Raw genomic sequence first — 56610 nt, 5'->3', positions numbered from 1 at the left:
TCCGAGTACACCGCCCGCAGGCCGTGGCGCGGGGTGATCAGGTAATTGACCGCCACCCGCGGCGTAAGCGAGCTGCCGGACAGGCGCGAGTCCTCCAGCATGGCGCCACCCTGGACGATCCAGTGCTCGTCGGCGCGCCATTCCAGTTGCCCGAACAGGCGCCAGGTCTGGTCATCGACGCTGCCGTTGAAGTAGGTCTGGGAGTCGGCACGATCATACCGGTAGTTCATGCCACTGAGCAGGCGCAGGTTGTCGGTCAGGCTCAGGGTGTCCTGGATTTCCAGGTCGTAGCGGGTTTCGCGGGTGCTCTGGTCGACGTCGCCGCAGACCACATTCTTGCCACCGCCGGTTTGCCACTGCGCCTTGATGGCCTCCACCAACGCCTGCTCCTGCGGGTTGCTGCTGGGGGGCGGGTTGTTGGCACCACGGGCCACCTGCTCGGCGTAGTTGGGGTTGAGCTGCCACAGGCGCGTGAGCTCGGGGCTGAACGACAACGCCGCATCGCACGCCCGCCAGACTTGCTGGCGGTCGAAGTGCTGCGCCGAGCCTTGAACGTACAGGCTGTGATCCGGGTTGAAGTCGATGCTCCAGCGGACTGACCCTGCGTAATCCTTGGCGTCGACATCGGCATTGTCGCCGCGCTGGGTGACGTAGGGGAACACGGGCTGGTACGTATAGGGCCGCTGGTTGCTGCCCTCCTTGGCTGCCAGTTGCCATTCCAGGGTCTGGTCGGGCGCCAGGGTGTGGCTGGCGCTGAGGTTGAAGCGGGTGGCGCGGCGGCTGTCCCGGTAATCCTGGCCGAACTGGTTGTGGTCGAAGCCGTCATCCTGCTGCCCCGACAGCGACAGGCGCATGTCGCCGCCGTCCCAGCCGAAGCCGTGGCTGGCATAGAAGTCATTGATACCGTTCTGGCCACGGGTCATTTTCAGGCGCGTGCCATGGCTGTCTGCCGGGTTGCGGGTGAGAATGTTGACCACGGCCATCAGTGCGTTGGCGCCATAGCTGACGGTGTTGGGCCCGCGGAACACCTCGATGCGCTCGATGTCTTCCATGGCCAGCGGTATATCGCTCCAGTCCACCGTGGCCAGCCCGGCCCGGTACACCGAACGCCCGTCGATCAGCACCTGCATGCGGCGCGCCTCGTTGGCGTTGCTGCCGTGGTAGTTGACCGTGGGCTGGTTGCCCGCGCCATAACCCACCATCATGCCCGGGACCAGGCGCAGCAGTTCGGGGATATCCCGTGCACCACTGGCGCGGATCAGTTCGCTGTCCAGCACGGTCATGCTGCCTGGCACCGCCGCAGGGGATTGTTTCAGCCGCGTAGCGGTCAGAACCTGTGGCAGGTCGGTATTGTCGATGAACAGGTCGTCGGCCACGGCTGGCGCACCGAACAGGGCGGTCAGTACGAGCAGGTGCGGGTACGGGGGCGAGCCAGGGAACACGGAGCGGCCTTGTATCAGAGTTGAATTAAACAGGCATGGTAACTGACCTTTGGCGTTTTGCCAGTGATCTGCGCCGGGTTGTACGCCGGTTGTGGGATTATCGCCACCCGCCTTGGCGCGGGCCTGGCGAGCCGTATAATGCGCCCGTCGCCACTTACTTTTTGGCTTTAACGGATTGGATATGACTGAACAGCAACCTGTTGCAGTTCTGGGGGGCGGAAGCTTCGGCACCGCCGTGGCGAACCTGCTGGCGGAAAATGGCGTACCCGTGCGCCAGTGGATGCGCGACCCGGCCCAGGCCGAGGCCATGCGCGCCAACCGCGAGAACCCGCGCTACCTCAAGGGCATTCGCCTGCAGGACGGCGTTGAACCGGTCAATGACCTGCTGGCTACGTTGCAGGCGTGCGACCTGATCTTCGTCGCACTGCCGTCCAGCGCCTTGCGCAGCGTGCTGGCCCCCCATGCTGAGCTGCTCAGCGGCAAGGGCTTGGTCAGCCTGACCAAGGGCATCGAGGCGCAGACGTTTAAGCTGATGAGCCAGATCGTCGAAGAAATCGCCCCTCAGGCACGTATCGGCGTGCTGTCCGGCCCCAATTTGGCCCGGGAAATCGCCGAGCATGCGTTGACCGCAACGGTGGTGGCCAGTGAAGACGAGCTGCTGTGCCAGCAGGTACAGGAGGTGCTGCATGGGCGTACCTTCCGGGTCTACGCCAGTGGCGACCGGTTTGGCGTCGAGCTGGGCGGGGCGCTGAAGAACGTCTACGCCATCATCGCCGGCATGGCGGTGGCCCTGGGCATGGGCGAGAACACCAAGAGCATGCTGATTACCCGTGCCCTGGCCGAGATGACCCGTTTTGCGGTAAGCCAGGGCGCGAACCCCATGACTTTCCTCGGGCTCGCGGGTGTCGGTGACCTGATCGTCACCTGTTCCTCGCCCAAAAGCCGTAACTACCAGGTTGGCCATGCCCTGGGCCAGGGCCTTAGCCTTGAAGAGGCGGTCAACCGCCTGGGCGAAGTGGCCGAGGGCGTCAACACCCTCAAGGTGCTCAAGGCCAAGGCCCAGCAGGCGCAAATCTACATGCCGCTGGTGGCGGGCCTGCATGCCATTTTGTTTGAAGGCCGTACGCTGGATCAGGTCATCGAGCACCTGATGCGCGCCGAGCCCAAGACCGATGTCGATTTCATTTCCATCAGCGGCTTCAACTGAGCCGCAGGTGGCCTTCGTCGCAGCAAGGAGCGAAACATGAACGATACCCCCGAACGCGCCCAGCGCGAGTCCATCATCCTGCGGGTGGTGTGGATGCTGGTGTTTGCAGTGGTGTGGCAACTGGCCGAGCTGCTGCTCGGCGGCCTGGTGCTGGTGCAGCTGATCTATCGCCTGATCTATGGTGCCCCCAGCGCAAGCCTGATGAATTTCGGCGACAGCCTCAGCCAGTTCCTGGCCCAGATCGGCCGTTTCGGCACTTTCCACACCGATCAGAAGCCCTGGCCGTTCGCTGACTGGCCAGCCCCGCGTGCCCCCGAAGGTGAGGCCGCGCACCCGGTTCGCGATGAGGAACCCAAGCTGTGAACCTGTGGGTATTGCGCCACGGCGAAGCCGAACCACGGGCCAACACGGACGCCGAACGGCGCCTGACTGCCCATGGCCGCGAACAGGTGCTGCACAGCGCCGCACGCCTGTTGGGCAAACCCTTGCAGGCAATAATCGCCAGCCCGTATGTACGGGCCCAGCAAACCGCTGCGCTGGTGCATGGCACCCTCGGCTTTACCGAACCGGTCCGCACCGTGCCTTGGCTGACCCCTGAAAGCGACGTGCAGCAGGTGATCGGCGAAATCGAGCAACTGGGCTTGCAGCATGTGTTGCTGGTCAGCCACCAGCCCCTGGTCGGCCACCTGGTGACGATGCTCGAGCAGGGGGCTCACCAGCGGCCTGCGGCCATGAGCACAGCCAGCCTGGCTGAACTGGAAGGCGACTGGCCACTGGCCGGGCTGATGACGCTCAGAGGCATCCATTCGCCTGCGTGAGCGGGCGCCATGGGTGAACGTTCTTCAGTGGGCAACTGGCATTTCTGTCAGTTGCCCCGGGTGCTGGCCTGTTGCTAGCTTGGCCGCACACTTCGCGCTCAAGGCGGCTTGCATGACAGGCGATATCTGGGAATTGTTGAATTCGCTGGACCTGCAGTCCACCGTGGCCAAGGTAGAGCAGGGCGTTGCGCTTGATTTTGCCCAGCATACGCTGCTGCGGGAGGTGGCCGATGCCAGGTTCTACCAGCTGATGCGCAAGGTCAGCGCCGCCAGCCTGGAGCCTGCCACCCGTGAGCTTATCGAAGCTGACCTGCGGGCCCTGCAAGAGGCCTGCCTGCATGTTGCCCATTTGCTGCAGATCAGCTGCCTGGCCCTGCGCCGGCTGGGGCTCGACGCCGCCGAGCAGCGCCTGGCCCGCGAGGCGCTGGAAAGCCAGCAGGCTTGCATTCAGGCTTGCCTACGCCGCTCGCTGGCGAGCTTCGACCGCTCGGCGTGACCTGATTGCCCTTGCCGATGACCTATCCGAACGTTGCCTGAACGTGCGCGGGTGCCGACAATGGGCCATCACCCATCGCCCGGATACGCGCCATGTCGCAGCCGATCTTCTTCGCCCACGCCAACGGCTTTCCATCGGCCACCTACGGCAAGCTGTTCGCTGCCCTGGCGCCCGACTACCACGTGCAGCACTTGCCCCAGCATGGCCACGACCCGCGCTTTCCGGTGGATGACAACTGGCAGAACCTGGTGGACGAGCTGTTGCATCACCTGGCGTTGCAACCGCAACCGGTATGGGGGGTGGGCCACTCGCTGGGGGGCGTTTTGCACCTGCACGCGGCCTTGCGCCGGCCCGACCTTTACCGCGGTGTGGTAATGCTCGACTCACCCGTGCTTACCCGTGCCGATCAGTGGCTGCTGCGCATCGCCAAGCGGCTGGGGTTCATCGACCGCATCACCCCCGCAGGGCGTACGCTGGGCCGCCGTTCGGAGTTCGATGACCGGGACAGCGCGCGGCAGTATTTCGCCGGCAAATCGCTGTTCCGCCAATTTGACCCGGAGTGCCTGGACGCGTACATCGAGCACGGGCTTCTTGAGCAGCAGCAGAAACTGCAGTTGCGCTTCGACCCCGCCACCGAAATCAGCATCTACCGCAGTATCCCCCATACCAGCCCGGCGCCTGCTCGCCAGCTGCAGGTACCGTTGGCGATGGTGTGCGGCGAGCGCAGCGACGTCATCCGCCGCCACCATACCTTCACCGTGCGTGGCATGCCGCGGGGGGAGTTTCACAGCGTGCCAGGTGGGCACATGTTCCCGCTCGAGCGGCCCGCCGACACCGCCAGCCTGTTGAAGGGGCTATTCGACCGCTGGGGGCAGGCATGAGCGCGGCGGTGGAAGAGGTTCGCCTGAGCCTCGGCCATATCGAGCTGGCCGCCCATCTGTTCGGCCCCGAGGACGGCCTGCCGGTCATTGCCCTGCATGGGTGGCTGGACAACGCCAACAGCTTCGCGCACCTGGCCACACGGCTCAAGGGCCTGCGCATCGTGGCGCTGGACCTGGCAGGCCATGGGTACTCGCAGCATCGCCCCCCGGGTGCCAGTTATGCGCTGGCAGACTATGCCCATGACGTGCTGCGGGTGGCTGAGCAGCTGGGTTGGCAGCGGTTCGCGCTGCTTGGGCATTCGCTGGGGGCCATCATCTGTGTGCAACTGGCCGCTGCCTTGCCCGACCGGGTCAGCCACCTTGCCCTGATCGACGGCGTGATCCCGCCCACCGGCGGTGAACAGGATGCCGCCGAGCGACTGGGCATGGCGTTGCAGGCGCAACTGCGGCTCGATGGCAAGCGCAAGTCGGTGTATGCCACCCAGGAGCAAGGCGTGCACGCCAGGATGAAAGGCATGGTGGCCGTCAGCCGCGAGGCCGCCGAGCTGCTGGCCCAGCGGGGCCTGATGCCGGTGCCGGGGGGTTACAGCTGGCGCAGTGACAGCCGCTTGACCCTGCCATCGCCGGTGCGCCTCAGCGAAGCGCAGGCGATGGCCTACGTGATGCGGGTCAGTTGCCCGGTGCGGCTGGTGGTTGCACAGAGTGGCATGCTGGCACGCAACACGCCGCTGCTGGAGCAGCTACCCTTCGAGCAGGTGACACTGCCCGGTGGCCATCACCTGCACCTGAACGATGAGCAGGGGGCGCAGCTTGTCGCAGACTGTTTCAATCGCTTCTTTGGCTTTGCTTGACTTGCACCGGACAAGTGTCGAGGCTTGGCGGGTTGATCAGGGAGACAACCATGCAACTGCCAGACATCCACATGCTTCACCTCGGCGCCGCGCGCCGCGTGGTTCGCCAATGAGCGCGCCCATTGCCCTGCGTTGCGCCTTGGCGGCCGGCCTTGCGCTGGCCAGCCCGTTGCTGTGGGCCAGCACCCTGCCGGTGCCGGTAGATGCCAAGGTGGTCGACCAGCGGCCATCGGTGGAGCAGGAGCGCATTTACCCCATGGGCCCGCTGCGCAAGATCAGCGGCCGCCTGCGGGTTGAAAACAAGGTCGAAAGCCGTGGCCAGGTCAGTTCGGTTACCTACGAACTGCCGGTCGAACGCACCGCCCGCGAAGCGTTCACCAGTGCCCGCGAGGCCCTGCAGCAGGCGGGCGGCTACCCGCTGTTCTGGTGCCAGGGCCGCGATTGTGGCGAGGCCAGCATCTGGGCCAACGACGTGTTCGCCAATGCCCGCCTCAATGGGGGTGACGAGCAGCAGGCATTTATCCTGCTGCGCCGCTCCGCAGAGCAAGCCGACACCCTGGTCGCGCTGTACAGCGTCACCCGCGGCAACCGCCGTGCCTACCTGCATGTCGAAGAATTCGTCGCAGCCAGCCCGCTTGGCGATCTGTTGCCCACCGCCGCCACCGTACTGCGCGAAATGCGCGACACCGGCAAGCTCGACTACCCGGACCTGGCAGCGCCCAACGCTGACTGGGCCACCCTGTTGGCGCGTAGCCTGAACCTCGACAGCACGCTGCGGGCAAGCCTCAGCGGTGCCAAGGCCGAAGACTGGCGCCAGGCACTGATAAAGGCCGGGGTACGCAGTGCGCGCCTCGAAACGGGTGATGCGCCAACCGATGGCCTGCACCTCGAACTGATCCGCTGAACGAGCAACACCATGCTTAACAACGACCGCCTGCTGGTCCAGATCCTGCTGCTGGCACTGCTGGGCGCTGGCCTGTGGGTCATGGCGCCTTTCATCTCGGCCCTGTTGTGGGGCGCGATCCTGGCCTTCGCCAGTTGGCCGGTGATGCGCCTGCTCACCCGCGCACTGGGCGGTCGCGAAACCCTGGCAGCCAGCCTGCTGACCACCGCCTGGATTCTTATCGTGGCCCTGCCGCTGGTGTGGCTGGGCTTCAACCTGGCCGACCACATTCGTGACGCCACGGCATTCGTGCGGGATGTGCAGGTCGATGGCCTGCCAGACGCCCCCGCCTGGGTAGGCAGCCTGCCTTTCGTCGGTGAACGGCTGGTGAGTGGGTGGCAGTCCCTGGACCAGCAGGGCGCTGCACTGCTTGCGTCGGTCAAGCCCTACCTGGGGCAGGTGGGCAACTGGTTGCTGGCCCGCAGCGCGCAGATCGGCAGCGGGGTGCTGGAGCTCACCCTGAGCCTGGTGTTCGTGTTTTTCTTCTACCGTGACGGCCCACGCCTGTCGGCGTTCGTGCTGCGCTTGCTGCACCGGCTGATGGGCGAACGTGCCGAGTATTACCTCAACCTGGTCGCCGGCACCGTGCAACGCGTGGTCAACGGGGTCATCGGTACTGCCGCGGCGCAGGGCCTGCTGGCCATGATCGGCTTCCTGATTGCGGGTGTGCCCGGCGCCATCGTGCTGGGCCTGGTTACCTTCATGCTCAGCCTGATCCCCATGGGCCCGCCGCTGGCCTGGATTCCGGTCACCGGCTGGCTGGTGTGGAAGGGGGATTACGGCATGGCCGTGTTCATGAGCATCTGGGGCACCTTCGTCATCAGCGGCGTGGACAACGTGCTCAAGCCCTACCTGATCAGCCGCGGTGGCGACCTGCCCTTGGTCATCGTGCTGCTGGGCGTCTTCGGCGGGCTGTTGGCCTTTGGCTTCATTGGGCTATTCATCGGGCCGACATTGCTGGCGGTGGGCTACAGCCTGCTGCTGGACTGGAGCCGCAATGCCGAACAGCCGCCGTCTGCCTGACGCCCCGTAGGCTCGCCCAGGTCAGATCTTTACGCATTCTTTATACCAAGCCCCCCTGAGCGATCTCGCCCCTTTACGCGCCTGAACCGGACAATTCCCCCAAAGCGGCCACTGCCGCACCAAGGGGAGAACCATCCATGAACGTACTCGACGGGTTGTCACTGCTGCTGGCAGTGGCATTGGCGGTTTACCTGCTGGTGGCGCTGTTGTGCGCCGACCGCAGCTAGGTGGCGCCCATGCACAGTTACGACGTCGCGTTGCTGCTGGCATTTTTTGCCATCGTCCTTTTACCTGCACCCTGGCTCGGGCGCTTCTACTACAACGTCATGGAAGGCCAGCGCACCTGGCTCACCCCCGTGCTGGGCCCGGTCGAACGGGCGTGCTACCGGTTGGCAGGGGTGTCGCCAGGGCATGAGCAGGGCTGGCGGCACTATGCGCTGGCCCTTCTGGCGTTCAACCTGGCCGGGTTCGTGCTGCTGTTCGGGGTTTTGTTGCTGCAAGGCCATTTGCCTTTGAACCCCCAGCACCTGCCAGGGCAGGAATGGTCACTGGCACTCAACACGGCCGTGAGCTTCGTGACCAACACCAACTGGCAGGCCTACAGCGGCGAGGCTTCCGTCAGCTACCTGAGCCAGATGTTCGGGCTGACCGTGCAGAACTTCGTCAGCGCCGCCACAGGCCTGGCAGTGCTGGTTGCCCTGTGCCGCGGCATTGCACGGCGCACGTCGGCCACGTTGGGTAATTTCTGGGTCGATCTGACCCGTGCCACCCTTTACGGCCTGTTACCTCTGTGCCTGGTGCTGGCACTGCTGCTGGTGTGGCAGGGCGTACCGCAAACCTTCACCGACTATGCCCGTGCCATGACCCTGCAAGGTGCCGAACAGGTCATCCCGCTGGGCCCTGCTGCCAGCCAGATCGCCATCAAGCAGCTGGGCACCAACGGCGGTGGCTTCTTCGGCGTCAACTCCGCGCACCCGTTCGAGAACCCCACGGCGTTGAGCAACCTGCTGGAGGTAGGCGCGATCATCCTCATCCCGGTGGCCTTGGTGTTCACCTTCGGCCACTACGTGAAAGACCTGCGCCAGAGCCGCGCGATTCTGGCCTGCATGCTGGCCCTGTTCCTGATCGGTGGCGCCACCGCGCTGTGGTCCGAACACCAGCCCAACCCGGCCCTGCAAAGCAGCCAGGTGCAGCAGACCGCACCGCTGGAGGGCAAGGAAAGCCGCTTCGGCGTAACGGGCTCGGTGCTGTGGACGGCTACCACCACGGCCGCTTCCAATGGTTCGGTCAATGCCATGCACGACAGCCTCAACCCACTGACCGGCATGGTCGCCATGATCAACATGATGGTCGGTGAGGTGATCTTCGGCGGGGTGGGGGCGGGCCTTTACGGCATGCTGCTGTTCGTGTTGATCGCGGTGTTCCTGGCCGGGCTGATGATTGGCCGCACACCCGAGTACCTGGGCAAGAAACTGCAGGCGCGTGAGGTGCAACTGCTGGTGGCGACCCTGTTGGTGATGCCGGTCGGCGTGCTGGTGCTCGGGGCCATCGCTGCCAGCCTGCCAGGCCCTGCAGCGGCCATCAGCAACCCAGGGCCCCACGGCTTCAGCCAACTGCTGTATGCCTATACCTCGGGTGCTGCCAACAACGGTTCGGCGTTCGCCGGGTTTGGCGCCAACACCGTGTTCCACAACCTGATGATCGCGCTGGCGATGCTGATCGGGCGCTTCGGCTACATCCTCCCGGTGCTGGCGCTGTCCGGTAGCCTGGCGGCGAAGCGCAGCGCTGCGCAGGGGCTTAACAGTTTCCCGACCCATGGGCCGCTGTTCACCGGCCTGCTGCTGCTGACCATCCTGCTGGTAGGGGGGCTGACCTTCCTGCCCACACTGGCCCTTGGGCCGGTCGCCGAACACCTGAGCCAGGTCTACTGAGGACTCACCATGAACATGCCCATTCCTGAAGTGAAGGCCCGGCACGCCTCCGTCGACCAGACCCGCCTGGCTGCCCTGTGGCGCCCGGCCCTGGTGCAGGCGTTCATCAAGCTCGACCCGCGCCAGCTCAAGCGATCCCCGGTCATGCTGGTGGTGGCCATCACCGCGCTGCTGACCACGCTGTTGTGCCTGGCACCCGACAGCGGGGTGAGCACGGGCGTCGCCGTGCAGATCGCGCTGTGGCTGTGGTTTACCGTGCTGTTCGCCAATTTCGCCGAAGCCTTGGCCGAAGGCCGCGGCAGGGCCCGCGCCGACAGCCTCAAGGCAGGCAGCCAAGGCCTGGCTGCCCGGCGCCGCCTGGGCGATGGCAGCTACGAGGCGGTCGCCGCCAGTGCGCTGCGCAAAGGCGATGTGGTACGGGTGGAGGCTGGCGAGATGATCCCCGGCGACGGCGAGGTCATCGAAGGCATCGCCGCCGTCAACGAGGCCGCCATTACCGGTGAGTCCGCCCCGGTGATTCGTGAGTCGGGCGGGGATCGCTCGGCGGTTACCGGCAACACTCGGTTGGTGTCTGACTGGCTGGTGATCCGCATCGTCAGCAACCCCGGTGAATCGACCCTCGACCGAATGGTGGCCTTGGTCGAAGGCGCCCGCCGGCAGAAAACCCCGAACGAGATTGCCCTGGATATCCTGCTGATCGGGCTGACCCTGGTATTTCTGATCGTGGTGGTGACCTTGCAGCCGTTCGCCCACTTCGTCGGTGGCAGCCTGCCGCTGATTTTCCTGGCCGCGTTGCTGGTCACGCTGATCCCCACCACCATCGGTGGGCTGCTCTCCGCCATCGGTATCGCCGGCATGGACCGCCTGGTACGCCTGAACGTCATCGCCCGCTCGGGCCGCGCAGTGGAGGCGGCCGGCGACGTGCACACGCTGATGCTCGACAAGACGGGCACCATCACCTTCGGCAACCGCCGCTGCAGCGCCTTGCATGCGGCACCTGGCATTACCCCGCGCGAGCTGGGGGAGGGCGCTTTGCTGGCGTCGCTGGCCGATGACACGGCCGAAGGCAAATCGATCGTGGAATACCTGCGCCAGCTGCACGACTTCGTCGAACCGGCTGCTGGCCAGTTCGAGCCGGTGGCATTCACCGCGCAGACGCGGCTGTCGGGCATTGATGTGGGCCCGCGCCGCTACCGCAAGGGCGCGGTGGACGCGGTGCTGGCCTTTGTTGGCATGCAGCGCATGGACGTGCCAGCCGTGCTGGCCCGCGAGATAGAACGCATTGCCCAAAGCGGCGGTACGCCATTGCTGGTATGCGTCGACAAGCGCCTGCTGGGGGTGATCCACCTCAAGGATGTGGTCAAGCCGGGTATCCGCGAGCGTTTCGCCGAATTGCGCAAACTGGGTATCCGCACCGTGATGGTGACCGGTGACAACCCCCTGACGGCCGCTGCCATCGCCGCCGAGGCGGGGGTCGATGACGTGCTGGCCGAAGCAACGCCTGAGAAGAAGCTGGCCCGCATTCGCCAGGAGCAGAACGACGGGCGCCTGGTCGCGATGTGCGGCGACGGGGCCAACGACGCCCCAGCGCTGGCCCAGGCAGACGTAGGCATGGCCATGAACGATGGCACCCAGGCTGCCCGCGAGGCCGCCAACATGGTCGACCTGGACAGCGACCCCACCAAGCTGCTGGACGTGGTGCAGGTGGGCAAGGCGCTGCTGGTGACCCGTGGCGCGCTCACCACCTTTTCCATTGCCAACGACGTGGCCAAGTACTTCGCCATCCTGCCGGCGTTGTTTGCCGCCATCTACCCGCAACTGGGGGCGCTGAACCTGATGCACCTGGCCAGCCCGCAGAGCGCGATTCTGTCTGCCATCGTGTTCAACGCACTGATCATCGTGGTGCTCATCCCGCTGGCGCTGCGCGGGGTGCGGGTGCAGGCCGCCAGCGCCGCGCAGCTGCTGCGGCGCAACCTGCTGATCTATGGGCTGGGCGGCATCGTCGTGCCGTTCGCCGGGATCAAGCTGATCGACTTGCTGCTCAACGCGTTGCACCTGGTCTGAGGAGGCCAACATGAATGCTTACCTACGCCCGGCCTTGAGCCTGGTGCTGTTGATGACGTTGTTGACGGGTGCGCTGTACCCCCTGGCCGTGACCGGTCTTGCCCAGCTTGTGTTCCCCACCCAGGCCAACGGCAGCCTGGTGCGTGACGAGCAGGGCCAAGTGCGCGGTTCGGCGTTGATTGCCCAGGCGTTCACGGGCGATGCGTGGTTCCATTCGCGGCCTTCGGCAGGCGCCTATGCCACTGTCGCCAGTGCGGCCAGCAACCTGTCGCCGGGCAACCCGGCCCTGGCCGAGCGCGTGAAGGGCGACGCTGCGCAGCTGTACCAGGCGCAACTTGGGCCGGTACCGCTGGCGCTGCTCACAACCTCTGGCAGCGGCCTGGACCCGCACCTGCCGCCAGAGGCTGTGGCCTACCAGATCCCCCGGGTGGCGGCAGCGCGAAACCTGCCCCCGGCGCGCTTGCAAGGCTTGCTGGAACAAGCCACCCTGCACCCGTTGATTGGCCCTCCGGTGGTCAATGTGCTGGCGCTCAACCAGGCATTGGCCCGCCTGAGCGACTAGCCGTCGAGACAATAGCAGGCACGCGCGCAGCTCGCGACGGCGTGCCCAGCAGGCCCGAACGACGCACCTCACCCAAGCAGAACCCAAGGACCGAAACATGAGCGATTCCGCCCGCGCCGACGCCCTGCTGGCCACCCTACCGCGTACCGGCCGGGGCCGCTTGAAGGTGTTTCTCGGCGCTGCCCCCGGTGTCGGCAAGACCTTCGCCATGCTCAAGGACGCCCACGCCCGCCAGCGCCAGGGCCAGGCGGTGCTGGCGGCAGTGGTGGAAACCCACGGGCGCGCCGAAACCGAGGCGCTGCTGGCAGGCTTGAAACAGCAACCCCTGCTGCGCAGCCAGTACCGCGGCGTCACCCTGGAGGAAATGGACCTCGACGGCGTGCTGCAGGGCGCTGCCGGCCTGGTACTGGTCGACGAGCTGGCCCACACCAACGCCCCCGGCAGCCGCCACGCCAAACGCTGGCAGGATGTGCAGGAACTGCTGGCCGCCGGTATTGATGTGTACACCACCCTCAATGTCCAGCACCTTGAGAGCCTCAATGACAAGGTGCAGGACATCACCGGCGTGCGGGTCCGCGAAACCGTACCGGACTGGGTGCTGCAGGATGCCTTCGAACTGCTGCTGATCGACCTGCCGCCCCGCGAACTGCTGGAGCGCCTGCGGGCGGGCAAGGTCTATGTGCCAGAACAGGCGCGGGCGGCGGTGGATGCATTCTTCTCGCCGAGCAACCTCAACGCCCTGCGGGAACTGGCCATGCAGGCCGCAGCGGCCCAGGTGGACGTGGATGTTGCCCAAGGTTACCGCCAGCGGGGTGAGGCGGCACCTGCCTTGCGTGGGCGTTTGCTGGTGGGCGTTGACGGTGACGATCAGGCTGAACGGCTGGTGCGTCATGCCAGCCGTGTGGCGCAGCGTCGGCACCTGCCGTGGAGCCTGGTGCATGTGGACAACGGCGGGGTACGTGACGAAGCAGGCCGCCAGCGCCTGCAGGCGGCGCAGCAGCTGGCCGAGCGCCTGGGCGGCGAGGTGGTGGTGCTGCGGGCAGGGGAGGTGGCGCACACGTTGATTCAGCACGCGGCCGAGCGGCGCGCCAGCCTGGTGCTGGTGGGGCAGACCCGACAGCGCCTGCGCCGGCGGCTGTTCGGGGCGGGTGTGGCCACGCGGCTGCTGCGTGCCAGCCACGGCCTGGAGGTCAACGTACTGGCCCGTGACGCGCAGCGCCCGGCACCACGGCCAGTGGTGCGGCAGGTTTGGGTGTGGCGTCATTACGTGCTGGCGCTGTTGGCTACCGTGACGGCAGCCGGCCTGGCCTGGGCGGTTGCCAGCGTGCTGGCGTTGCCCAACATATCGCTGGTGTTTCTGGCGGCAGTGCTGCTGGTGGCAGTGCGCAGCAGCCTGGGCCCAGCGTTGGCGTGCGCGCTGTTGTCGTTTCTGGCCTACGACTTTCTGTTCATCCCGCCGAATTTCTCGTTGAGCATCCAGCGCGAAGAAGACGTGCTGACCTTGGTGTTCTTCCTGCTGATGGCTGCACTCACCGGTAACCTGGCGGCCCGTCAGCGCCGCCAGTTGCAGGCCCTGCGTGAAACCCAGGCGCAAACCAGCCAGTTGCTCGACCTGTCACGCCGGCTGACGGTGGCGACCGACCGCCAGGCGGTGCTCACTGCCGCCAGCCAGTACCTTGATGGCCAGCAAGGCTTGCAGGTGTGCCTGCTACAGCGCGATGCCGAGGGCCAGTTGCAGGTGGCCAGTGGCGAGGTGCCGCGCTTCAGCGCCACTGAACAGGCGGCGGCGCAGTGGGCCTGGCAGCATTGCCAGGCGGCAGGCCGCGGCAGTGATACGCTGCCGGATGGCCGCTGGTGGTGGTGGCCATTGGTGGTTGATGAAGCCCCCCTGGCGCTGCTGGGGGTTTGCCTGCGCTCCGGTCAGCCCCTGGGCGACCCGCATCGGCGCCTGTTGCGGGCGTTGGGGCAACCCTTGGCCCAGGCCTTGGCCCGCGCGGACCTGGCCGAACAGCTGGAGGCGGCGCGCCTGCAAGGTGAAACCGAGCAACTGCGCAGTGCCTTGCTGGCATCGGTGTCCCACGACCTGCGCACGCCGCTGACGGCCATGCGCGGCAGTATCGACAGCCTGTTGGCACTGGGCGAAGCGATCCCGGTGAGCGACCGCCGCGAGCTGTTGGAGGGCACCCGCAACGAGGCGGAGCGCCTGGACCGCTACATCCAGAACCTGCTGGACATGACCCGCCTGGGCCACGGCAGCCTCAAGCTGGCCCGTGACTGGGTAGCGCCGGCCGACATTGTCGGCAGTGCCTTGCAGCGCCTGCGTGCAGTGCTGGCGCCCTTGCAGGTGCACACTGACGTGCCTGCGCAATTGCCGCTGCTGTTCGTGCACGCCGCGCTGATCGAGCAGGCACTGGTCAACGTGCTGGAAAACGCCGCGCGCTTTTCGCCGCCTGCAGGCCGTTTGCAGTTGCAGGTAACCGTGCACCACCCGCAATTGCGCATGGCCGTCAGCGACGAAGGGCCCGGTATTCCCCTGGCTGACCGGGCGAAAATCTTCGACATGTTCTACACCGCCGCCCGTGGCGACCGGGGCGGGCAGGGCACCGGGCTGGGCCTGGCGATCTGCCAGGGCATGATCGGTGCGCATGGGGGGCAGATTCTGGTCGACGACGGCATTGATGGTAAGGGCACCTGCATCACCCTATGCTTGCCGCTCCCCGTCCAACCTCAAAGCGAAAGTGAAATGCCATGAGCCACACCGCCACCTTGCTGGTCATTGATGACGAACCGCAGATTCGCAAGTTCCTGCGCATCAGCCTGGCATCCCAGGGCTACAAGGTGCTCGAGGCGGCCACCGGCGCCCAGGGCCTGGCCGAGGCCGCCTTGGGCAAGCCTGACCTGGTGGTGCTCGACCTGGGGCTGCCAGACATGGACGGCCAGCACGTGCTGCGCGAGCTGCGTGAATGGAGTGCGGTACCGGTGATGGTGTTGTCGGTGCGCGCCAGCGAACTGCAGAAGGTGGATGCCCTGGACGGTGGCGCCAACGATTACGTGACCAAGCCGTTCGGCATCCAGGAGTTTCTGGCGCGGGTGCGGGCGCTGTTACGCCAGGTGCCGCAAGCAGAGGGCGCCGAGGTTACACTGCGCCTAGGGCCGCTGACCGTGGACCTCGCATTTCGCCGTGTCACCCTCGACGGGGCCGAGGTGGCCCTTACGCGCAAGGAATATGCGCTGCTGGCGCAGCTGGCCCGCCACCCAGGCCGGGTAATCACCCAGCAGCAGCTGTTGAAGGATATCTGGGGCCCCACCCATGTGGACGATACCCACTACCTGCGCATCGTGGTCGGGCATCTGCGGCAAAAGCTTGGCGACGACCCGACTGCCCCGCGCTATATCATGACCGAACCCGGGGTGGGCTATCGGCTGGTGGCGCCGGCGGGTTGAACCGGCCGGCAAGTGGCTTCATGCCCTGGGCGGCTCCTGTTCGAACAGTTTGCGCATGATCTCCAGGTAGCGCCGGGCACCGAGCCCCAGCGGGCGCGGTTTGACCCAGATGATGTCTACCCATAGGCGCAACCGGCTGGCCATGTTGTCGAAGCGTACTTCGGCCAGCGCGCCAGAGGCGATCAGCGGTTCGACCAATGGCTGCGGCAGGTAAGCCCAGCCCAGCCCCGACTGCACCAGGTCCAGCGTGGCCAGGTAACTGTCGGTTAGCCAGATACGCCGTGACAGCACCATGCGCGGGTCGGAGCCTGTGGCCTTGCCTGACGCCACGATGATCTGCCGCTGCTCGGCAAAGGCCTCTTCAAGCAGGGGCATGCCGCCGTTCTGCCCTGCGGGATGGCGCGGTGATGCCACGGCCACCAGCAACTGGCTGCCTGCTTCCAGGAAGGATTCGCGCTCGTCGATGCCAGGCCTTTCGAACACCAGGGCCAGTTGCACACTGCCGTCGTGCAGCAGGCGGATGGCCTCGGTCTGGGTGGCGGAGCGGATCTCCACTTCCAGGCTGGGAAACTCCTGCGCCAGGGCCTGCAGCGGCTGGCTCCAGGCGCCGGTTTGCAACTCGGGGGCCATGGCGATGGTGAGGCGTTTTTCCAGGCCCTTGTGCAGCTGCAGCGCCTGGGCATCCAGCAGGTTCAGCTGGCAGATTACCTGCCTGGCCTGCGGCTCCAGCGCCAACGCGGCGCTGGTGGGCAGGGCCTTGCGCGTGGTGCGGTCGAACAGCGCAAGGTCCAGCTCCGCCTCCAGCTGAGCGATCGCCATGCTGACGGCCGATGGCACCCGCCCCAGCTTGCGTGCCGCAGCTGAAAAGGAGCCCGCTTCCAGCACCGCCAGGAAGATTGCCAGGGAGTCGCTGGTGAAGGCCATGGTGGTTACCTTGAAAGAACAGACGCCGGGCTGGGAGGGTAGGGGATGCAGCATGAAAAAGCACTTCGGCGCTCGAGCTTGCAAGCGCCAACTGCTTCAAGGCGAACACCCAACCATCACACCCCTTCAGCCAGCACCCGGTCAATGCTGTCGACAAAGTAATCCACGCTGGCCCGCGTCGTGCACATCGGCGGCTTGATCTTGAGGATGTTCAGGTAATCCCCCGTGGGCTGCATGAAAATACCCAGGTCACGCAAGCGATTGCACAACACCATGGTTTCCTCCGTGGCCGGTTCCAGGGTGTCGCGGTCACGCACCAGCTCAAGCCCAAGGTAGAAGCCCGAGCCATGGGCAGCGCCCACCAGCGGGTGTCGGTCTACCAGCGCCTGTAGCCTGGCCTTGAAGTAGCGGCCTGTGTCGCGGGCGTTGTCCCACAGGCCTTCATCTTCCATCACATCCAGCACCGCCATGCCGATGCGGCAACTCACCGGGCTGCCCCCAGCCGAAGAGAAGAAGTAACCCTCGGCCTCGAGGGCTTCGGCGATTTCGCGGCGGGTGATCACCACGCCGAGGGGCTGGCCGTTGCCCATGCCTTTGGCCATGGTGATGATATCCGGCACCACGCCCTGCTCTTCGAAACCCCAGAAATACTCACCCAGGCGGCCGTACCCCACCTGCACTTCATCGGCGATGCACACCCCGCCACGGGCCCGCACGCTGGCGTAGGCGGCTTTCAGGTAGCCGGCCGGCAAGGCAATGCCACCGGCATTTCCGTAGACCGGCTCGCAGATGATGCCCGCCAACTGCCGGCCGCTGGCGTCAAGTCTGGCCAGCTTGGCGTCTACGTCGCGCAGGTAGTCGGCGGCGCTGTCGGCACCGCGAAAGCGCCCGCGGAAGGTGTTCGGCGCTTCCACCGGGTGCACCCAGCCGGGGCGGGTTTCCAGGGCTTTGGGGTTATCGGCGATGGAGGTGGAAATGGCATCGGTGGCCACCGACCAGCCATGATAGGCCTCCAGCACACTGAGCATGTCGCGCCCACCGCTGAAGGCCCAGGCCAGGCGGATTGCCAGGTCGTTGGCCTCGGTGCCGCTATTGACCATGAACACCCGGTCGAAGCCGTCGGGCGCCAGGTCGAGCAGCCGCTCCGAGAACTCGGTAATGGCCGCATAGTGGAAGCGTGAATTGGTGTTGAGCAACGACCATTGCCGCGCCGACTCGGCCACCATGCGTGGGTGGCCATGGCCCAGCACGGCCACGTTGTTGAGCATGTCCAGGTACGAGCGGCCCTGCATGTCGATCAGGTAATTACGCCAGCCCCGCTCGATGTGTGGCGGTTGGGCATAATAGTGTTTCTGCGAGCGGGCAAAGCTGGCATCGCGCCGCGCCAGCAGCGCCTGTGGGTCTGGCAAGGGATCGGCGTCGCAGTCAACGCCCAGCAATGCTGCCGGCGAGGGGCACAAGGCCAGCCAGGCCTGGGCTTGGGCGGGCGTGGCGAAGAACGGCGGCCGCAGGCTGCTGTCCAGGCACAGCTGTACGCTCAGCCTGTCACCGGTTTGTCCAAGGCGCTCGCCCTGGTGCACGCGTTGCCCGTTCAGCAGGCTTGCGCTCAGCCCGTACAGCCACAGGCTCCAGCGGGCAGTGCGCAAGCAGCCGGCGCCGTCATCGTGGGCCTCCCAGGTACCGGCCTGGGGCGCCTGCACCGGGCTGCCTGGCGCCAGGTGCAGCTCCACGCCCAAGGCGCAGGTGGCGGGCGCTTCAGCGCGGTCAATATGGGTTTGAGACAGGCGATACTGCCCGTGCAGCGTGCATGCAGGCATCGCCTGAGCGGCCAGCAGGCGCTGGTCGAAACCGGGTTGCTCCCAGTTGCCGGCTTGGCAGTGGGCGCTGAGCACCCCCAGGTCGAGCCGGGTAACAGGTTGCCCGGCCAAACCAGGCAGCAACGGCAGGCAGCCGTCCAGCGCAGGGCCCTCGGGTTCCAGGCCCGCCGCCTGGAGAATGGCCGCTTCCATAAGGGCCAGTGGCACGGCCATGGCCGTGTCGAAGATGGCCCATTCATGCGCGACATTGTCACGGGTGTACTGGTTGCCGGGGTCGACGGCCAGCTGTTGGGCGCTGCTCAGCACCAGCACGGCGGCGCGCTTGAGCACCAGCGGCCAAAGGGCGCACAGCTCCGCCTCGGTCAGCGGGTTGACTGCCTGGTAAGCGCTCACCGCGGGCAGGATCATGAACGGGTCGCCGTCGGCATGGTGCAGCAGGGCAGAACAGGTGACGGACAGGTCGGCGATGCGCCAGGTGCGGATAAGGTCGCCGAAATCGATCACGCCCTGCAGCCGCCATTGACGCTGTGGGTCCAAGGCCCACACGGTATTGTCATCGGTGATGTCCAGGTGCACAGCCTGCGTAGGCAGCCGATCGACCAGCGGCGCCAGGCGCTCACCTGCCACCCGGGCGGCTTCGTGCAGGCGGGCGCGCTGGCCGGCGTCTTCAATCAACGGCAGCAAGTGGTTGATCAAGGTGCGGGCGTGGCGGGGGTCCCATTGGAGCGTACGGGCCAGCCCCGGGTGGTCGAAACCGGCAAGCGCGCTGTCGACCTGTGCACAGAGTGCGCCCAGGCGGCCCACCACGTCCGGTGACAGGTGGGCGACACGGGTCAACGGCTGGCCGTCGAGATACTCCAGCAAGCGTACACGCAGCGGCTGCTCACCGACGTTCACTGTCAGCAGGGTGTCGCCGCTGTGTGCTGCGATCACCGCAGGCACGGGCAGGCCTTGGGCCTTCAGATGATCCAGCGCGGCATGTTGCGCCTGCAACTCGGTTTCGGCGTAGCTGCCGTGGCAGGCCTTCAGCACGTAACGCCCTTGCGACGTTTCCACGCGCAGGTTGAAGTCCTGCTGGCTGCCCAGCGCCTGCAGCTCACCCGAAATGCCGTAGTGCGCTTGCAACAGGGTGGCGGCCTGGCTGGCACTGAGCACCGGGCTTGCCAGGCTGGCCCGCACAGCCAGTTGGTCGATCAAAGGTATAGAGGCATCAGCAGGAAGGTTGTGCATGGGGCTACCGTCATCGAGGTGGAGGCAGCCCGTATTTATGCGGGTTTTGCCAGACAACGAAAGACGATCATTTTCAGTTTTTCTGAAAAGCAGCAGCCCCGATAGCTTGACGGAGATCAACCACTCGGCAAGATCCTTCAAAAAACCTGTACAAGTAGTTAGGTTTGTACAAGTATTTGGTGTAGCGTAGCGCCATTATTCCCCCCTGATGATCCACTGCCCTGTAGGACTGGTGAAACGAGATGATGGTTGCACCCGTTCCGATCAACGAACAGGACCGCCTGGCCGAGGTTGCCGAGTGGTGCGTGTTGCACCATGAGCCCAGTACCGAGTTGAAGGCGCTGGTCGACCTGGCGCGCCGCTATTTCGGGGTACCCACCTGCGTGGTTTCGATCGTCGGTGAGTGCCAGCAGTGGTTTGCGGCACGGGCCGGGCTGGATGCACAGACAATGCCCCGGGACATTTCGTTCTGTGCCCACACCATTTTGCAGGCCCAGCCCATGGAAGTGCTGGACGCCACCGCGGATATTCGCTTCGCGCGCAACCCGCTGGTCACCGGCGAACCCGGCGTACGCTACTACTGCGGTGCGCCGCTGATGGTTGGGCAGCGGATTGCGATTGGCAGTTTCTGCATCATCGACACCACCACGCGCCCACCGCTGGACGACGCGCAAAAAGCCATGCTGGTGGCCTTCGCCGAAACCGCCATGCAGATCATCTCTGGCTTGCGCCGCAATGTATTCACGGACCAGGACACTGGGCTGTTCAACCGGCTCAAGCTCGAATACGACGTAAGCGCGGCGCTGGGCCGTTGGCAGCCGTTGACCCTGCTGGCGGTAGACATCATGCCCCCCGAGGCGCTCAACGACATCATCCGCGGGTTGGGCTACAACTTCGCCCACGACCTGACCCTGCAGGCCATGGCACGCATTGCTGCGCAGTTGGACGGTGGGCTATGCCTGTACAAGATAAGCCCCACGCGCTTTGCGGTCTTGCTGGAAGACGTTGGCAACGTTCAGCCCTTATGCCAGCGCATCGTGGCTGCACTGCAGGCGCCTGCCCAGTGCCACCAGGTGCCGGTGTTGCTGGATGCCGGCATCGGCATTGCGCCAATCGCCCCCCCGGCCGACGAACGCAACAGCCTGGAATGGTTACGCAGGGCGGTGGCAGCAGCAGACTCGGCGCGGCGCAATGTGGGGCGCTACGCCTGGTATGTGCCGGAGGTCGATGCCGCCCAGCGCCGTGCGTTGCTGCTGCTGGCATCCCTGGGGCACGCCTTGCTGAGTGAAGGTGAGCTTAGCCTGCACCTGCAACCGCGCATTGAGCTGCCCTCTGGCCAATGCCGGTCGGCAGAGGCGCTGCTACGCTGGCACCACCCCCAGTTGGGTAACGTATCCCCGGCAGAATTCATCCCCCTGGCAGAGAAGACCGCGCTCATGGCCAGCCTGAGCCTTTGGGTGATGCGCGCTGTGGTGGGCATTCTGGACAGTACCCAGGGCATGGATTTCAGCATCAGCCTGAACGTCACGGCCCGTGACCTGGAGAGCCCGACTTTCATGGATGCGCTGTTGAGCACATTGCAGGGCGCAGCCATCTCCCCCAGGCGGGTGCAACTGGAATTTACCGAAAGCGTGCTGATCGAGCAGCCCGAGGCGTTGCAGTTGCAGTTGCAACGCGCCCAGCAAGCCGGCATCGACATTGCCATTGACGACTTTGGCACCGGCTACTGCAACTGGGTTTACCTGGCGCGTATACCGGCCAGCATCGTCAAGCTCGACAGGTCGCTGGTGCACCACGCGCTGCCAGGCTGCAGAGAGGCATTGCTGGTGCAGTCGGTGATCGACCTTGCCAGCAACCTGAAATACCGGGTACTGGCAGAAGGGGTTGAAACGGCGCATCAGCTCGCCCAGGTGTCGGCCTGGGGATGCGCCGAGGCCCAGGGGTTCCATATCGCCCGGCCCATGCCGGTCGCCGATTTCGTGCAATGGTTCTGCAACACCCGGCAGATCGATCAGGTCGCCGGCTAATGACAATGGCGCACTCCACCCGCAGGTGACATTCATGTTCAATCGCCAATTAAAAGCAACGCTAGCCGCGCGTGATGCCGAACTTGCTGAACTCCGTCAGCGCCTTCAACAACTGGAAAGCGGCGCTTTCCTGCGCCTCGACGACCAGCGCCGGGTCGCCACCTGCAGCCCGGCCTTTGCTGCGGCGCTGGGGGTGGAGGCTGGCGAAGTGGTGGGGCAACCGTTGGCCCAGTGGCTGGCCGAACCTGCCCAGGAGAGCCAGGCGCTGGTGGATGCCCTGTTACGCTCCAGTGCAGTCATCCAGTTCGACCTGACCGGCAAGGTGCTCTCGGCCAACGCCAACTTCCTCAACGCCCTGGGGTATCGGCTGGAAGAAGTGGTCGGCCAGCACCACCGCATGTTCTGCAGCGCCGAGGAAGTGTCCGGGGACGGCTACGCCACCTTCTGGCGCACCCTCAATGCTGGCCGTTATGTGACCGGCCGCTTCAAACGCCTCGATAAACAGGGCCATGAAGTGTGGCTGGAAGCCAGCTACAACCCTGTCAGCGACGCCAGTGGCAAATTGGTGAGGGTGGTGAAATTCGCCTCGGTGGTCACCGACCAGGTGCAGCGCGAGGAGGCGGTGCGCCAGGCCGCGCAGGTGGCCCTGGAAGTGTCGCGGCGTACCGACGGCGGCGCCAGCGAGGGTGTGTTGGTGATGCAAGAGGTGGGGCAGTCGATGCAGGGGGTGGCCCGTCAGTTGCAATCGGCGGGCGATACCATCAGTGCGCTGGGTGAACAGTCCACGGTCATCAGCGCGATCGTGCAGACCATCGGTGCCATTGCCTCGCAGACCAACCTGCTGGCCTTGAATGCCGCCATCGAGGCCGCCCGGGCGGGTGAACAGGGGCGTGGCTTTGCGGTGGTGGCCGATGAAGTGCGCAAGCTGGCTGGCCGCACCAGTACTGCCACGGCCGAAATCGATGCTGTGGTAGCGCGCAACCAGGCCCTGGTCAGCCAGGCCGTTGGCGAAGTGCAAAGCAGCCGCACCGAAGCTGCCAATGGGCTGCAACTGGCCGGGCATGCCGGCCACGTCATCACGGGTATACAGGAAGGCGCCAAACGGGTAGTGGCGGCGGTGGAGCGGGTCAGCGAGGACCTGCGCTAGCGGTGGGTAATTCCGGGCGCAGCGGGCAGGCCAGGGTCAGGCGTTGCTGCAAGGCAGCACGCAGCGCTTGCAGGTCTGCCAGGCGCTGTTCCACCAAGGCCAGTTTGTCCCGTAGCAGCGCCTCCACCGCGCTGTCCGGGTCTGGGGCGGCCCAGAGCGCCTGCACGTTGCTGCCGATCTCGTTCAGGCTGAACCCCAGCTGCTGCGCCGTGCGGATGAACGCGACCAGTTGGGCAGTTTCCTGATCGTAGTCGCGGTAGCCATTGGCCAACCGGTGCGAGCGGATCAGCCCGCGCTCCTCGTAAAAGCGCAGGGTGTCACGGCTGACGCCGCAGGCCTGGGCCAGTTGACCAATACGCACTTTGTTTTTCCTGAACATGGGCTTGACCCTGGAGCATACTCCAGGCTTTAGCCTGCTGCCTTCATTGGATTGCAGGAGGCATCGAACATGTGGAGCAACACCCAGTATCGCCAGCTGGTGCGGGCCAGCGGCCTCTACGACTTGCTGATCACCGTGGGCTTTGCCACCCCCTGGACCTTTGCCTGGCTGCATGGCTGGCTCAGCGCGCTACACGGCACCCTCGGCCTTGCAGGGGAAGTACCCGTGTTCGAACCCATGCACGTGATGATGGCCAACCTGATGGGCTCGATCGTGTGTGTGTGGGCGTGGCTGCGGATCCGTCACCCGCAGGTGTTGTTCGGCCGCTACGACGCCGCTGGCCGGGTGCTGTTTTCTGCCTGGCAGCTGTATGCGCTGGCCAACGGGGCCTCCGCGTTGCTGTGGGGCATTCTGGTGCTGGAAGTGCTGTGGGCGATTGCGCAGCTGGCGCCTGTAGCGAGGGCGCCAGCTGCTGCCTGTCATGACACTTCAGCCTGCAGAAATGCCGCCTCCAGCAGTTGCTGAGTGTAGGCATGCTGCGGGGCCTGGAAGATCGCCTGGGCATCGCCTTGCTCCACCACATGCCCATGCTTGATCACCATCAACTGGTGGCTCAGCGCCTTGACCACGGCCAGGTCGTGGCTGATGAACAGGTAGGTAAGGTTGTACTTGTGCTGCAGGTTGCGCAGCAACTCGACCACCTGGCGCTGGACGGTGCGGTCCAGCGCGGAGGTGGGTTCGTCCAGCAGGATCAGGGCAGGTTTGAGCACCAGGGCCCGAGCGATGGCGATGCGCTGACGCTGGCCACCGGAGAACTCGTGGGGGTAGCGATGACGGGTTTGCGGGTCGAGCCCGACCTCTTCAAGCGCGGCGATGATCGCCGCCTCCTGTTCTGCGGCGGTGCCGATACGGTGAATGCGTAGCCCCTCACCGACGATGTCCGCCACGCTCATGCGCGGGCTCAGGCTGCCGAACGGGTCCTGGAACACCACCTGCATCTCCCGGCGCAGCGGGCGCACCGCTTGCTGATTCAGCCCTTGCAGGTCCTGCCCGTTGAACCGGATGGTGCCGCGGCTGGCTATCAGGCGCAAAATGGCCAGCCCCAATGTGGACTTGCCCGAGCCGGACTCACCGACGATGCCCAGTGTCTGCCCCTGGGGCAGGCTGAAACTCACCCCATTCACGGCCTTTACATGGTCGACGGTGCGGCGCAGCAGGCCTTTCTTGATCGGGAACCAGACCCTCAGGTCATCCACCTCAATCAGTGGTGCACCTTGCGGGTTGTGGGCCGGCAGCCCGCTGGGCTCGGCATTGATCAGCATCTGCGTATAGGGATGTTGCGGTGCGCTGAACAGCGTCGCGCACTCGGCCTGCTCGACGATCTTGCCGCGCTGCATCACGCACACCCGATGGGCGATGCGCCGCACCAGGTTGAGGTCATGGCTGATCAGCAGCAGCGCCATGCCCAGGCGTGCCTGCAGCGCTTTGAGCAGGTCGAGAATCTTCAACTGCACGGTCACGTCCAGCGCCGTGGTGGGTTCGTCGGCAATCAGCAGTTCGGGCTCGTTGGCCAGTGCCATGGCGATCATCACCCGTTGGCGCTGGCCGCCGGACAGCTCATGGGGCAGGGCCTTGAGGCGCTTGTGCGGCTCAGGTATGCCCACCATGTCCAGCAGTTCCAGGGTACGTGCAGTGGCCTGCTTGCCGGTCAGCCCCTTGTGCAGCAGCAGGATCTCGTTGATCTGCTTTTCGATGCTGTGCAAAGGGTTCAGCGAGGTCATTGGTTCCTGGAAAATCATCGCAATGCGGTCACCGCGGATGCGCTGCAGGCTCTTTTCGTTTTGCTGAAGCAGGTCCTTGCCTTCGTAGCGGATGCTGCCCGCCGGGTGACGTGCCAGGGGGTAGGGCAGCAAGCGCAGAATGGAGTGCGCGGTGACGGACTTGCCCGACCCGCTCTCGCCCACCAGCGCCAGGGTTTCGCCCTTGCGGATATCGAAGCTGATGCCATCGACCACACGGTTGACGTGCTCGCCGGTCACGAACTCCACGGCCAGGTCGCGCACTTCGATCAGGTTCTGTTCACTCATGTCACTTCCTCGGGTCGAAGGCATCGCGGGCGGATTCGCCGATGAACACCAGCAGGCTCAGCATCAGGGCCAGCACGGCGAAAGCGCTGATGCCCAGCCAGGGCGCCTGGAGGTTGGACTTGCCCTGGGCCACCAGCTCGCCCAGCGACGGCGCCCCTGGCGGCAGGCCGAAGCCGAGGAAGTCCAGGGCGGTCAGCGTGCCGATGGCACCGGTGAGGATGAAGGGCATGAAGGTCATGGTCGAAATCATGGCGTTAGGCAGAATGTGCCGGTACATGATTGCGCCATTGCGCATGCCCAGTGCCCGGGCGGCGCGCACGTATTCCAGGTTGCGCCCGCGCAGGAACTCGGCGCGCACCACATCCACCAGGCTCATCCACGAAAACAACAACATGATGCCCAGCAGCCACCAGAAGTTGGGTTGCACGAAACTGGCCAGGATGATCAGCAGGTACAGCACCGGCAGGCCCGACCAGATCTCCAGAAAGCGCTGCCCGGCCAGGTCTACCCAGCCACCGTAGAAGCCCTGCAAGGCCCCGGCGATCACCCCCACGATGGAACTGAGCACGGTGAGGGTGAGGGCGAACAGCACGGAAATGCGGAAGCCGTAGATGACTCTGGCCAGCACATCGCGGCCCTGGTCATCGGTGCCCAGCCAGTTGTCCGCCGAAGGCGGCGCGGGGGCCGGCACGCGCAGGTCGTAGTTGATGCTCTGGTAGCTGAACGGGATCGGTGCCCACAGCACGAAGCTGTCCTTCTTTGCCAGCAAGTCGCGTATGTACGGGCTTTTGTAGTTGGCTTCCAGCGGGAATTCACCGCCGAAGGTGGTCTCTGGGTAGCGCTTGAACGCCGGGAAGTACCACTCACCGTCGTAGCGCACGGCGATGGGTTTGTCGTTGGCGATCAGCTCGGCGCCCAGGCTCAGGCCGAACAGAATCAGGAACAACCACAGCGACCACCAGCCACGGCGGTTGGCCTTGAAGCGCTCGAAGCGCCGGCGGTTGAGAGGGGACAAGGCCATGTCAGTGCTCCCGGCTGGCAAAGTCGATGCGCGGATCGACCAGGGTGTAGGTCAGGTCGCCGATCAATTTCACCACCAGCCCCAGCAGGGTGAAGATGAACAGGGTGCCGAAGACCACCGGGTAGTCGCGGTTGATGGCCGCCTCGAAACTCATCAGCCCCAGGCCGTCGAGGCTGAAAATCACTTCGATCAGCAGGGAACCGGTGAAGAAGATGCCAATGAACGCCGACGGGAAACCGGCGATCACCAGCAGCATGGCATTACGGAACACATGCCCGTACAGCACCCGCGGCCTGCTCAGGCCCTTGGCCTTGGCGGTGACCACGTACTGCTTGTTGATCTCGTCCAGGAAGCTGTTCTTGGTGAGCAGGGTCATGGTGGCGAAGTTGCCGATGACCAGCGCGGTGATGGGCAGCACCAGGTGCCAGAAGTAGTCGAGCACCTTGCCGGTGGTGCTCAGCTCGTCGAAGTTGTTCGAGGTGAGGCCGCGCAGTGGGAACCAGTCGAAGTAGCTGCCACCGGCAAACAGCACGATCAGCAGGATGGCGAACAGGAACGCCGGGATGGCGTAGCCGACGATGATCGCCGAGCTGGTCCATACATCGAAATGGCTGCCGTGGCGCACGGCCTTGGCGATGCCCAGGGGGATCGAGATCAGGTACATGATCAAGGTGCTCCACAACCCCAGCGAGATCGACACCGGCATTTTCTCGATGATCAGGTCGATTACCTTGGCATCGCGGAAGAAGCTGTCACCGAAGTCCAGCCGGGCGTAGTTCTTGATCATGATCCACAGGCGCTCGGGCGGTGATTTGTCGAAACCGTACATGTGCTCGATTTCGGCGATCAGCGCCGGGTCCAGGCCTTGGGCGCCCCGGTAGTTGGAGCCGGCCACGGACACTTCGGCGCCGCCGCCGGCAATGCGGCTGGTGGCGCCTTCAAAGCCCTCCAGCTTGGCGATCATCTGCTCCACCGGGCCGCCAGGGGCAGCCTGGACAATGATGAAGTTGATGACCAGGATGCCGAACAGGGTCGGGATGATCAGCAGCAGGCGCCGCAGGATGTAGGCCAGCATCTCAATTGGCCTCGTTCGCGGGGGCGGCGCTTACGGCCGGGGTAACGTCGGGCTTGATCCACCAAGTATCGATGCCGATGTCATATTTGGGCGAAACCTTGGGGTGGCCTATGTGGTTCCAGTAGGCCACGCGCCAGGTTTTGATGTGCCAGTTGGGGATCACGTAGTAGCCCCACAGCAACACCCTGTCCAGGGCGCGGCAATGGTCGATCAGGCTCTGGCGCGAATCGGCGTTGATCAGCGCTTCCACCAGTTGGTCGATGGCAGGGTCGCGCAGGCCGATGAAGTTACGGCTGCCGGGGTTGTCGGCGGCATTGCTGGACCAGAACTCGCGCTGTTCGTTGCCGGGCGAGTTGGACTGCGGGTAACCGCCCACGATCATGTCGAAGTCCCGCGAACGCAGGCGGGTAATGTATTGGGAAACGTCGACGCGGCGGATGTTCAGCTCGATGCCCAGGTCAGCCAGGTTGCGCTTGAAGGGCAGCAGAACACGTTCGAACTCGGTTTGCGCCAGCAAAAACTCGATGCTCACGGGCTTGCCCTGGGCGTCGACCATCTTGTCGTCGACGATCTTCCAGCCGGCTTCCTGCAGCAGCTTGTAGGCCTGTCGCTGCTGGTCGCGAATCATGCCGCTGCCGTCGCTGACCGGGTTGTGGAAAGCCTGGTTGAACACCGGGTCTGGCACTTTGCCGCGCAAGGGCTCGAGGATGCTCAGCTCGCTGGGGCTGGGCAGCCCGCGAGCCGCCATGTCCGAGTTCTCGAAGTAACTGCCCGTGCGCGTGTAGGCGCCATTGAACAGCTGCTTGTTGGTCCATTCGTAGTCCAGCAACAGGCTCAGTGCCTGGCGTACACGCACGTCCTGGAACACCGGGCGACGGATATTGAAGATGAACCCCTGCATGCCGGTAGGGTTGCCGTTGGGCAGTTCTTCCTTGATCAGCCGGCCATCGCGTACGGCAGGCACGTTGTAGGCGGTGGCCCAGTTCTTGGCGCTTACTTCCAGCGCGTAGTCGAATGCACCTGCCTTCAGCGCCTCCAGGGCGACCGTGGTGTCACGGTAGGAGTCGTAGGTCATTGCATCGAAGTTGTAGAGGCCGCGGTTGATCGGCAGGTCCTTGGCCCAGTAGTCCTTTACCCGCTCATAGCGCACCGAGCGCCCGGCCTTGACCTCGGCGACCTTGTACGGGCCGCTGCCCAGGGGCACTTCCAGGTTGCCACGCTTGAAGTCGCGGGTGGCGTACCAGTGCTTGGGCAGCACCGGTAGCTGGCCGAGGATCAGCGGCAGCTCGCGGTTGCCCTTGTGCTTGAACTTGAACAGCACTTTGAGCGGGTCTTCGGCGACCACTTCTTCGACGTCGGCGTAGTACTGCCGGTACAGCGGCGCGCCGTCCTTTACCAGCGCATTGAAGCTGAACACCACGTCTTCGGCACGCATTGGCGTACCGTCATGGAAGCGCGCTTCGGGGCGCAGGTAGAAGCGCACCCAGCTGTTGTCCGGCGCTTTCTCGATCTTGCCCGCCACCAGCCCGTATTCGGTAAACGGCTCGTCCAGGCTCTGGCGCATCAGCGTGTCGTAGATGATGCTGATGTTCTCGGCCGACACCCCTTTGTTGATGAACGGGTTGAGGCTGTCGAAGCCACCGAAGCTGGACTGGCGGAAGGTGCCGCCCTTGGGGGCGTCCGGGTTCACGTAGTCGAAGTGCTTGAAGTCGGCGGGGTACTTGGGCGGTTCGTCATACAGGGTCAGTGCATGCTGGGGCGCCGCCAGGGCGGGAAGGCTCAGGCAGGCCAGCAGAAGGCTGCCTGCCAACCGGCGCAGTCGGTGGGTTGGCGTCATTGGGCTTTCTCCGAAGTCTTGATCCACCAGCTGTTCAGCCCAAGGGTGTAGGGCGGCGTGGTGATGAAGGCGAAGCGGTTGCGGTAGGCCAGGCGATGGTTGTCCAGGTACCAGTTGGGGATCATGTAGTACTGCCACGAAAGCACCCGGTCCAGTGCACGGGCAGCGGCAACCTGGTCATCGCGGGTGCGTGCGGCCAGCAGCGTGTCGAGCAGGTGGTCCACCACAGGGTCCTTGACGCCTGCGTAGTTCTTGCTGCCCTTGGTTGCCGCCTGGCTGGAGTGGAAGTACAGCCACTGTTCAAGGCCGGGGCTGAGGGTCTGGTTGAGGGTCATCAGGATCATGTCGAAATCAAACTGGTCCAGCCGCTGTTTGTACTGGGCGCGGTCCACGGTGCGCAAGTGTGCGTCGATACCGATGCTGGACAGATTTTCGACATAAGGTTGCAGGATGCGTTCAAGGTTGGGGTTCACCAGCAGCACCTCCATGCGCAACTGCTGACCCTTGGCGTCGACCAGGCGCTGCCCGTTCAGCTTCCAGCCGGCTTCACCCAGCAGGCCCAGGGCTTTGCGCAGGGTCTGGCGGCCAGTGCCACGGCCATCTGTGTGGCTCACCTGGTAGGGTTCGGTGAACAGCTTGGCCGGCAGTTGATCGCGAAAAGGCGCCAGCAGCAGCCACTCCTTGCCGCTTGGCAGGCCCTCGGCGGTGAATTCGCTGTTGGGGTAGTAGCTGGTAGAGCGGCGGTAGGCGCTGCTGAACAGCGCGCGGTTGGTCCACTCGAAGTCCAGCATCAGCCCCAGCGCCTCACGCACCCGCGGGTCGCTGAAGGTGGCGCGGCGGCTGTTCATGAACAGGCCCTGGGTTTGCGTGGGTATGCGGTGGGGGATCTGCGCCTTTATCACCTCGCCCCGGCGCACGGCGGGGAAGTTGTAGCCGTTCGCCCAATTCTTGGCCTGGTGCTCGATATAGATGTCGAACTCACCCGCCTTGAACGCCTCGAAGGCCACCGTTGCATCGCGGTAGAATTCGTATTCGACGCGGTCGAAGTTGTACTTGCCGCGGTTCACCGCCAGGTCCTTGCCCCAGTAGTTCTTGACGCGCTCGAACACCAGCCGGCGGCCCGGCTGGACCTCGGTGATGCGGTAGGGGCCACTGCCCAGCGGTGGCTCGAAGGTGGTGGCCTTGAAATCGCGGTTCTGCCAATAGTGCTTGGGCAGCACCGGCATTTCGCCAAGGCGCAGGATCAACAACGGGTTGCCCGCCCGCTTGAACACGAAACGGATGCGCAACGGCCCAAGGATGTCCACCCGCTGCACTTCCTGCAGGTTGGTGCGGTAAAGGGGGTGGCCTTCCTTGAGCAGCGTGCGGTAGCTGAAGGCAACGTCTGCCGAGGTAATCGGTTTGCCATCGTGCCAGCGGGCTTCGGGGCGCAGGTTGAACACCACCCAGCTGCGGTCTTCGCTGTATTCGACCGAACGGGCGATCAGGCCATAGCTGGACGTGGGCTCGTCGCCAGAGGGGTCGTACTGGCCGGTGCCCACCATCAGCGTTTCGTTCAGCTCGCTGACGCCGTACTGCTGGAAGTTGGGCGTGGTGACCGGGCTCGACCCCTTGAAGGTATAGGGGTTGAGGGTGTCGAACGTGCCGAAGGCCATGGCCCGCAACGTGCCACCCTTGGGTGCTTGCGGGTTGACCCAGTCGAAGTGGGTGAAGGTGGCTGGGTATTTGAGCGTGCCGAACTGCGCGTATCCGTGGCTTTCGCTCACCATCGCGACTGTGGGAAAGCTCAAGGCCAGGCTGAGCGTAAGCAGGAGGGGACGTATCAAGTCGGCATCCGATCCAGAGGCATTGGGCTTTGATCGGGGTACAGTAACAGCTTGCCAGTGTAGGAAAAAGCTTCAGGCTGCATGCCTGAAGCTGCACACTTTCAGTGGCCGAGGTAGACGGTCAGGGTCTGGCCGGGTTTGAGGGCATGGCCGCTGCGTGGGTTCCAGCGCTTGAGGTGGGTCATCTCCACGTTGAAACGCTTGGCCACCAGGTACAGGGAGTCGCCTTTACGCACCTTGTACTGGGTAGAGCGCTGAGCAGCGCTGGCGACCCGGTTAGCCGCTGCACTCGGCGCATTGCCGCCGCGCAGGGCCAGCACCTGGCCGGCGCGCAGGTTGTTGCCACTCAGGCGGTTCCAGCGCTTGATGTCCTGCACCGATACACGGTTGGCCTGGGCAATCGCACCCAGGTTGTCCCCGCGCTTGACGCGGTAGCTGCGGGCTGCGGCAGGTGCCTTGGCCTCTGCCACGGCCCGGGCGAAAGCTGCCTGCGGCGGCTGCAGCGTCACCAGTTGCTCGGGCTTGAGGTTGGAAAGGCTGGCGGTGAGCAACTGCGCCTTGGCGGTAGGCACCAGCAGTTGCTTGGGGCCGTCGACGGTCATGCGCTTCTTGAATGCCGGGTTGAGCTGAATCAGCTCGTCTTCGTCGATGTTGGCGAACGCCGCTACGCGGGTAAGGTCGAGGCGGTCATTGATGGCCACGGCCTCGAAATAGGGTTCGTTGGCAATCGGCGTGAGGTTGACGCCGTAGGCTTCAGGGGTGGACACCACCTGTGACAGGGCCAGCAGCTTGGGCACGTAGTCGCGGGTTTCCTGAGGCAGTGGCAGGTTCCAGTAATCTGTGGGCAGGCCGAGCTTTTCGTTGCGCTCCATGGCGCGGCTCACCGTGCCTTCGCCTGCGTTGTAGGCCGCCAGGGCCAGCAGCCAGTCCCCGTTGAACATGTCGTGCAGGCGGGTGAGGTAGTCCAGCGCCGCGTTGGTCGAGGCGGTGACGTCGCGGCGCCCGTCATAGAAGTTGGTCTGGCGCAGGTTGAAGTGGCGGCCGGTGGCCGGCATGAACTGCCACATACCGGCAGCACTGGCGCGGGAGTAGGCCATCGGGTTGTAGGCGCTTTCGATGGCTGGCAGCAGCGCCAGCTCCAGCGGCATGCCGCGTTCTTCCAGGCGTTCGACGATGTAGTGCAGGTACAGGCTGCCGCGCTCGCCCGCGCTTTCGATAAAGGTAGGGTTGCTGGCGAACCAGAGGCGCTGCTGGTCGATCCGTGGGTTGACGTCGATGTAGTCCTGCAGCACGAAGCCCTGGCGCATGCGCTCCCAGACGTCGCGCGGTGCCTGTTCCACGGGTTTGGCCAGCAACGGCGCGGGCTTTGGCTTGATTCGCGCCTGGTAATTGTGCGCGCGAACGCCGTCGGATTCTTCGAGCTGACGGGTGCTCTGGCAACCCACCAGGGTGGCGGCCAGGGCCAGCGCACTGACCTGGGCCAGGCGCGTCAGCGCGACGGAATGAGAGGTTCTGCGGCTACGGGAAGACATCGGCGGGTACGGGTATCCGGGCGAAAAATTTCGGCGATTCTAGGAACCGCACCCTACCGGGTCAACCTTTCCCCACCACTTGCGATATATCTTGGGGTTATCAGAACTGGTCTTTCCAAGACCTCAAGGCAGCAAAAACAGCGACATGCGTGGTGTTGGAATGTCCCTTCCATTCGTCTGCTTTTTGTTTAACTAATGTTTCAGAGGTGCGCAAAAATGGATTTGTGCGCCGTTCCAGGCCGATGGTGGAGGGCAACGTGATGCGATCCTCTGCACGCAGGCGGCTGACGTCTTCGAAGCGTTGCTGGATGTCCGCGTTGCCAGGTTCCACCGCCTTGGCGAAGCGCAGGTTGCTCAGGGTGTATTCGTGGGCGCAGTACACCTGGGTGTGCTCCGGCAGCGCCGCCAGGCGTGCCAGGGCAGGCTGCATCTGCTCGGGTGTGCCCTCGAACATGCGCCCGCAACCGGCCGCGAACAGCGTGTCGCCACTGAACAGCACCGCGGGTGTGGGTTGGTCGCTGAAGAATGCGATATGCCCCAGGGTATGGCCGGGTACGGCCAGTACCTGGTAGGTCTGGCCCAGCACGGTGACCTGGTCACCCTCGCCCAGGGCCACGTCGCGGCACGGGATCGCTTCGCTGGCCGGCCCGTAGATCCGTGCGCCGGTCTGCCGCTTGAGCTGTTCAACCCCGCCCACATGGTCATTGTGGTGGTGGGTGATCAGGATGTCCGTCAGCGTCCACCCGGGGTGCGCGGCCAGCCAGCGCTGCACTGGGCCGGCATCGCCCGGGTCGACCACCGCGCACTGGCGTTTGGCATTATCCTGTAACAACCAGATGTAGTTATCGGAGAAAGCGGGGAGAGCATCGATCTGTATCATGGTGCGGATCCGATTCGCCTAGCTTGGCATATGAAGGCATCTTAGCCGCGATGGCGCGGCGCGAGAACCTTCGAGGGAGAGCACAATGACCGACCAAGCCTTTGCCCAGGCCGACCCGGAGTGGGTCACGCTGACCAGCCTGGCCCGTGAGTGGTTCAACGGCCCGGTGGGCCGGTTGATGCTCCAGGAGGAGCAGAAGCTGCTCGAAGAGGAACTGGGGCGCTTCTTTGGTGGCTATCTCGTGCATTACGGCCCGTGCGCCGAAGCGCCACCTAGTGCGCCCAAGGTGCAACGCAATGTGCGCCTGGGCGCGCCTTTGCCGGGGGTTGAAATCGTCTGCGAAGAGCAGGCCTGGCCATTGAGCGAACACGCCGCCGACGTGGTGGTGCTGCAGCATGGCCTGGATTTCAGCCTTTCACCCCACGGCCTGCTGCGCGAGGCTGCCAGCGCCGTGCGCCCAGGTGGGCACCTGTTGATCATCGGCATCAACCCGTGGAGCAGTTGGGGCATCCGCCATTGCTTCAGCCAGGGGGCCTTGCGCAAGGCCCGCTGCATCCCGGCATCCAGGGTAGGGGACTGGCTGAACCTGCTGGGCTTCGCGCTGGAGAAACGCCGCTTCGGGTGCTATCGTCCGCCGCTCGCTTCACCCGCCTGGCAGCAACGCCTGCAAGGTTGGGAGCGCCTCGCTGGCGGCTGGCAAAGTGCAGGCGGCGGTGTCTACCTGCTGGTGGCGCGCAAGATGGTGGTGGGCCTGCGCCCATTGCGACCCGAACGGCGCGAGCCGATGGGCAAGCTGCTGCCGTTGCCGCTGGCCAAGGTGAACCGCGCTGCGGCCAGTACCGATACCGAACAGAACTGAACATGAGTGGTGCATGAGCGAAAGCGTCGAGATGTATACCGATGGTGCCTGCAAGGGCAACCCTGGCCCGGGCGGCTGGGGCGTCCTGATGATTTTCAAGGGCGTAGAGAAGGAACTGTGGGGCGGCGAGCGTGAAACCACCAACAACCGCATGGAGCTCATGGCCGCCATCCAGGGGCTGATGGCCCTCAAGCGTGAGTGCGAAGTGGTGCTGACCACCGACTCGCAATACGTGATGAAAGGCATCAACGAGTGGATGGTGAACTGGAAGAAGCGCGGCTGGAAAACCGCCGCCAAGGAACCGGTTAAAAACGCCGACCTGTGGCAGCAGCTTGACGAACAGGTCAACCGCCACCGCGTGACCTGGAAGTGGGTGCGTGGCCACATCGGCCACCCCGGTAACGAACGCGCCGATCAGTTGGCCAACCGCGGCGTCGACGAGGTCCGCGCTGGGCGCTGATCGACAGGCTGGCACGTGATGCCTGGCGCTTGCTGGTATACTGCGCGCCCCTGTAACTGATGCAACTTGGAGCACGCCACGTGGAGCAGCAGCAAGACAAACGGTTCGTCATTCTCGATACCGAAACCACGGGCATGCCGGTGAGCGAGGGGCACCGCATCATCGAGATCGGCTGTGTCGAGGTGATTGGCCGGCGGCTGACGGGGCGGCATTTTCATGTGTACCTGCAGCCGGATCGCGAGAGCGACGAGGGGGCGATCAACGTTCACGGCATCACCGATGCCTTCCTGATCGGCAAGCCCCGGTTTGGCGATGTGGCCGAAGAGTTCTTCGACTTCATCCGCGGCGCCACGCTGGTCATCCATAACGCGGCGTTCGACGTCGGGTTCATCAATAACGAGTATGCCTTGCTGGGCCAGCAGGACCGGGCGGACATCTCGCAGCACTGCGCCATTCTCGACACCCTGTTGCTGGCGCGGGCGCGCCACCCGGGGCAGCGCAACAGCCTGGATGCCCTGTGCAAACGCTACGACATCGACAACTCCGGCCGTGAGTTGCACGGCGCGTTGCTCGACTCCGAACTGCTGGCCGACGTTTACCTGGCGATGACCGGGGGCCAGACCAGCCTGTCGCTGGCGGGGCATGGTACTGACGCTGATGGAGACGGGCAGGGTAGTGGCGGCAGTGAAATCCGCCGCATCACCGGTCGCGCACCAGGGCGGGTGGTGATGGCTAGCGCCGATGAACTGGAGGCCCATGCCGAACGCCTGGCGGCCATCGCCAAGTCGGCGGGTGGCCCATCGATGTGGCAGGCCCTGAATGAGGCGACAGCTGGGTAGTTAGGAGGCCTGAGGGGGCAACTGTCTTCCCCAAGATCTGAATGTTGGTGCAATCACAGTGGGAGCAACTATCTCCCACAAGATCTCAAAGTTGGCGCAATCCCTGTGGGAGCGGGTTTACCCGCGAACACCGGCGAAGCCGGTGCCATGCACCGCGCTGCCTGCTTCGCGGGTAAACCCGTTCCCACAGGGACAGGGGTAAAGCAGCCCCGCACATCGCTCGCGTTACGGGATACGAATGATCTCAATACCCGTACGCACCAGCTCGAAGCGGTTCTCACCCAGGTGGTTGACCCGGTCGCCGATGGCAAGGCGATAGGTGGTGATAGGGGCGCCCGTCGTGCTGCCGTCCAGTTGCAGGGTCGATTCCTGAAACTCGTGCACGGGGTAGATGCGGCCTTCGGCGTCACGGGCATGGAATTGGCCGACCATTACTGCTGCCATTTGGGTGGAACCCTCTGAATTGCGTAAGAAATGTATGCAGTAATAGACCGTGGAACGGTCAGGGAAGTTTTCGTGCGCCCGAAAAAAAACCAAAGCGCCTGAAAAGGGTCATCTATAACTACATCGTCCCTTGAACCCGTGAAGTATGGAGATCGCCATGACCCAGGTGTATTCGGTTGCTGTCGTTGTCGGTAGCTTGCGCAAGGAGTCCTACAACCGTAAGGTCGCCCGCGCCTTGTCGGAACTGGCCCCCTCGAGCCTGGCCTTGAAAATCGTCGAAATCGGCGACCTGCCTATGTACAACGAAGATGTCGAGGCTGAAGCTGTACCCCAGGCCTGGACCCGGTTCCGCGACGACATCCGCCACAGCGATGCAGTGCTGTTCGTCACCCCGGAATACAACCGCTCGATACCGGGCTGCCTGAAAAACGCCATCGACGTCGGCTCCCGGCCCTATGGGCAAAGCGCCTGGGCGGGTAAACCAACAGCGGTCGTCAGTGTATCGCCGGGTGCCATCGGCGGCTTTGGCGCCAACCACGCCGTGCGCCAGGCGTTGGTGTTCCTTGACATGCCCTGCATGCAGATGCCAGAGGCCTATATCGGCGGCGCGGCCAACCTGTTCGACGAGTCAGGCAAGCTCAATGACAAGACCCGGCCATTCTTGCAGGCGTTCATCGACAAGTTCGCCTCTTGGGTGAAGCTGAACCGCGCTGTTTGATGGCTGTTGACGCCCTGGAGGGCCGCATGGCGGCGCTCCCGGGTGTAAAGGCCTGTTAGCGGAAACTGTAAGAAACCCCTGCATACACCCCAAAACCTTCACCGGGCGTGGAGCGGGGGTTGTCCCTGCCTGCATCGTTGTACGCCGGGGTCACCGTGGCGGCGTAGCGTTTGTTGGCCAGGTTGCGCAGGTCCAGCCAGGCCTGCCAGTCCTGCTTTGGCGAGTCCCAGCCCAGCCGCGCCCCCATGATCGCGTAGGCATCGGCATAGTTGCTGTTGGCGTAGTCCACCTGCACTTTCGACGCCAGCTGGGTGTTCACGCCGGCATAGAACCCGCTCGGCCAGTCGTAGCGAAGCTCGGCCTGGTAGTAGTGCATGGGGATGCCGGGCAGGCGGTTGTCGCCGAAGCGGTCGTCGTCACGGTAGTGGAAATCACTGAACGTGTAGGCCTGGCGTGCGCTGAGCTTGCCGGTGCCTGGCCTTTCCCATAACGTGCTCTGCAGGCCGGCTTCCACACCTTGATGTACCGTGGCGCTGGCGTTGAATTCGGAAGTGAAATTGGGCACCACTTCAACTGCCAGCAGCTCATGGCGTACCCGCGAGTAATACCAGGCGAGGTCCCAGCGGCCGAGTGCGGAGTCGCCACGGGCACCCAGCTCCAGGGTGGTCGCGGTCTGGTTCTGCATCTTCATCGGCTGGATCTGCTTGCCGCCGACGCTTGGCGAACTCCAGATCAATGACCACGGGTGCGGCGGCTCTACCGACCGGCTGAGGTTGCCGTACACCTGCAGGTCGGGGCGTATGTCGTAGCGCAGGCCCACGCGTGGCGCGTAGTCCCAGTCGTGCATCGACACCTTGCCGCCTTGGGCGGGGTAGGTTACGTCACTCTCGCGGCGGGTATAGATGGCGGCAAGCCCGGTGGTCAGCCATACGTTGGGTATCAGCTCCAGGTCGTTGCCCAGGTGCAGCACGGTATCGGACCCTTGATAGGTAAAGTCCCGCGTGCGGTCACCGAACACATGGCCATTGCGTGCAAACTGCGATGCGCCGCTGTTGGGCAGGTGCTTGGTGGTGCGCCAGCCGATGGTGGTCTTGCTTTCACGCCCGAACACCGTGTCGCGGCGCTTGTAGCTGAGCGTGCCGCTGACATCGGTGTAGGCGACCTTCAGGCGCATGGGCCCTTCGCGAAGGTCCATGGGGTAGTCGTGGTACACCAGGCCAGCCTCTAGCCTGGCGTCGTCATCGAGGTAGAAGGTGGTTTTGTTGCCCACCCAGGTGCTGCCCGGTTGCGGGCGGCTGTCATCGCGTGCCAGGTAGCCCGGGTTGGCTGCCCGCGGGTGGTGCTTGATCTGGTCTTTGGTCAGGCGGCCGGCCAGTTCGTTTTCGGTTTCCCGGTAACGCAGGTAGAACCGCGTTTCCAGGTTCGGGTTGAAGCGGTAGCCAACGTTGGCGGCAACCCCTTTGGCACTGCCACTGCTGTGCCGCTGGTAGCCGTTGTACTCAACGTCAGTCAGGGCCACGTAGTAATCGAGGTCACCCAGCACCTGGCCCGAGCTGACATGCCGATGCTGGTAGCCGCGGCTGCCCACTTCGTAACGCACCTGTAACGGCGCGGCATCGCGGCCCGTGTGGGTGACATAGTTGATCGCACCGCCCAGGGCCAAGGCACCCTGGTCGAAGCCATTGGCGCCTCGCAGCACTTCGGCGCGGCTCAACCACAAGGGTTCGAACAGCTCATAGGGGGTGCCGCCTGGGCCAGTCAAGGGCAGGCCATCAAACATCGTGTACACGCCCGAGCCGTGAGCACCTGGCGCCCGGTTGATGCCCGAACCACGGATCGACAGTTTGATCCCATCGTTGCCTGCCGACTGGGCGAATACCCCCGGCTGGTAGGCCAGTACGTCCTGGTTGCTGGCCACGCGGCCCTGCCCAACGCCGTGCATGTCCACCAGGTTGGTGGCGCCCGGTATGGCCCGCAAGCGTTCACCTGCGGCGCTCAGGTCGTCCTGCTCCTCCTCGGTGATCAACACCTGGCCCAATTCGACCGGTGCAGCTGCCTGCGCGGGCTGGGCAGCCATGAACGCACCCAGCAGGCCCACGCAGGGGGGTAGGGACAAAACGCGACGCATTGTAGGGCTCCAGGTAAATAGCGGATGAACAACTGCGTTGAGACGAGCGAAATGGCGCTCGGAGCACGCCGAAAGCCAGCAAATCTATCGCACTTTTGGTAGGGCGAAAGTGTACGAAGTTTCTTTACAAAGCCCGTCGCTAGAGCGGGCACGCACTTGCTTCGTAAGGTGGCCACAGGTCGGCAGCACCGCCGGTCGCAAACCCCTGGAGTTCGAACATGGTTACCGATGCAAGAGGTCCGCAACAATCCGTCGCTTCTACCCCCACAGGCGCGCCCACCGGCGACCCCACAAGCGCCCCCGCACGCCTGACGCCCCGTGAACAGCAGGTACTGCTGTGGTGCGCCTATGGCAAGAGTTCGTGGGAGATCGGGCAGATACTGGGGTGCAAGGAGTCGACGGTGAATTTCCACGTGTCCAACATTCTGCGCAAATTTGACGTACCTACCCGGGTAGGGGCAGTGATCAAGGCCATTCGCTACGGCCTGTTGGCCGAAGCGTGAGGTACGGTCATGAATCATCAAGACACTGCACGGGCTGCCGACTGTCACGATCCGTTCTGGCCACGCATTGAGCTCAACAAGCTTCGCAAGCGCCTGAGGTTGCAGCGAACCACAGGTGATGCAGCAATCGAGGTAGCCGCTCGTTGCGCCGTGATCGAGGCCGCCCGCGAGTTTGCCAACTGGAGGGCCGTGTTGCGCAGCTTGGGCTACAAACGCCTGGATGACGTGTGCGGGCATGACCATGGGCGTGCGCTGCGGGTGTGTTACCTGTGCTTCGTGGACGCGGCAATCATGCATTACCTGGGCGTGCCCTACGTACGCTCCTCACGCCGGGGTGTTCACCATGGCTGAACGACTTGATGCAGGGGGGTTATCCCAGGCGGTGATACAGCTGTTGAGCGGGGAGGCCAATGTGTTGTTCGCCGCCTTGCTTGGCGCTTTGCTGGTCAGCGCAGCCCGGGATCGGCTCATCACCAACACGGCCAAGCGGCTTACACTGGGCAAGAAAATGCTGCTGGTGTTCGTGACGGTGGGGGTAGGGCACCTTTTCGGACCCTTGGTTTCATCCGTGGCGCCTTTGCTGACCCCAGGCATGTCGGCCTTCGTCGCGGCTGTTGTGGTCATCCCCATCAGCCTGAAGGTCATGGTCTGGCTGGATTCACTGGACCCGCGCGAGCTGATTCAGCGCTGGCGGCGGCGGGGTTAAGGGATGCCACTGCTGCCAGGGTGCATGCCCAGTTCGGTCAGCCTCTGTTCCAGAAGCTGTATCCGTTGTTTGTCCTTGATCACCAGCAAGATGGCTTGCCGGTCAGTAGGGGACAGGCTGCGCAATCGCCCCAGCAAATCCGACTCCCACGCACCGTCGTCCTGAGGGCTAAAGCCGGCCTGGTCTCTGCCCAGCAGTAACCAGTCCAGAGAGCACGCATAGTGCGTAGCAATTTTTATGCAAAGGGAGTACGGGATACTGTTGCGTACTTTCCAGCTGCTCAATGTCTGCGGGCTGATCGACAACGCCCGTGAAAGCTCCGCGTCAGTTTGGGCACCGGTCAGCTGCTTGAGGCGGTCCATCACTGCAGCAAGTACATGAGTACTCATAACAAATATCCATCACTGGTTTAATGATATTCCATGGGCTTAAACTACTCGTTATGAATACAGCCCTGTGTTTTTTTAGGAGGATTCCCGCATGAGGAACTTGAAGATGAGCCACCCAGCCCTGCATTCAGCCAAAACCTACGTGGCGTTCGGATCATGCCTGCATCGCAGGGGCATGGACAATGCTAGCAGGTACTTCTCGTGAGTACTTATAAACTGGTCTGCCCGCATTGCCATAGCCGCATGCGCATACGTACCAGCGAAGGCCGTCATATTTTCTTGCGAATTGCTTATTTGCAATGCACCACCGAGGCGTGCGGCTGGTCAGTGCGCGCTGAGTTCGAGATGACCCACGAGTTGTCCCCTAGCGGCATGCCAAACCCCGGCGTGTACCTGCCGCCAGCCAAGGGCGACTTGCGCAAGGCGGCGTTACCGGATACAGCGCTGAGCTGCCACGGTGAGTGAGGCGCAACGATGTGGCCATGGATGGCGCACCACCTTGATGGCGCAGATACAAAAACACCCCGCACAAGCGGGGTGTTTTCGTGTTGCCGGACCGATCAGCCGATCAGTTGCAGGCTGGCTTGTTGAACAAGGTCCAACAACGGCTGCGGATACACGCCGAGCACGAACGCAAGCACGGCGATGGCTAGCAGCATGACGCCACCGGTGCGCTGTTCCCACTTCAACGGGGCATCGTGACGGCGCAGGTTCGGCTCTACCAGGTAGAGGGTCACCATGACGCGCAGGTAGTAGTACACACCAATGGCGCTACCCACCACCAGTGCACCCACCAGCCACCACAGTTGCGACTCGACGCCTGTGGCGATGATGTAGAACTTGCCGATGAAGCCTGCGGTGAGCGGGATGCCTGCCAGCGACAGCATCATCACGGTCAGTACGGCGGTCAGGTACGGGCGGCGCCAGAACAGGCCACGGTACTCGTACAGCGCATCCGCATCACGCCCAGCGTAGGGCGACGACATCAGGGTGATAACGCCAAAGGCACCCAGGCTGGTGATCACGTAGGTCACCAGGTAAACGCCCATGGCTTCCATGGCCAGGCCCTTGCTGGCAACCAGGGCGATCAACAGGTAGCCGAAGTGGGCGATGGACGAGTAACCCAGCAGGCGTTTGAGGTTGCTCTGGGTCAGCGCCAGCAGGTTGCCGACCAGAATCGATGCCACCGCGATCACGGCCAGCACCGTGCTCAATACACCGCTGCTGGCAGCAGGCGACAGCATGAACAGGCGTACCACCACGGCGAACACCGCCACCTTGCTGGCCGTGGCCAGGAACGCGGCAACCGGGGCAGGAGCGCCCTCATACACGTCCGGGGTCCACAAGTGGAACGGTACCAGCGACAGCTTGAAGGCCAGGCCGACCAGCATCATGCCCAGGCCCAGCTGGGCCAGCAGGCTTGGCATGCTGGTGGCGGCCAGGGCCTTGCCCAGCTGGTCGAAGGTGAGGCTGCCGGCGTCGGCGTACAGCAATGCCATGCCGAACAGCAGGAAGGCCGAGCCTGCCGCCGACAACACCATGTACTTGATGCCGGCTTCCAGTGACCGCTTGTTGAAGAAGGCATAGGCCACCAGGCCGTACACCGGCACCGACAACAGCTCCAGGCCGATGAACAGGCCGGCCAGGTGGTTGGCGCTGACCAGTACCAGGCCACCCAGTGCCGACATCAGCAACAGCAGGTACAGCTCTTCACGGTTGCCCGGGAAGCCCTTGGCGCCATCGCCAAGGTAGGCGTGGGCGAGGGTGACGCACGCCAGCGTTGCCACCAGGATGATCGCCATGTACAGGCAGGCGAACTTGTCGATGGTCACTAGCGAGGTAACTGCCAGGGGGGCAACCTTCAGCGCCGGCAGGATCGACAGCAGGGCCAGGTTCAGGCCCACGGTGGACAGCAGGAAGGTTTGCGAGTGGTTGCGCTTCCAGGCGATCGCCAACATCACCACCACCGTGGTGAGGGTGGTGATCAGCATCGGCGCCAATGCGATGAAGTGTTGAGTGGTGAATTCCATAGCGCTCTTACCGGGCCGAAGCGAGTTGAGTGAAAGCGGAACCGAGCCACTGCTGCACGCCACTCATGGTGGCGGCAGAGGTGTCGAGGAACGGCTGCGGATACACGCCCAGCAGGATCAGCAGCACTGCCAGGCCCAGGACCATGATCAGTTCGCGAGCGTCCATGCCGGCCAGCACGGTGTCGGCCTTGCTCGGGCCGAAGTAGGCACGGTGGATCATGATCAGCGAGTAGACCGAGCCGAACACCAGGCCAGTGGTGGCAATGACCGTGATCCACGGTACATGCACGAAGCTACCCAGCAGGATCAGGAACTCGCCAACGAAGTTACCGGTACCCGGCAGGCCCAGAGAGGCTGCGGCGAAGAACAGGCTGATGGCCGGCAGGTAGGCGATGCGGTGCCACAGGCCTCCCATTTGACGCATGTCACGGGTATGCAGGCGTTCGTACAGCTGGCCCGACAGAATGAACAGCGCGGCAGCCGAAACACCGTGGGCCAGCATCTGGATGACGGCGCCCTGCAGGGCCTGCTGGCTGCCGGAGTAGATGCCGATCAGCACGAAGCCCATGTGCGAAACGCTGGAGAAGGCGATCAGGCGCTTGATGTCAGTCTGGGCGAACGCCAGGAAGGCACCGTAGAAGATCCCGATCAGGCCCAGGGTCATGGCGATGGGCGCAAACTCGGCCGAGGCATTGGGGAACAGCGGCAGGGCGAAACGCAGCAAGCCGTAGGCGGCGGTTTTCAGCAGGATACCGGCCAGGTCCACGGAGCCCGCGGTGGGCGCCTGGGCGTGGGCATCCGGCAGCCAGGAGTGGAAGGGCACCACCGGCAGCTTCACCGCGAAGGCAATGAAGAAGCCCAGCATCAGCAGGTACTCCGTACCGGCCGGCAGGTCAGCCTTCAACAGGTCGCTGTAGTTGAAGGTAAGCACACCCGTATTGCTGTAGTTGACCAGCACCAGGCCCAGGATCGCCACCAGCATGATCAGGCCGCTGGCCTGGGTGAAGATGAAGAACTTGGTGGCGGCGTAGATGCGGGTCTTCTTGCCGTCTGCCGAGCTATGACCCCAGAGCGCGATGAGGAAATACATCGGCACCAGCATCATTTCCCAGAAGAAGAAGAACAGGAACAGGTCCAGGGCCAGGAACACGCCGACCACACCACCCAGAATCCACATCAGGTTCAGGTGGAAGAAGCCGACATGGCGCTGGATTTCCTTCCAGGAGCACAGCACCGACAGCACGCCGAGCAGGCCGGTCAGCAGGATCATCAGCAGCGACAGGCCGTCCAGCGCCAGGTGGATGCTGATGCCGAAGCGCTGGATCCACTGGACCTTGTATTCAAGGGCCCAGGCAGGCTCGGCGCCCGGAGCGGGGGCCAGGGTGTAGTCGCCGTTAGCCCACAGCCACAGGCCGATGCCGAGCAGCAGGGACATGGTCAGCAGCGCGATCCAGCGTGGCAGGGTGGCGCCGAAGCGCTCAGCCAGCCAGCACAGGAAGCCGCCGATGAAGGGGATCAGGATCAGCCAAGGCAAAATCATGACGGGTTCATTTCCTTTTGCAGGGTCGCAAGGTTCGCAAGGTTCATGGTCATACCGCGGCCACTACCACAGCGCCAAGTACCAGCACTGCGCCTACGGCGATGGAAGCGGTGTACCAGCGCAGCTGGCCAGTCTCGGTCTTGCTCATGGCAACGTGGCCGCCGCGGGCCATGCGCGGGATCAAACCGATGGTACGGTCGACCGGGTCCTTGCGCAGAAGGTGGCTGATCAGCAGGTAAGGCTTGACGAACAGCTTGTCGTAGATCCAGTCGAAGCCCCAGGCGGCGAACCACCAGGCCGACAGCACCCGGCCAAGGCTGCTGTTGGCGACCGCGCTGACAAAGCTGCGCTTGCCCAGGAACAGCAACGCCGCTAGCAGGATACCGGCAATGGCGATGGCGCCTGAGGTGATCTCCAGTGCGTGCTTGGCTTCACCACCGGCATGGCCGGCGCTTTGCGGCAGTACATCGGCCAGTGGCGGGGTGATCCAGGCGCCGACGAAGGTCGACAGCACGATCAGCACGCCCAGTGGCAGCCAGTAGCTGATGCCATGGCCCGCATGGGCTTCGGTCTTGGCTTCGCCGTGGAAGGCGATGAAGATCAGGCGGAAGGTGTACAGCGAGGTCATGAACGCACCCACCAGGCCGGCGTACAGCAGCCCGGAGTTACCGCTGGCGAAGGCTTCCCAGAGGATCTCGTCCTTGGAGTAGAAGCCCACGGTCACGATAGGCAGGGCCGCAAGCGCAGCGCCGCCGACCACGAAGCTGGCGTAGGCCAGGGGCAGTTTCTTCCACAGGCCACCCATCTTGAAGATGTTCTGCTCGTGGTGGCAGGCAACGATCACCGCGCCGGACGCCAGGAACAGCAGGGCCTTGAAGAACGCGTGGGTCATCAGGTGGAAGATCGCGGCGTCCCATGCACCTACGCCCAGGGCCAGGAACATGTAGCCAATCTGGCTCATGGTCGAATAGGCGAGGATACGCTTGATGTCGGTCTGCACCAGCGCGGCGAAGCCGGCCAGCACCAGGGTCACGCCACCCACCACGCCTACCAGGTGCAGGATATCTGGCGCCAGCAGGAACAGGCCGTTGGTGCGGGCAATCAGGTAAACGCCGGCGGTTACCATGGTCGCGGCGTGGATCAGTGCCGAAACCGGGGTAGGGCCCGCCATGGCGTCGGCCAGCCAGGTTTGCAATGGCAGCTGGGCGGATTTACCGACCGCGCCACCGAGCAGCATCAGCGTTGCCAGCACCATCCAGGTGTCACCTGCCTGGAATTTCTGCGGTGCCAGCACCAGCAGTTCCTGCACATTCAGCGTACCCAGCTGGGCGAACAGGATGAACAGGCCGATGGCCATGAACACGTCGCCGATACGGGTGACGATGAACGCCTTGAGCGCTGCATTACCGTTGTTGCGGTTGCTGTAGTAGAAACCGATCAACAGGTACGAGCACAGGCCCACGCCTTCCCAGCCGAAATAGATGAACAGCAGGTTATCGCCCAGGATCAGGAACAGCATGCTGGCGATGAACAGGTTGGTGTACGAGAAGAAGCGCGAATAACCGGCTTCGCCGCGCATGTACCAGGAGGCGAACAGGTGGATCAGGAAGCCGACACCGGTGACCACGCCCAGCATGGTGACCGACAGGCCATCCAGGTACAGGGTGAAGTTCGGCGCGAAGCCGTCCACCGACATCCACTGCCACAGCAGCTGGCTGTAGGCGCCACCCTCAGGCGGGGCGACGTTGAATTGCCAGATGACATAGGCGGCGGTAGCCGCCGACAGGCCTACCGAGCCCACGCCGATCACGGCCGACAGGTTCTCCGAGAACCTCCCGCGCGAGAACGACAGCAGCAGGAAGCCGATGAGGGGAAAGACGAAAGTCAGAAAGAGAAGGTTCATCCGCGCATCTCACTGGCAGCATCGATGTCGAGAGTGTGGAAGCGGCGATACAGCTGCAGCAGGATGGCCAGGCCGATGCTGGCCTCGGCGGCTGCCAGGCTGATCACCAGAATGAACATCACCTGGCCGTCAGGCTGCACCCAGCGGGCGCCGGCGACGACGAACGCCAGGGCAGAGGCGTTCATCATCACTTCCAGGCTCATGAGCACGAAGAGGATGTTGCGGCGGACCATCAGGCCAACCAGACCTAAGCAGAACAGGATGCCGGCGACCGCCAGACCATGTTCGAGAGGGATAGCACCCATGATTTACTCCTTCGCCTCATTGCGGCCCAGGTGGAAGGCGGTGACCGCTGCCGCCAGCAGCAGCATCGACGCCAGTTCGACCACCAGCAGGTAGGGGCCGAACAGGCTGATGCCAACGGCCTTCGGGCCCACGGTGGTGCCGCTGATGGCGGCGCCGCTTGGGGCGACGAACAGCACATACAGCAGCTCGAGCAGCAGCAGGGCGCCAAGAATCACCGGCCCGGCCCAGATGCCCGGCTTGAGCCAGCCACGTTCCTGGGCTACCGAGGCCGGCCCCAGGTTGAGCATCATCACCACGAACACGAACAGCACCATGATGGCGCCGGCATAGGCGATCACTTCCAGGGCGCCCGCGAACGGCGCGCCAAGGGAGAAGAAGATCATCGCCACGGAAATCAGCGAAATGATCAGGTAGAGCAGGGCGTGCACGGGGTTGGTGCCAGTGACCACCCGGAGGGTGGAAACCACGGCGATCCCGGATGCGAAGTAGAAAGCGAATTCCATCTTTCTGTCCTTATGGGAGCAAGCTCTTCACGTTGATCGGCTCGGCTTCGTTCTGCGCAGCGCCTTTCGGCTTGCCAGCGATCGCCATGCCCGCAACACGGTAGAAGTTGTAGTCAGGGTTCTTGCCGGGGCCGGAGATCAGCAGATCTTCTTTCTCGTACACCAGGTCCTGACGCTTGAACTCGGCCATTTCGAAATCCGGAGTGAGCTGGATTGCGGTGGTCGGGCACGCCTCTTCGCACAGGCCGCAGAAAATGCAGCGCGAGAAGTTGATGCGGAAGAACTCCGGGTACCAGCGTCCATCCTCGGTCTCGGCCTTTTGCAACGAGATGCAGCCCACCGGGCAGGCGACCGCACACAGGTTGCACGCCACGCAGCGCTCTTCGCCGTCGGGGTCGCGGGTGAGCACGATGCGGCCGCGGTAGCGCGGCGGCAGGTACACGGGTTCTTCGGGATACTGCAGGGTGTCGCGCTTGCGGAACCCGTGGGAGAACACCATTGCCAGGCTGCGCAGCTGGGTGCCGGTGCCCTTAACGATGTCGCCGATATACTTGAACATGGGTCAAATCCTCACTGGGCCGCGACGGCTGGCGTGTTGTAAAGCACGATCGCAGCGGTCACCAGCAAATTGATCAGGGTCAGCGGCAGGCAGAACTTCCAGCTGAAGTCCATCACCTGGTCATAGCGTGGGCGCGGGATCGAGGCGCGCAGCAGGATGAACAGCATGATGAAGAACGCGGTCTTCAGCGCGAACCACAGGAACGACAGTTGCGGCAGGATGCCGAACGGGCCGTGCCAGCCGCCGAAGAACAGGGTGACCAGCAGCGCCGAGATGAGGATGATGCCGATGTACTCACCGACGAAGAACATGCCCCACTTCATGCCGGCATACTCGATGTGGTAGCCGTCGGCCAGTTCCTGTTCCGCTTCCGGCTGGTCGAACGGGTGACGGTGAGTCACGGCGACGCCAGCGATGAAGAAGGTGCAGAAGCCGAAGAACTGCGGAATGATGAACCACAGGTTCTGTGCCTGGTACTCGACGATATCGCGCATGTTGAACGAGCCCACCTGCACCACTACGCCCATCAGCGCCAGGCCCAGGAACACCTCGTACGACACGGTCTGTGCCGATGCCCGCAAGCTGCCCAGCAGGGCGTACTTGTTGTTCGACGACCAGCCGGCGAACAGCACGGCGTACACCGACAGGCCCGCCATGGCGAAGAAGAACAGCAGGCCGATGTTCAGGTCGGCCACGCCCCAGGTCGGGGTGATCGGGATGACCACGAAGGCGATTAGCAGGGCGCTCATGGCCACCACCGGTGCCAGGGTGAAGATCACCCGGTCGACGAAGGGTGGGTTCCAGTCTTCCTTGAAGAACATCTTCAGCATGTCGGCAGCGATCTGGAACATGCCGAAGGGGCCGACGCGGTTCGGGCCGTAACGGTCCTGCCACCAGCCCAGCAGGCGGCGCTCGACGAAGCTGAGCAGCGCGCCGCACACCACCACCGCCAGCAGCACCACGATGGCGCGCAAGACGCTGAGGATCACATCGATTACTTCCGGGGTGAACCAGCTCATTGTGCTGCCTCCTGCAGGCCGTCGACGGTTGCCCCGAAGATGGCAGGCGGGATGCCGGCCAGGCCTTTGGGCAATGCCACCAGGCCTGCGCCCAGTTGTTCATTGATACGCAGCGGCAGGCGCAGGGCCACACCAGCCACGTTCAGGCTCAGCAGGGCGCCTTCGTTGACACCCAGGCGGTCCGCTTCGGACTTGGCCAGTGCCACGTAGGCAGCCGGGATGCGCGCTTGCACCGGTGCGGCGCGCGACGAGTTTTCTTCGCTGCCGAACAGGTGGAAGAACGGCACGGCTGTCCAGTTGCCACGGGCCGGGTTGAAGGCGCCCGGAATGGCAGTGAACCAGCTCAGGCCATCGCCCTGGGGTTCGATCAGGCGCACGCCCGGGTCACCGGCACGCAGGTGGCCACCGACCTCGTCCTGGAACTTGTTCCACGCCTGCGGGGAGTTCCAGCCCGGCGACCAGGCGAACGGCACTTGCTGGCGGGGTTCGGCAGAGCCCGAGTAGCCTTCCATCGAGAACGCGAACGCGGTGTCCTTGTCTTGCGGGGTACGCGGTTCGTGCACGCTGATGTTGGCGCGCATGGCGGTACGGCCCGAATAACGCAGCGGTTCGCGGGCCAGCTTCATGCCCTTGATGCGGAACGCGGCGCTTGGCGCAGCGTTGACGATGCCGGCCAGTTGCGGGGCGGCTTCGGCGCAGGCGCTGGTCACGTGGTCCAGCTGGGTCCAGTCCACGGGCTTGTTCAGCAGGGTGGCACGCAGGGCGTGCATCCAGCGCCAGCCTTCGTGAACCTGGATGCTGCTGTCCAGGTATTGCGGGTCGAACACCTGGAAGAAGCGCTGGGCACGGCCTTCCTGGCTCACCAGGGTACCGTCGCCTTCGGCGAACGATGCAGCCGGCAGCACCAGGTGGGCGCGTTCCACCGTGGCGGTTCTGGTGTGGTCGGCCACGATCACCACCTTGGCCGCAGCCAGGGCAGCATCGACCTTGGCAGCCGGTACGCGGGCGTACAGGTCGTTTTCCAGCACCACGATGGCGTCAGCCTTGCCGGCAATCACTGCATCCAGTGCAGCGTCGACCGACTCGCCCCCGAGCATGGCCATGCCCAGGCTGTTGGCCTCGGGCACCACCAGGCTCAGGGAGCCGTTTTTCTCGCGCAACTTCAGCGCCTTCGCGATGTTGGCAGCCGCTTCGATCAACGCCGGGTCGGCCAGCGAGGTACCGGCGACCACCAGTGGGCGCTTGGCAGCCACGAGGGCGTCGGCGATGCGCTGCGCCAAGGCTTGGGCTTCGCTGTCCAGGCCAGCAACGGCCGGGGCGCTTGGGTCGATGGCGTTGGCCACGGCAAAGCCGATGCGGGCGAGGTCGGCTGGCGCGGCGTGTACGCATTCTTCGGCCACGTCGTCCAGCTTGGTTTCAGCCAGGGATGCGATGAACAGCGGGTACAGCGCGTGCTGGCCGATGTTCTTCACGGCGGCGTCCAGCCAAGGCTGTACTTTCATCGCCTCGGCCATGGCCTCGGCCTTGCCTTTTGTGGCCTGGCGCACCGACAGGGCCAGGCGCGCGGCAGTTTGAGTGAGGTCTTCACCCAGCACGAACACGGCGTCATGGTCTTCGATGTCGCGCAGGGTCGGTACCGGCAGCGGGCTGTTGTTCAGCACGCTCAGCGCCAGGCGTACGCGGGCCAGCTCGCCGGCCTCCATACCCGAGTAGAAGTACTCGGCGCCCACCAGCTCACGCAGGCCATAGTTGCTTTCGAGGCTGGCGCGTGGCGAGCCGATGCCAACGATGGTACGGCCACGCAGCAGGTCGGCGGCCTTGTCCAGTGCAGCATCCAGGCCCAGCTTGGTGCCATCGGCCAGCAGCGGCTGACGGGGGCGGTCGGTGCGGTTGACGTAACCGTAGCCGAAGCGGCCGCGGTCGCACAGGAAGTACTGGTTGACCGAGCCGTTGAAGCGGTTCTCGATACGGCGCAGTTCGCCATAGCGCTCACCGGGGCTGATGTTGCAGCCGCTGGAGCAGCCATGGCAGATGCTCGGGGCGAACTGCATGTCCCACTTGCGGTTGTAGCGCTCGGAGTGGGTCTTGTCGGTGAATACGCCAGTCGGGCAGACCTCGGTCAGGTTGCCGGAGAACTCGCTTTCCAGCACGCCGTCTTCGACCCGGCCAAAGTACACGTTGTCGTGAGCGCCGTACACGCCCAGGTCAGTGCCACCGGCATAGTCCTTGTAGTAGCGCACGCAGCGATAGCAGGCGATGCAGCGGTTCATCTCATGGGCGATGAACGGGCCGAGGTCCTGGTTCTGGTGGGTACGCTTGGTGAAACGGTAGCGGCGCTCGTTGTGGCCGGTCATTACCGTCATGTCCTGCAGGTGGCAGTGACCGCCTTCCTCGCACACCGGGCAGTCGTGCGGGTGGTTGGTCATCAGCCATTCGACGACGCTGGCGCGGAACGCCTTGGACTCTTCGTCTTCGATGGAGATCCAGGTGCCGTCGGAGGCAGGGGTCATGCAGGACATGACGATACGACCACGGGTGTCGTTCTCGTCGGTGTACTGCTTGACCGCGCACTGCCGGCAAGCGCCAACGCTACCAAGCGCCGGGTGCCAGCAGAAATAGGGGATGTCGAGGCCGAGCGACAGACAGGCCTGTAACAGGTTGTCTGCACCATTGACTTCGAGCGCTTTGCCGTCTACGTGGATAGTGGCCATTGTTCAAAGTTCTTCGTTGGCCCGCGTGAGCGGGCGTGGCTAATGGAAATCGGTGGGCCCGCGGCTCGCGTCAAACCTGCGCGCGCCTGCAAGGCCGGCGGGTGGCACGGACCACCCGCGTTTCATCTTGTTATGCGCCAACCGTAATCGGCTGGGCCAGGTTCGGGCGCAGGGTGTCGGCAGCGCTTGCTGGCGCGACACCGGCCTCGAACTCGGACCGGAAGTATTTGATGGCACTGCCCAAGGGCTCGACGGCACCCGGTGCGTGAGCACAGAAGGTACGGCCTGGGCCGAGGAAGTTGACCAGGCCCAGCAGCGTCTCGATGTCTTCGGCGCGGCCCTGGCCTTTTTCCAGGGCGCGCAGCATCTTCACGCTCCATGGCAGGCCATCACGGCATGGGGTGCACCAGCCGCACGACTCGCGGGCGAAGAACTCCTCCATGTTGCGCAGCAGCGAAACCATGCTGACGCTGTCGTCCACGGCCATGGCCAGGCCCGTACCCATGCGGGTACCCACCTTGGCGATGCCACCGGCGTACATCTGTGCGTCGAGGTGCTCGGGCAGCAGGAAGCCCGTACCGGCGCCACCCGGCTGCCAGCACTTGAGCGTGAAGCCGTCGCGCATGCCACCGGCGTAGTCCTCGAACAGCTCGCGGGCAGTCACGCCGAACGGCAGTTCCCACAGGCCCGGGTTTTTCACCTTGCCGGAGAAGCCCATCAGCTTGGTACCATGGTCCTCGCTGCCCTCACGGGCCAGCGCCTTGTACCAGTCGTTGCCGTTGGCGACGATGGCCGGCACGTTGCACAGGGTCTCGACGTTGTTCACGCAGGTCGGCTTGCCCCACACACCCACGGCGGCAGGGAAGGGCGGCTTGGAGCGCGGGTTGGCGCGGCGGCCTTCCAGCGAGTTGATCAGTGCGGTTTCTTCGCCGCAGATGTAGCGCCCGGCACCGGTGTGCACGAACAGCTCGAAGTCAAAACCGCTGCCCAGCACGTTCTTGCCCAGCAGGCCGGCGGCCTTGGCTTCATCGATGGCGCGGTTGAGGTTTTTGGCGGCGGTGGTGTATTCGCCACGCAGGAAGATATAGCCGCGGTAGGCCTTCAGGGCCCGCGCACTGATCAGCATGCCTTCGATCAGCAGATGGGGCTGTTGCTCCATCAGCATGCGGTCTTTCCAGGTGTTGGGTTCCATTTCGTCCGCGTTGCACAGCAGGTAGCGGATGTTCATGGATTCGTCTTTGGGCATCAGGCCCCACTTGACGCCCGTTGGGAAGCCAGCACCACCCCGGCCCTTGAGGCCGGAGTCCTTGACTGCCTGCACGATGTCGTCCTGCGACATCTGCGCCAAGGCCTTGCGGGCACCGGCGTAGCCGTTCTTGGACTCGTACTCGGCCAGCCAGACGGGTTCGCCGTCTTCACGCAGGCGCCAGGTCAAAGGATGGGTTTCGGCCGAACGCGCAATGCGGTTGGCCGGGCCGAAGGAAGTAATGGTCATACGTAACCCTCCAGCAGCTTGGTGACGCCGGCAGGCTGCACGTCGCCAAAGGTGTCGTCGTCGATCATCAGGGCCGGGGCCTTGTCGCAGTTGCCCAGGCAGCACACCGGCAGCAGGGTGAAGCGCCCGTCGGCAGTGGTCTGGCCCAGGCCGATGCCCAGCTCGCTCTGGATCTGGCTGACGACCGATTCATGGCCGCCGATGTAGCAGACCATGCTGTCGCACACGCGGATGATGTGGCGGCCAACGGGCTGGCGGAAGATCTGGCTATAGAAGGTGGCCACACCCTCCACGTCGCTGGCCGGGATGCCCAGCACTTCGCCGATGGCGTGGATGGCGCCGTCCGGTACCCAGCCACGCGCCTTTTGCACGATCTTCAAGGCTTCGATGGACGCCGCACGCGGGTCCTCGTAGTGGTGCATTTCGTGCTCGATGGCCGAGCGCTCGGTTTCGCTCAGGGCGAAACGGTCGGTTTGGATAAGCGTGTTGTTCATGCTTAGCGGTCCACGTCAGCCATAACGAAGTCGATACTGCCCAGGTACGCAATGAGGTCGGCGACCATGCTGCCCTTGATCACCGAAGGGATCTGCTGCAGGTGCGGGTAGCTCGGCGTCCGGATGCGGGTGCGGTAGCTCATGGTGCCGCCATCGCTCGTCAGGTAGTAACTGTTGATGCCCTTGGTCGCCTCGATCATCTGGAACGACTCGTTGGCCGGCATCACCGGGCCCCACGAGACTTGCAGGAAGTGGGTGATCAGGGTTTCGATGTGCTGCAGGGTGCGCTCTTTGGGCGGCGGCGTGGTCAGCGGGTGGTCCGCCTTGTACGGGCCTTCCGGCATGTTGCGCAGGCACTGGTCGATGATGCGGATACTCTGGCGCATCTCTTCCACACGGACCATGCAACGATCGTAGGCGTCGCCGTTGTGGGCCAGCGGTACTTCGAACTCGAAGTTCTCGTAGCCGGAGTACGGGCGGGCTTTGCGCAGGTCGAAGTCGCAACCGGTGGAACGCAGGCCGGCACCGGTGGTGCCCCACGCCAGGGCTTCCTGGGTGTTGTAGGCAGCGACGCCGATGGTACGGCCCTTGAGGATGCTGTTTTGCAGGGCCGCCTTGGTGTACTCGTCCAGGCGCTTGGGCAGCCATTCGACGAAGTCCTTCACCAGTTTGTCCCAGCCGCGCGGCAGGTCGTGGGCAACGCCACCGATGCGGTACCAGGCCGGGTGCAGGCGGAAACCGGTGATCGCCTCGATCACGGTGTAGGCGCGCTGGCGGTCGGTGAAGGTGAAGAACACCGGGGTCATGGCGCCCACGTCCTGGATGTAGGTACCCAGGAACAGCAGGTGGCTGGTGATACGGAAGAACTCGGCCAGCATGATGCGGATCACATCGACCTTCTGCGGCACCTGGATGCCGGCCAGCTTCTCGACCGCCAGTACGTAAGGCAGGTTGTTCATCACCCCGCCCAGGTAGTCGATGCGGTCGGTGTAGGGGATGAAGCTGTGCCAGGACTGGCGCTCGGCCATTTTTTCGGCACCACGGTGGTGATAGCCGATATCCGGTACGCAGTCGACGATCTCTTCACCGTCCAGCTGCAGCACGATACGGAAGGCACCGTGGGCAGAAGGGTGGTTGGGGCCCAGATTGAGGAACATGTAGTCCTCGTTGGCGCCCTGGCGTTTCATGCCCCAGGCTTCTGGGTTGAAACGTGCCGACTCTTCTTCGAGCTGCTGCTTGGCCAGGGTCAGGCTGTAGGGGTCGAACTCGGTGGCGCGGGCAGGGTAGTCCTTGCGCAGCGGGTGACCTTCCCAGGTGGGCGGCATCATGATGCGGCTCAGGTGCGGGTGGCCGGCAAAGTCGATGCCGAACATGTCCCACACTTCGCGCTCGTACCAGTTGGCGTTCGGCCAGATGCTGGTGACCGAAGGCAGGTTCAGGTCGCCTTCGCTGAGCGACACCTTGATCATCACGTCGCTGTTTCGTTCGATGGACAGCAGGTGGTAGAACACGCTGAAGTCGGCCGCCGGCAGGCCACGGCGCTGGGTGCGCAGGCGTTCGTCGACGCCGTGCAGGTCGTACAGCATGCTGTACGGTTTGGCGACGCCGCGCAGGAAGCTGAGCACCTCTTTGAGCTGGGCGCGCTTGACCCACAGCACGGGCATGCCGGTGCGGGTTTCCTGGGCGACGAATGCTTCGGCGCCAAAACGGTTGTGCAATTCGACGACCACATCCTGGTCGTCTGCCTTGTAGGGCGGAATGAAAATAGCGTTGTCCGCTGTCATGGTCTCGGTCGCTTTGGGTCAGCGTTAAGAATGAAGCCAGGCCGCCGGCTCCTTGAGGAGCGGGCGGCAGGTCGCTGGATCAGACTTCGTCGGGGCTGCGCAGGTTGGTGACGGCAATGCGCTGCTCACGACGCAGGTCTTTCTGGGCGGGCATCTCGGCACGGTAAATGCCTTGATCACCCACTACCCAGGAAAGCGGGCGTCGTTCCTGGCCGATCGACTCCTGCAGCAGCATCAGGCCCTGCAGGAACGCCTCAGGGCGTGGCGGGCAGCCAGGCACGTAGACATCCACGGGGAGGAACTTGTCGACCCCCTGAACGACCGAGTAGATGTCATACATGCCGCCGGAGTTGGCGCACGAACCCATGGAGATGACCCACTTGGGTTCGAGCATCTGCTCGTAGAGGCGCTGGATGATCGGCGCCATCTTAACGAAGCAGGTACCGGCGATGACCATGAAGTCGGCCTGACGCGGCGAGGCCCGGATGACTTCGGCGCCGAAGCGGGCGATGTCGTGGGGTGCCGTGAAGGCCGTGGTCATTTCCACGTAGCAGCAGGACAGGCCGAAGTTGTACGGCCACAGGGAGTTCTTGCGGCCCCAGTTGACCGCCCCACGCAGCACATCTTCGAGTTTCCCCATGTAGATGTTCTTGTGGACCTGGTCCTCTAGCAGTTGATCGGTGACGGTTTCCCGTTCACCGACCGGGTACTGCTCGTTGGGCGCATCCGGATCGATTCTGGTGAGATTGTATTGCATGCCAAAGCCTCATTGTTTCAGCTTCGCTTGCCGCTTGCGACGCCCTTCGGGAGCCCAATCAAGAGCCCCGACGCGCCATAGGTAGACAAGACCTGCCAACAGAATTGCTATGAAAACGAGTGCTTCGACGAACCCGGTCCAGCCGCTTTCGCGGACGGACACAGACCATGCAAAGAGAAAGAGGGCTTCGATATCGAAGATCACGAACAGCATCGCGACCAGATAGAATTTGGCGGACAGGCGCAGGCGGGCGCTGCCAACGGGCAGCATGCCGGATTCGAAGGGTTCGTTCTTGGCGCGGCCCCAGGCCTTGCTACCGAGCAGGCTGGACAGGCCGAGCATGAAGGCACACAGGCCGACGACACCCAGAAGGAAGATGGCAAAGCCCCAGTTGTGGGCGATGAGTCCTGCCGAATCGGACATGCTTGAGTTCCTTATACAGAGACCCAGCTCTGCAGTCTGAATTAAGTAGTACGGCGACCTGGTGTCGCAGACGCAGTGACCAAATGTCGCAGCTGAATCAATCGCGCTGATTTTATGGGTAAACCCGGTGCAAGTAAAATTTCTGTGGCAAATTTATTCGTAGGATTTAGTACAAAACACCTTTGTAACTGGCTGAAAGCCTTGAAATTCGGGGATTGCGCGCGGTTTTGTTAATTATGTTTCTTGCGAGTGGTAACGAATTACAAATTTCGGAATGATAATTAATATCATTTGAATGGGTGTTATGTAATTTGGCTGTTCTGCACCTTGTAAAGTTCATCTGGCGATTCCTCTACTTGCAAATGCGAAAAGCGCGTGTTCTAGCAGTTTTTGACCGGGCGGGTAGCGCGCCAGGTCAATGGTTTGTCGGTTGAGGGGGCAGGTTGTGTTGTCTCAAGCATAGACCTGATCCTGGGTTTTGCCGGGGATGGCTTTGGGGTGGGGCTGGTATGTGGTTGGCGGAAGAGGTGTGGCGCTTGTGAGGGCGAGCGCCGCCCGCGCGGCGCATCGCGAGCTGCGCTCGCTCCTACGTTTGT

At 64.0% G+C, this 56610-nt stretch carries 52 protein-coding genes and 1 pseudogene (1 of these 53 only partly in view); 26 read left to right on the top strand and 27 right to left on the bottom strand.

What is annotated here, in order from left to right; all coding sequences use genetic code 11:
• Positions 1-1442: the 5' portion of a TonB-dependent receptor plug domain-containing protein gene (locus tag IAE33_RS07270; RefSeq protein ID WP_201162973.1), read on the bottom strand. Its footprint begins 673 nt before the window's first position; 1442 of the gene's 2115 nt are visible here — the first part of the coding sequence; it begins with the start codon at positions 1440-1442; its stop codon lies beyond the left edge, outside the window.
• 181 nt (positions 1443-1623) lie between these two features.
• On the opposite strand from IAE33_RS07270, the gene IAE33_RS07265 reads away from it, so the two are divergent.
• The 14 genes from IAE33_RS07265 (at position 1624) to IAE33_RS07200 (ending at position 15662) form a co-directional block, all read left to right on the top strand.
• Positions 1624-2649 carry an NAD(P)H-dependent glycerol-3-phosphate dehydrogenase gene (locus tag IAE33_RS07265; protein WP_028632237.1) on the top strand — a complete coding sequence of 342 codons (1026 nt, stop codon included), beginning with the start codon at positions 1624-1626 and terminating at the stop codon, positions 2647-2649.
• A 36-nt stretch (positions 2650-2685) separates the two neighbouring features.
• Positions 2686-3012: a DUF4389 domain-containing protein gene (locus tag IAE33_RS07260; RefSeq protein ID WP_201162972.1), complete on the top strand. Its 327-nt coding sequence runs from the start codon at positions 2686-2688 to the stop codon at positions 3010-3012.
• On the top strand, positions 3009-3467 hold the full coding sequence (gene sixA / locus IAE33_RS07255) for a phosphohistidine phosphatase SixA (RefSeq protein WP_201162971.1): 459 nt from the start codon (positions 3009-3011) through the stop codon (positions 3465-3467). The genes IAE33_RS07260 and sixA overlap by 4 nt, the downstream gene beginning before the upstream one ends.
• A 112-nt stretch (positions 3468-3579) precedes the next feature.
• Entirely contained in the window at positions 3580-3963 is a 384-nt protein-coding gene (locus IAE33_RS07250) for a hypothetical protein (RefSeq protein ID WP_028632240.1), read from the top strand.
• Between the two features lie 92 nt (positions 3964-4055).
• Positions 4056-4844, top strand: coding sequence for an alpha/beta fold hydrolase (locus tag IAE33_RS07245; RefSeq protein WP_201162970.1), 789 nt, complete (start codon positions 4056-4058; stop codon positions 4842-4844).
• Positions 4841-5695, top strand: coding sequence for an alpha/beta hydrolase (locus IAE33_RS07240; protein WP_201162969.1), 855 nt, complete (start codon positions 4841-4843; stop codon positions 5693-5695). Before IAE33_RS07245 ends, IAE33_RS07240 begins: the two co-directional genes overlap by 4 nt.
• Positions 5696-5804: 109 nt before the next feature.
• Entirely contained in the window at positions 5805-6599 is a 795-nt protein-coding gene (locus IAE33_RS07235) for a DUF4892 domain-containing protein (protein ID WP_201162968.1), read from the top strand.
• Between the two features lie 12 nt (positions 6600-6611).
• Positions 6612-7661 (top strand): AI-2E family transporter, encoded by a 1050-nt coding sequence (locus tag IAE33_RS07230; protein ID WP_060481484.1) that lies wholly within the window; start codon positions 6612-6614, stop codon positions 7659-7661.
• Between the two features lie 137 nt (positions 7662-7798).
• Positions 7799-7888 (top strand): K(+)-transporting ATPase subunit F, encoded by a 90-nt coding sequence (gene kdpF / locus IAE33_RS07225; protein ID WP_033727914.1) that lies wholly within the window; start codon positions 7799-7801, stop codon positions 7886-7888.
• A gap of 9 nt (positions 7889-7897) precedes the next feature.
• Positions 7898-9592: a potassium-transporting ATPase subunit KdpA gene (gene kdpA / locus IAE33_RS07220; RefSeq protein ID WP_201162967.1), complete on the top strand. Its 1695-nt coding sequence runs from the start codon at positions 7898-7900 to the stop codon at positions 9590-9592.
• Positions 9593-9601: 9 nt separating this feature from the next.
• Complete coding sequence (gene kdpB, locus IAE33_RS07215; protein ID WP_201162966.1) at positions 9602-11656, top strand: potassium-transporting ATPase subunit KdpB; 2055 nt, start codon at positions 9602-9604, stop codon at positions 11654-11656.
• 10 nt (positions 11657-11666) lie between these two features.
• Positions 11667-12218, top strand: coding sequence for a potassium-transporting ATPase subunit KdpC (gene kdpC / locus IAE33_RS07210; protein WP_201162965.1), 552 nt, complete (start codon positions 11667-11669; stop codon positions 12216-12218).
• Between the two features lie 97 nt (positions 12219-12315).
• Positions 12316-14970 (top strand): sensor histidine kinase, encoded by a 2655-nt coding sequence (locus tag IAE33_RS07205; RefSeq protein ID WP_201162964.1) that lies wholly within the window; start codon positions 12316-12318, stop codon positions 14968-14970.
• Entirely contained in the window at positions 14967-15662 is a 696-nt protein-coding gene (locus IAE33_RS07200; RefSeq protein ID WP_201162963.1) for a response regulator, read from the top strand. Before IAE33_RS07205 ends, IAE33_RS07200 begins: the two co-directional genes overlap by 4 nt.
• Positions 15663-15680: 18 nt before the next feature.
• On the opposite strand, the gene IAE33_RS07195 is transcribed toward IAE33_RS07200, so the two are convergent.
• Together IAE33_RS07195 and IAE33_RS07190 are read right to left on the bottom strand one after the other, a co-directional pair.
• On the bottom strand, positions 15681-16586 hold the full coding sequence (locus tag IAE33_RS07195; protein WP_201162962.1) for a LysR family transcriptional regulator: 906 nt from the start codon (positions 16584-16586) through the stop codon (positions 15681-15683).
• Between the two features lie 116 nt (positions 16587-16702).
• The gene (locus IAE33_RS07190) at positions 16703-19633 is read right to left on the bottom strand and encodes an aminotransferase (RefSeq protein ID WP_201162961.1); all 2931 of its coding nucleotides are present in this window, start codon (positions 19631-19633) and stop codon (positions 16703-16705) included.
• 242 nt (positions 19634-19875) lie between these two features.
• Between IAE33_RS07190 and IAE33_RS07185 the strand changes: the two genes are divergently transcribed.
• The 3 genes and pseudogenes from IAE33_RS07185 (at position 19876) to IAE33_RS24900 (ending at position 22807) form a co-directional block, all read left to right on the top strand.
• The gene (locus tag IAE33_RS07185; protein WP_201162960.1) at positions 19876-21660 is read left to right on the top strand and encodes a sensor domain-containing diguanylate cyclase; all 1785 of its coding nucleotides are present in this window, start codon (positions 19876-19878) and stop codon (positions 21658-21660) included.
• Between the two features lie 34 nt (positions 21661-21694).
• Positions 21695-22270, top strand: a pseudogene (locus IAE33_RS24905) (PAS domain-containing protein); the annotation flags it as partial.
• Between the two features lie 87 nt (positions 22271-22357).
• The gene (locus tag IAE33_RS24900; RefSeq protein WP_236403901.1) at positions 22358-22807 is read left to right on the top strand and encodes a methyl-accepting chemotaxis protein; all 450 of its coding nucleotides are present in this window, start codon (positions 22358-22360) and stop codon (positions 22805-22807) included.
• On the opposite strand, the gene IAE33_RS07175 is transcribed toward IAE33_RS24900, so the two are convergent.
• Complete coding sequence (locus tag IAE33_RS07175) at positions 22788-23168, bottom strand: MerR family transcriptional regulator (RefSeq protein WP_201163001.1); 381 nt, start codon at positions 23166-23168, stop codon at positions 22788-22790. The two genes, IAE33_RS24900 and IAE33_RS07175, sit on opposite strands and share 20 nt — an antisense overlap.
• Before the next feature lie 87 nt (positions 23169-23255).
• On the opposite strand from IAE33_RS07175, the gene IAE33_RS07170 reads away from it, so the two are divergent.
• Complete coding sequence (locus IAE33_RS07170; protein ID WP_201162958.1) at positions 23256-23711, top strand: hypothetical protein; 456 nt, start codon at positions 23256-23258, stop codon at positions 23709-23711.
• On the opposite strand, the gene IAE33_RS07165 is transcribed toward IAE33_RS07170, so the two are convergent.
• From IAE33_RS07165 to gloB, 7 genes are all read right to left on the bottom strand, one after another.
• Positions 23666-25273 carry an ABC transporter ATP-binding protein gene (locus IAE33_RS07165; protein ID WP_201162957.1) on the bottom strand — a complete coding sequence of 536 codons (1608 nt, stop codon included), beginning with the start codon at positions 25271-25273 and terminating at the stop codon, positions 23666-23668. The two genes, IAE33_RS07170 and IAE33_RS07165, sit on opposite strands and share 46 nt — an antisense overlap.
• A gap of 1 nt (position 25274) precedes the next feature.
• Complete coding sequence (locus tag IAE33_RS07160; RefSeq protein ID WP_028632256.1) at positions 25275-26294, bottom strand: ABC transporter permease; 1020 nt, start codon at positions 26292-26294, stop codon at positions 25275-25277.
• 1 nt (position 26295) lies between these two features.
• Positions 26296-27369 carry a microcin C ABC transporter permease YejB gene (locus IAE33_RS07155; RefSeq protein ID WP_028632257.1) on the bottom strand — a complete coding sequence of 358 codons (1074 nt, stop codon included), beginning with the start codon at positions 27367-27369 and terminating at the stop codon, positions 26296-26298.
• A 1-nt stretch (position 27370) separates the two neighbouring features.
• Positions 27371-29206, bottom strand: a complete 1836-nt coding sequence (locus IAE33_RS07150; RefSeq protein ID WP_201162956.1) for an extracellular solute-binding protein — start codon at positions 29204-29206, stop codon at positions 27371-27373.
• Complete coding sequence (locus IAE33_RS07145) at positions 29203-31032, bottom strand: extracellular solute-binding protein (protein WP_201162955.1); 1830 nt, start codon at positions 31030-31032, stop codon at positions 29203-29205. The genes IAE33_RS07150 and IAE33_RS07145 overlap by 4 nt, the downstream gene beginning before the upstream one ends.
• A 101-nt stretch (positions 31033-31133) precedes the next feature.
• Positions 31134-32564, bottom strand: coding sequence for a lytic transglycosylase domain-containing protein (locus IAE33_RS07140; protein ID WP_201162954.1), 1431 nt, complete (start codon positions 32562-32564; stop codon positions 31134-31136).
• Between the two features lie 100 nt (positions 32565-32664).
• Positions 32665-33444 (bottom strand): hydroxyacylglutathione hydrolase, encoded by a 780-nt coding sequence (gene gloB / locus IAE33_RS07135; RefSeq protein WP_201162953.1) that lies wholly within the window; start codon positions 33442-33444, stop codon positions 32665-32667.
• An 85-nt stretch (positions 33445-33529) separates the two neighbouring features.
• On the opposite strand from gloB, the gene IAE33_RS07130 reads away from it, so the two are divergent.
• From IAE33_RS07130 to dnaQ, 3 genes are all read left to right on the top strand, one after another.
• Positions 33530-34303 (top strand): methyltransferase domain-containing protein, encoded by a 774-nt coding sequence (locus IAE33_RS07130; RefSeq protein ID WP_201162952.1) that lies wholly within the window; start codon positions 33530-33532, stop codon positions 34301-34303.
• Between the two features lie 13 nt (positions 34304-34316).
• Positions 34317-34763 (top strand): ribonuclease HI, encoded by a 447-nt coding sequence (gene rnhA / locus IAE33_RS07125; protein ID WP_201162951.1) that lies wholly within the window; start codon positions 34317-34319, stop codon positions 34761-34763.
• Positions 34764-34843: 80 nt separating this feature from the next.
• Positions 34844-35602 carry a DNA polymerase III subunit epsilon gene (dnaQ, locus tag IAE33_RS07120; RefSeq protein ID WP_201162950.1) on the top strand — a complete coding sequence of 253 codons (759 nt, stop codon included), beginning with the start codon at positions 34844-34846 and terminating at the stop codon, positions 35600-35602.
• A 225-nt stretch (positions 35603-35827) separates the two neighbouring features.
• Here dnaQ and IAE33_RS07115 read toward each other — a convergent pair whose 3' ends face one another.
• Complete coding sequence (locus IAE33_RS07115; protein WP_028632265.1) at positions 35828-36046, bottom strand: hypothetical protein; 219 nt, start codon at positions 36044-36046, stop codon at positions 35828-35830.
• Between the two features lie 157 nt (positions 36047-36203).
• On the opposite strand from IAE33_RS07115, the gene IAE33_RS07110 reads away from it, so the two are divergent.
• Entirely contained in the window at positions 36204-36764 is a 561-nt protein-coding gene (locus IAE33_RS07110) for an NADPH-dependent FMN reductase (RefSeq protein ID WP_201162949.1), read from the top strand.
• Between the two features lie 55 nt (positions 36765-36819).
• Here IAE33_RS07110 and IAE33_RS07105 read toward each other — a convergent pair whose 3' ends face one another.
• Complete coding sequence (locus IAE33_RS07105; RefSeq protein ID WP_201162948.1) at positions 36820-38892, bottom strand: TonB-dependent receptor family protein; 2073 nt, start codon at positions 38890-38892, stop codon at positions 36820-36822.
• A 218-nt stretch (positions 38893-39110) separates the two neighbouring features.
• Here IAE33_RS07105 and IAE33_RS07100 point away from each other — a divergent pair, with 218 nt between their 5' ends.
• Genes IAE33_RS07100 through IAE33_RS07090 form a run of 3 tightly spaced genes read left to right on the top strand, consistent with a single transcriptional unit; the run spans position 39111 to position 40101 of the window.
• A complete protein-coding gene (locus IAE33_RS07100; RefSeq protein WP_236406211.1) occupies positions 39111-39395 on the top strand; it encodes a helix-turn-helix domain-containing protein in 285 nt (94 codons plus the stop codon).
• Between the two features lie 9 nt (positions 39396-39404).
• Positions 39405-39746 (top strand): head completion/stabilization protein, encoded by a 342-nt coding sequence (locus tag IAE33_RS07095; protein ID WP_201162947.1) that lies wholly within the window; start codon positions 39405-39407, stop codon positions 39744-39746.
• On the top strand, positions 39739-40101 hold the full coding sequence (locus IAE33_RS07090) for a hypothetical protein (protein ID WP_201162946.1): 363 nt from the start codon (positions 39739-39741) through the stop codon (positions 40099-40101). The genes IAE33_RS07095 and IAE33_RS07090 overlap by 8 nt, the downstream gene beginning before the upstream one ends.
• On the opposite strand, the gene IAE33_RS07085 is transcribed toward IAE33_RS07090, so the two are convergent.
• Positions 40098-40490, bottom strand: a complete 393-nt coding sequence (locus IAE33_RS07085) for a helix-turn-helix domain-containing protein (RefSeq protein WP_201162945.1) — start codon at positions 40488-40490, stop codon at positions 40098-40100. The two genes, IAE33_RS07090 and IAE33_RS07085, sit on opposite strands and share 4 nt — an antisense overlap.
• A gap of 201 nt (positions 40491-40691) precedes the next feature.
• Here IAE33_RS07085 and IAE33_RS07080 point away from each other — a divergent pair, with 201 nt between their 5' ends.
• Positions 40692-40955 (top strand): ogr/Delta-like zinc finger family protein, encoded by a 264-nt coding sequence (locus tag IAE33_RS07080; RefSeq protein ID WP_060481467.1) that lies wholly within the window; start codon positions 40692-40694, stop codon positions 40953-40955.
• A gap of 95 nt (positions 40956-41050) precedes the next feature.
• Here the strand turns inward: IAE33_RS07080 and nuoN are convergent, their stop codons facing one another.
• The 13 genes from nuoN to IAE33_RS07015 form a co-directional block, all read right to left on the bottom strand.
• Positions 41051-42520 (bottom strand): NADH-quinone oxidoreductase subunit NuoN, encoded by a 1470-nt coding sequence (gene nuoN / locus IAE33_RS07075; RefSeq protein WP_201162944.1) that lies wholly within the window; start codon positions 42518-42520, stop codon positions 41051-41053.
• A gap of 7 nt (positions 42521-42527) precedes the next feature.
• Positions 42528-44060 carry an NADH-quinone oxidoreductase subunit M gene (nuoM, locus tag IAE33_RS07070; RefSeq protein WP_201162943.1) on the bottom strand — a complete coding sequence of 511 codons (1533 nt, stop codon included), beginning with the start codon at positions 44058-44060 and terminating at the stop codon, positions 42528-42530.
• Positions 44061-44109: 49 nt separating this feature from the next.
• On the bottom strand, positions 44110-45963 hold the full coding sequence (gene nuoL / locus IAE33_RS07065; protein ID WP_201162942.1) for an NADH-quinone oxidoreductase subunit L: 1854 nt from the start codon (positions 45961-45963) through the stop codon (positions 44110-44112).
• Positions 45960-46268, bottom strand: a complete 309-nt coding sequence (nuoK, locus tag IAE33_RS07060; RefSeq protein ID WP_003251446.1) for an NADH-quinone oxidoreductase subunit NuoK — start codon at positions 46266-46268, stop codon at positions 45960-45962. The genes nuoL and nuoK overlap by 4 nt, the downstream gene beginning before the upstream one ends.
• Positions 46269-46271: 3 nt before the next feature.
• The gene (gene nuoJ / locus IAE33_RS07055; RefSeq protein ID WP_028632274.1) at positions 46272-46772 is read right to left on the bottom strand and encodes an NADH-quinone oxidoreductase subunit J; all 501 of its coding nucleotides are present in this window, start codon (positions 46770-46772) and stop codon (positions 46272-46274) included.
• 10 nt (positions 46773-46782) lie between these two features.
• The gene (gene nuoI, locus IAE33_RS07050) at positions 46783-47331 is read right to left on the bottom strand and encodes an NADH-quinone oxidoreductase subunit NuoI (protein ID WP_016488223.1); all 549 of its coding nucleotides are present in this window, start codon (positions 47329-47331) and stop codon (positions 46783-46785) included.
• A gap of 11 nt (positions 47332-47342) precedes the next feature.
• Entirely contained in the window at positions 47343-48350 is a 1008-nt protein-coding gene (gene nuoH, locus IAE33_RS07045; RefSeq protein ID WP_028632275.1) for an NADH-quinone oxidoreductase subunit NuoH, read from the bottom strand.
• A complete protein-coding gene (gene nuoG, locus IAE33_RS07040) occupies positions 48347-51061 on the bottom strand; it encodes an NADH-quinone oxidoreductase subunit NuoG (protein ID WP_201162941.1) in 2715 nt (904 codons plus the stop codon). The genes nuoH and nuoG overlap by 4 nt, the downstream gene beginning before the upstream one ends.
• A 130-nt stretch (positions 51062-51191) precedes the next feature.
• Positions 51192-52556, bottom strand: a complete 1365-nt coding sequence (nuoF, locus tag IAE33_RS07035; RefSeq protein ID WP_201162940.1) for an NADH-quinone oxidoreductase subunit NuoF — start codon at positions 52554-52556, stop codon at positions 51192-51194.
• On the bottom strand, positions 52553-53050 hold the full coding sequence (nuoE, locus tag IAE33_RS07030; RefSeq protein WP_201162939.1) for an NADH-quinone oxidoreductase subunit NuoE: 498 nt from the start codon (positions 53048-53050) through the stop codon (positions 52553-52555). Before nuoE ends, nuoF begins: the two co-directional genes overlap by 4 nt.
• 2 nt (positions 53051-53052) lie before the next feature.
• Complete coding sequence (nuoC, locus tag IAE33_RS07025; RefSeq protein ID WP_028632279.1) at positions 53053-54834, bottom strand: NADH-quinone oxidoreductase subunit C/D; 1782 nt, start codon at positions 54832-54834, stop codon at positions 53053-53055.
• A 79-nt stretch (positions 54835-54913) separates the two neighbouring features.
• The gene (locus tag IAE33_RS07020) at positions 54914-55591 is read right to left on the bottom strand and encodes a NuoB/complex I 20 kDa subunit family protein (protein ID WP_008096180.1); all 678 of its coding nucleotides are present in this window, start codon (positions 55589-55591) and stop codon (positions 54914-54916) included.
• A gap of 9 nt (positions 55592-55600) precedes the next feature.
• Positions 55601-56014, bottom strand: a complete 414-nt coding sequence (locus tag IAE33_RS07015) for an NADH-quinone oxidoreductase subunit A (protein ID WP_003251427.1) — start codon at positions 56012-56014, stop codon at positions 55601-55603.
• Positions 56015-56610: the final 596 nt, after the last annotated feature.

The sequence above is a fragment of the Pseudomonas sp. S60 genome, from assembly GCF_016647865.1.
GTDB lineage: Bacteria > Pseudomonadota > Gammaproteobacteria > Pseudomonadales > Pseudomonadaceae > Aquipseudomonas > Aquipseudomonas parafulva.
Note: the sequence above shows the minus strand (reverse complement) of the source record. Positions and strands in the feature narration are given on the sequence as shown.

Bases quoted from the DNA above. Each gene is read 5' to 3' on its own strand.
- IAE33_RS07110 (WP_201162949.1), top strand. From the start codon at position 36,204: ATGACCCAGGTGTATTCGGTTGCTGTCGTTGTCGGTAGCTTGCGCAAG.
- IAE33_RS07195 (WP_201162962.1), bottom strand. From the start codon at position 16,586: ATGGCCTTCACCAGCGACTCCCTGGCAATCTTCCTGGCGGTGCTGGAA.
- IAE33_RS24900 (WP_236403901.1), top strand. From the start codon at position 22,358: ATGCAAGAGGTGGGGCAGTCGATGCAGGGGGTGGCCCGTCAGTTGCAA.
- nuoG (WP_201162941.1), bottom strand. From the start codon at position 51,061: ATGGCCACTATCCACGTAGACGGCAAAGCGCTCGAAGTCAATGGTGCA.
- IAE33_RS07240 (WP_201162969.1), top strand. From the start codon at position 4,841: ATGAGCGCGGCGGTGGAAGAGGTTCGCCTGAGCCTCGGCCATATCGAG.
- kdpC (WP_201162965.1), top strand. From the start codon at position 11,667: ATGAATGCTTACCTACGCCCGGCCTTGAGCCTGGTGCTGTTGATGACG.
- IAE33_RS07200 (WP_201162963.1), top strand. From the start codon at position 14,967: ATGAGCCACACCGCCACCTTGCTGGTCATTGATGACGAACCGCAGATT.
- IAE33_RS07085 (WP_201162945.1), bottom strand. From the start codon at position 40,490: ATGAGTACTCATGTACTTGCTGCAGTGATGGACCGCCTCAAGCAGCTG.
- IAE33_RS07185 (WP_201162960.1), top strand. From the start codon at position 19,876: ATGATGGTTGCACCCGTTCCGATCAACGAACAGGACCGCCTGGCCGAG.
- IAE33_RS07090 (WP_201162946.1), top strand. From the start codon at position 39,739: ATGGCTGAACGACTTGATGCAGGGGGGTTATCCCAGGCGGTGATACAG.
- IAE33_RS07095 (WP_201162947.1), top strand. From the start codon at position 39,405: ATGAATCATCAAGACACTGCACGGGCTGCCGACTGTCACGATCCGTTC.
- IAE33_RS07160 (WP_028632256.1), bottom strand. From the start codon at position 26,294: ATGGCCTTGTCCCCTCTCAACCGCCGGCGCTTCGAGCGCTTCAAGGCC.
- nuoK (WP_003251446.1), bottom strand. From the start codon at position 46,268: ATGGGTGCTATCCCTCTCGAACATGGTCTGGCGGTCGCCGGCATCCTG.
- IAE33_RS07235 (WP_201162968.1), top strand. From the start codon at position 5,805: ATGAGCGCGCCCATTGCCCTGCGTTGCGCCTTGGCGGCCGGCCTTGCG.
- IAE33_RS07140 (WP_201162954.1), bottom strand. From the start codon at position 32,564: ATGTCTTCCCGTAGCCGCAGAACCTCTCATTCCGTCGCGCTGACGCGC.
- IAE33_RS07150 (WP_201162956.1), bottom strand. From the start codon at position 29,206: ATGACGCCAACCCACCGACTGCGCCGGTTGGCAGGCAGCCTTCTGCTG.
- IAE33_RS07260 (WP_201162972.1), top strand. From the start codon at position 2,686: ATGAACGATACCCCCGAACGCGCCCAGCGCGAGTCCATCATCCTGCGG.
- nuoL (WP_201162942.1), bottom strand. From the start codon at position 45,963: ATGAACCTTCTCTTTCTGACTTTCGTCTTTCCCCTCATCGGCTTCCTG.
- rnhA (WP_201162951.1), top strand. From the start codon at position 34,317: ATGAGCGAAAGCGTCGAGATGTATACCGATGGTGCCTGCAAGGGCAAC.
- nuoF (WP_201162940.1), bottom strand. From the start codon at position 52,556: ATGACCATTACTTCCTTCGGCCCGGCCAACCGCATTGCGCGTTCGGCC.
- nuoN (WP_201162944.1), bottom strand. From the start codon at position 42,520: ATGGAATTCACCACTCAACACTTCATCGCATTGGCGCCGATGCTGATC.
- IAE33_RS07230 (WP_060481484.1), top strand. From the start codon at position 6,612: ATGCTTAACAACGACCGCCTGCTGGTCCAGATCCTGCTGCTGGCACTG.
- IAE33_RS07265 (WP_028632237.1), top strand. From the start codon at position 1,624: ATGACTGAACAGCAACCTGTTGCAGTTCTGGGGGGCGGAAGCTTCGGC.
- nuoE (WP_201162939.1), bottom strand. From the start codon at position 53,050: ATGAACAACACGCTTATCCAAACCGACCGTTTCGCCCTGAGCGAAACC.
- IAE33_RS07190 (WP_201162961.1), bottom strand. From the start codon at position 19,633: ATGCACAACCTTCCTGCTGATGCCTCTATACCTTTGATCGACCAACTG.
- IAE33_RS07100 (WP_236406211.1), top strand. From the start codon at position 39,111: ATGGTTACCGATGCAAGAGGTCCGCAACAATCCGTCGCTTCTACCCCC.
- IAE33_RS07205 (WP_201162964.1), top strand. From the start codon at position 12,316: ATGAGCGATTCCGCCCGCGCCGACGCCCTGCTGGCCACCCTACCGCGT.
- IAE33_RS07105 (WP_201162948.1), bottom strand. From the start codon at position 38,892: ATGCGTCGCGTTTTGTCCCTACCCCCCTGCGTGGGCCTGCTGGGTGCG.
- nuoM (WP_201162943.1), bottom strand. From the start codon at position 44,060: ATGATTTTGCCTTGGCTGATCCTGATCCCCTTCATCGGCGGCTTCCTG.
- IAE33_RS07015 (WP_003251427.1), bottom strand. From the start codon at position 56,014: ATGTCCGATTCGGCAGGACTCATCGCCCACAACTGGGGCTTTGCCATC.
- IAE33_RS07250 (WP_028632240.1), top strand. From the start codon at position 3,580: ATGACAGGCGATATCTGGGAATTGTTGAATTCGCTGGACCTGCAGTCC.
- nuoI (WP_016488223.1), bottom strand. From the start codon at position 47,331: ATGTTCAAGTATATCGGCGACATCGTTAAGGGCACCGGCACCCAGCTG.
- kdpB (WP_201162966.1), top strand. From the start codon at position 9,602: ATGAACATGCCCATTCCTGAAGTGAAGGCCCGGCACGCCTCCGTCGAC.
- kdpA (WP_201162967.1), top strand. From the start codon at position 7,898: ATGCACAGTTACGACGTCGCGTTGCTGCTGGCATTTTTTGCCATCGTC.
- nuoJ (WP_028632274.1), bottom strand. From the start codon at position 46,772: ATGGAATTCGCTTTCTACTTCGCATCCGGGATCGCCGTGGTTTCCACC.
- IAE33_RS07130 (WP_201162952.1), top strand. From the start codon at position 33,530: ATGACCGACCAAGCCTTTGCCCAGGCCGACCCGGAGTGGGTCACGCTG.
- IAE33_RS07020 (WP_008096180.1), bottom strand. From the start codon at position 55,591: ATGCAATACAATCTCACCAGAATCGATCCGGATGCGCCCAACGAGCAG.
- kdpF (WP_033727914.1), top strand. From the start codon at position 7,799: ATGAACGTACTCGACGGGTTGTCACTGCTGCTGGCAGTGGCATTGGCG.
- nuoC (WP_028632279.1), bottom strand. From the start codon at position 54,834: ATGACAGCGGACAACGCTATTTTCATTCCGCCCTACAAGGCAGACGAC.
- IAE33_RS07245 (WP_201162970.1), top strand. From the start codon at position 4,056: ATGTCGCAGCCGATCTTCTTCGCCCACGCCAACGGCTTTCCATCGGCC.
- nuoH (WP_028632275.1), bottom strand. From the start codon at position 48,350: ATGAGCTGGTTCACCCCGGAAGTAATCGATGTGATCCTCAGCGTCTTG.
- IAE33_RS07170 (WP_201162958.1), top strand. From the start codon at position 23,256: ATGTGGAGCAACACCCAGTATCGCCAGCTGGTGCGGGCCAGCGGCCTC.
- IAE33_RS07165 (WP_201162957.1), bottom strand. From the start codon at position 25,273: ATGAGTGAACAGAACCTGATCGAAGTGCGCGACCTGGCCGTGGAGTTC.
- gloB (WP_201162953.1), bottom strand. From the start codon at position 33,444: ATGATACAGATCGATGCTCTCCCCGCTTTCTCCGATAACTACATCTGG.
- IAE33_RS07155 (WP_028632257.1), bottom strand. From the start codon at position 27,369: ATGCTGGCCTACATCCTGCGGCGCCTGCTGCTGATCATCCCGACCCTG.
- IAE33_RS07115 (WP_028632265.1), bottom strand. From the start codon at position 36,046: ATGGCAGCAGTAATGGTCGGCCAATTCCATGCCCGTGACGCCGAAGGC.